The sequence below is a fragment of the Bacillus sp. AFS040349 genome (assembly GCF_002577655.1).
In the GTDB taxonomy this organism is placed as follows: Bacteria; Bacillota; Bacilli; order Bacillales; family Bacillaceae; genus Metabacillus.
Genome location: NZ_NUMC01000088.1, coordinates 1 through 51121, shown reverse-complemented (window position 1 = coordinate 51121; position 51121 = coordinate 1). Strand labels below are relative to the sequence as shown.

Annotated in this window: 47 protein-coding genes; 7 read left to right on the top strand and 40 right to left on the bottom strand. The window is 35.5% G+C overall.

All coding sequences use genetic code 11. The features are described from left to right. The 32 genes from COD11_RS18890 to degS all read right to left on the bottom strand — a co-directional run. A partial coding sequence (locus COD11_RS18890) for a PLP-dependent aminotransferase family protein (RefSeq protein ID WP_098798442.1) occupies window positions 1–1058 on the bottom strand: 1058 nt, incomplete at its 3' end. A gap of 1 nt (window position 1059) precedes the next feature. Further along, the gene (locus tag COD11_RS18885) at window positions 1060–1875 is read right to left on the bottom strand and encodes a sulfotransferase family protein (RefSeq protein WP_098798441.1); all 816 of its coding nucleotides are present in this window, start codon (window positions 1873–1875) and stop codon (window positions 1060–1062) included. A gap of 62 nt (window positions 1876–1937) precedes the next feature. Next, window positions 1938–2645, bottom strand: coding sequence for a WbqC family protein (locus COD11_RS18880; RefSeq protein WP_098798440.1), 708 nt, complete (start codon window positions 2643–2645; stop codon window positions 1938–1940). Beyond that, the gene (rfbB, locus tag COD11_RS18875; RefSeq protein WP_098798439.1) at window positions 2642–3673 is read right to left on the bottom strand and encodes a dTDP-glucose 4,6-dehydratase; all 1032 of its coding nucleotides are present in this window, start codon (window positions 3671–3673) and stop codon (window positions 2642–2644) included. The genes COD11_RS18880 and rfbB overlap by 4 nt, the downstream gene beginning before the upstream one ends. Before the next feature lie 33 nt (window positions 3674–3706). Next, the gene (gene rfbA / locus COD11_RS18870) at window positions 3707–4576 is read right to left on the bottom strand and encodes a glucose-1-phosphate thymidylyltransferase RfbA (RefSeq protein ID WP_098798438.1); all 870 of its coding nucleotides are present in this window, start codon (window positions 4574–4576) and stop codon (window positions 3707–3709) included. 13 nt (window positions 4577–4589) lie between these two features. Next, complete coding sequence (locus tag COD11_RS18865; protein WP_098798437.1) at window positions 4590–5726, bottom strand: DegT/DnrJ/EryC1/StrS family aminotransferase; 1137 nt, start codon at window positions 5724–5726, stop codon at window positions 4590–4592. A 391-nt stretch (window positions 5727–6117) separates the two neighbouring features. Next, complete coding sequence (locus COD11_RS18860) at window positions 6118–6966, bottom strand: glycosyltransferase (protein ID WP_098798436.1); 849 nt, start codon at window positions 6964–6966, stop codon at window positions 6118–6120. A gap of 28 nt (window positions 6967–6994) precedes the next feature. Next, window positions 6995–8455, bottom strand: a complete 1461-nt coding sequence (locus COD11_RS18855) for a glycosyltransferase (protein WP_098798435.1) — start codon at window positions 8453–8455, stop codon at window positions 6995–6997. After that, window positions 8445–9539, bottom strand: coding sequence for a glycosyltransferase (locus COD11_RS18850; RefSeq protein WP_176551145.1), 1095 nt, complete (start codon window positions 9537–9539; stop codon window positions 8445–8447). The genes COD11_RS18855 and COD11_RS18850 overlap by 11 nt, the downstream gene beginning before the upstream one ends. Before the next feature lie 48 nt (window positions 9540–9587). Beyond that, on the bottom strand, window positions 9588–10658 hold the full coding sequence (locus COD11_RS18845; protein WP_098798433.1) for a glycosyltransferase family 2 protein: 1071 nt from the start codon (window positions 10656–10658) through the stop codon (window positions 9588–9590). A 153-nt stretch (window positions 10659–10811) separates the two neighbouring features. Beyond that, complete coding sequence (locus COD11_RS18840; RefSeq protein WP_176551144.1) at window positions 10812–12743, bottom strand: tetratricopeptide repeat-containing glycosyltransferase family 2 protein; 1932 nt, start codon at window positions 12741–12743, stop codon at window positions 10812–10814. 94 nt (window positions 12744–12837) lie between these two features. Continuing rightward, entirely contained in the window at window positions 12838–13653 is an 816-nt protein-coding gene (hag, locus tag COD11_RS18835; RefSeq protein WP_098798431.1) for a flagellin Hag, read from the bottom strand. A gap of 234 nt (window positions 13654–13887) precedes the next feature. After that, complete coding sequence (gene csrA, locus COD11_RS18830) at window positions 13888–14121, bottom strand: carbon storage regulator CsrA (protein WP_098798430.1); 234 nt, start codon at window positions 14119–14121, stop codon at window positions 13888–13890. 12 nt (window positions 14122–14133) lie between these two features. After that, complete coding sequence (gene fliW / locus COD11_RS18825; protein ID WP_098798429.1) at window positions 14134–14571, bottom strand: flagellar assembly protein FliW; 438 nt, start codon at window positions 14569–14571, stop codon at window positions 14134–14136. Between the two features lie 19 nt (window positions 14572–14590). Continuing rightward, window positions 14591–15160, bottom strand: coding sequence for a DUF6470 family protein (locus tag COD11_RS18820; RefSeq protein ID WP_098798428.1), 570 nt, complete (start codon window positions 15158–15160; stop codon window positions 14591–14593). A 42-nt stretch (window positions 15161–15202) separates the two neighbouring features. Beyond that, on the bottom strand, window positions 15203–16111 hold the full coding sequence (gene flgL / locus COD11_RS18815) for a flagellar hook-associated protein FlgL (RefSeq protein ID WP_098798427.1): 909 nt from the start codon (window positions 16109–16111) through the stop codon (window positions 15203–15205). 10 nt (window positions 16112–16121) lie between these two features. After that, the gene (gene flgK / locus COD11_RS18810) at window positions 16122–17717 is read right to left on the bottom strand and encodes a flagellar hook-associated protein FlgK (protein ID WP_098798426.1); all 1596 of its coding nucleotides are present in this window, start codon (window positions 17715–17717) and stop codon (window positions 16122–16124) included. 17 nt (window positions 17718–17734) lie between these two features. Next, entirely contained in the window at window positions 17735–18229 is a 495-nt protein-coding gene (locus tag COD11_RS18805; RefSeq protein WP_098798425.1) for a flagellar protein FlgN, read from the bottom strand. A gap of 68 nt (window positions 18230–18297) precedes the next feature. Beyond that, window positions 18298–18735, bottom strand: a complete 438-nt coding sequence (locus tag COD11_RS18800) for a YaaR family protein (protein WP_098798424.1) — start codon at window positions 18733–18735, stop codon at window positions 18298–18300. Window positions 18736–18852: 117 nt separating this feature from the next. Beyond that, window positions 18853–20661, bottom strand: a complete 1809-nt coding sequence (locus tag COD11_RS27885; RefSeq protein WP_098798423.1) for a flagellin N-terminal helical domain-containing protein — start codon at window positions 20659–20661, stop codon at window positions 18853–18855. Between the two features lie 3 nt (window positions 20662–20664). Continuing rightward, window positions 20665–21120, bottom strand: coding sequence for a flagellar export chaperone FliS (gene fliS / locus COD11_RS18790; protein WP_098798422.1), 456 nt, complete (start codon window positions 21118–21120; stop codon window positions 20665–20667). Window positions 21121–21162: 42 nt separating this feature from the next. Further along, a complete protein-coding gene (locus COD11_RS18785) occupies window positions 21163–21459 on the bottom strand; it encodes an EscU/YscU/HrcU family type III secretion system export apparatus switch protein (RefSeq protein ID WP_098798444.1) in 297 nt (98 codons plus the stop codon). Next, a complete protein-coding gene (locus COD11_RS18780) occupies window positions 21459–23852 on the bottom strand; it encodes a hypothetical protein (protein ID WP_098798421.1) in 2394 nt (797 codons plus the stop codon). Before COD11_RS18780 ends, COD11_RS18785 begins: the two co-directional genes overlap by 1 nt. Before the next feature lie 83 nt (window positions 23853–23935). Beyond that, the gene (flgM, locus tag COD11_RS18775) at window positions 23936–24199 is read right to left on the bottom strand and encodes a flagellar biosynthesis anti-sigma factor FlgM (protein WP_098798420.1); all 264 of its coding nucleotides are present in this window, start codon (window positions 24197–24199) and stop codon (window positions 23936–23938) included. Window positions 24200–24280: 81 nt separating this feature from the next. Next, on the bottom strand, window positions 24281–24706 hold the full coding sequence (locus tag COD11_RS18770) for a TIGR03826 family flagellar region protein (RefSeq protein WP_098798419.1): 426 nt from the start codon (window positions 24704–24706) through the stop codon (window positions 24281–24283). 59 nt (window positions 24707–24765) lie between these two features. Further along, entirely contained in the window at window positions 24766–25458 is a 693-nt protein-coding gene (locus COD11_RS18765) for a ComFC family protein (protein ID WP_098798418.1), read from the bottom strand. Further along, window positions 25458–25733 carry a late competence protein ComFB gene (gene comFB, locus COD11_RS18760; RefSeq protein WP_098798417.1) on the bottom strand — a complete coding sequence of 92 codons (276 nt, stop codon included), beginning with the start codon at window positions 25731–25733 and terminating at the stop codon, window positions 25458–25460. The genes COD11_RS18765 and comFB overlap by 1 nt, the downstream gene beginning before the upstream one ends. 68 nt (window positions 25734–25801) lie before the next feature. Further along, window positions 25802–27292: an ATP-dependent helicase ComFA gene (locus COD11_RS18755; protein WP_098798416.1), complete on the bottom strand. Its 1491-nt coding sequence runs from the start codon at window positions 27290–27292 to the stop codon at window positions 25802–25804. Further along, a complete protein-coding gene (locus COD11_RS18750) occupies window positions 27289–27492 on the bottom strand; it encodes a Myb-like DNA-binding domain-containing protein (RefSeq protein ID WP_098798415.1) in 204 nt (67 codons plus the stop codon). The genes COD11_RS18755 and COD11_RS18750 overlap by 4 nt, the downstream gene beginning before the upstream one ends. 127 nt (window positions 27493–27619) lie before the next feature. Next, a complete protein-coding gene (locus COD11_RS18745) occupies window positions 27620–28462 on the bottom strand; it encodes a DegV family protein (protein ID WP_098798414.1) in 843 nt (280 codons plus the stop codon). A 168-nt stretch (window positions 28463–28630) separates the two neighbouring features. Then, on the bottom strand, window positions 28631–29314 hold the full coding sequence (gene degU / locus COD11_RS18740; RefSeq protein ID WP_098798413.1) for a two-component system response regulator DegU: 684 nt from the start codon (window positions 29312–29314) through the stop codon (window positions 28631–28633). Window positions 29315–29403: 89 nt separating this feature from the next. Further along, window positions 29404–30570: a two-component sensor histidine kinase DegS gene (degS, locus tag COD11_RS18735; RefSeq protein ID WP_098798412.1), complete on the bottom strand. Its 1167-nt coding sequence runs from the start codon at window positions 30568–30570 to the stop codon at window positions 29404–29406. Window positions 30571–30702: 132 nt separating this feature from the next. On the opposite strand from degS, the gene COD11_RS18730 reads away from it, so the two are divergent. From COD11_RS18730 to COD11_RS18710, 5 genes are all read left to right on the top strand, one after another. Further along, the gene (locus tag COD11_RS18730) at window positions 30703–31335 is read left to right on the top strand and encodes a YigZ family protein (protein ID WP_098798411.1); all 633 of its coding nucleotides are present in this window, start codon (window positions 30703–30705) and stop codon (window positions 31333–31335) included. Between the two features lie 101 nt (window positions 31336–31436). Then, the gene (locus COD11_RS18725; RefSeq protein WP_098798410.1) at window positions 31437–32402 is read left to right on the top strand and encodes an LCP family protein; all 966 of its coding nucleotides are present in this window, start codon (window positions 31437–31439) and stop codon (window positions 32400–32402) included. A gap of 287 nt (window positions 32403–32689) precedes the next feature. Further along, window positions 32690–35326, top strand: a complete 2637-nt coding sequence (locus COD11_RS18720) for an N-acetylmuramoyl-L-alanine amidase (RefSeq protein ID WP_098798409.1) — start codon at window positions 32690–32692, stop codon at window positions 35324–35326. A gap of 1 nt (window position 35327) precedes the next feature. Then, on the top strand, window positions 35328–35972 hold the full coding sequence (locus COD11_RS18715) for an SH3 domain-containing protein (RefSeq protein ID WP_098798408.1): 645 nt from the start codon (window positions 35328–35330) through the stop codon (window positions 35970–35972). A gap of 4 nt (window positions 35973–35976) precedes the next feature. Continuing rightward, window positions 35977–37497: a SpoIID/LytB domain-containing protein gene (locus tag COD11_RS18710; RefSeq protein WP_098798407.1), complete on the top strand. Its 1521-nt coding sequence runs from the start codon at window positions 35977–35979 to the stop codon at window positions 37495–37497. A gap of 759 nt (window positions 37498–38256) precedes the next feature. On the opposite strand, the gene COD11_RS18705 is transcribed toward COD11_RS18710, so the two are convergent. The 8 genes from COD11_RS18705 to COD11_RS18670 all read right to left on the bottom strand — a co-directional run bounded on the left by COD11_RS18705 (window position 38257) and on the right by COD11_RS18670 (window position 47350). Continuing rightward, window positions 38257–39615 (bottom strand): oligosaccharide repeat unit polymerase, encoded by a 1359-nt coding sequence (locus COD11_RS18705; protein ID WP_098798406.1) that lies wholly within the window; start codon window positions 39613–39615, stop codon window positions 38257–38259. 145 nt (window positions 39616–39760) lie between these two features. Beyond that, complete coding sequence (gene wecB / locus COD11_RS18700; RefSeq protein ID WP_098798405.1) at window positions 39761–40819, bottom strand: non-hydrolyzing UDP-N-acetylglucosamine 2-epimerase; 1059 nt, start codon at window positions 40817–40819, stop codon at window positions 39761–39763. A gap of 33 nt (window positions 40820–40852) precedes the next feature. Beyond that, window positions 40853–42286 carry a lipopolysaccharide biosynthesis protein gene (locus COD11_RS18695; protein ID WP_098798404.1) on the bottom strand — a complete coding sequence of 478 codons (1434 nt, stop codon included), beginning with the start codon at window positions 42284–42286 and terminating at the stop codon, window positions 40853–40855. Further along, window positions 42287–43018 carry an N-acetyltransferase gene (locus COD11_RS18690; protein WP_098798403.1) on the bottom strand — a complete coding sequence of 244 codons (732 nt, stop codon included), beginning with the start codon at window positions 43016–43018 and terminating at the stop codon, window positions 42287–42289. It abuts the gene before it with no gap. 20 nt (window positions 43019–43038) lie between these two features. Then, the gene (locus COD11_RS18685; protein ID WP_098798402.1) at window positions 43039–44355 is read right to left on the bottom strand and encodes a nucleotide sugar dehydrogenase; all 1317 of its coding nucleotides are present in this window, start codon (window positions 44353–44355) and stop codon (window positions 43039–43041) included. 13 nt (window positions 44356–44368) lie between these two features. Continuing rightward, window positions 44369–45382 carry a Gfo/Idh/MocA family protein gene (locus tag COD11_RS18680; RefSeq protein ID WP_098798401.1) on the bottom strand — a complete coding sequence of 338 codons (1014 nt, stop codon included), beginning with the start codon at window positions 45380–45382 and terminating at the stop codon, window positions 44369–44371. Further along, entirely contained in the window at window positions 45375–46118 is a 744-nt protein-coding gene (locus COD11_RS18675) for a hypothetical protein (protein ID WP_098798400.1), read from the bottom strand. The genes COD11_RS18680 and COD11_RS18675 overlap by 8 nt, the downstream gene beginning before the upstream one ends. Before the next feature lie 122 nt (window positions 46119–46240). Continuing rightward, the gene (locus COD11_RS18670) at window positions 46241–47350 is read right to left on the bottom strand and encodes a DegT/DnrJ/EryC1/StrS family aminotransferase (RefSeq protein WP_098798399.1); all 1110 of its coding nucleotides are present in this window, start codon (window positions 47348–47350) and stop codon (window positions 46241–46243) included. A gap of 304 nt (window positions 47351–47654) precedes the next feature. Between COD11_RS18670 and secA2 the strand changes: the two genes are divergently transcribed. Both secA2 and COD11_RS18660 read left to right on the top strand, forming a co-directional pair. Beyond that, window positions 47655–50027 (top strand): accessory Sec system translocase SecA2, encoded by a 2373-nt coding sequence (secA2, locus tag COD11_RS18665; protein ID WP_255301640.1) that lies wholly within the window; start codon window positions 47655–47657, stop codon window positions 50025–50027. Beyond that, window positions 50008–50847, top strand: coding sequence for an accessory Sec system S-layer assembly protein (locus COD11_RS18660; protein WP_098798398.1), 840 nt, complete (start codon window positions 50008–50010; stop codon window positions 50845–50847). Before secA2 ends, COD11_RS18660 begins: the two co-directional genes overlap by 20 nt. Window positions 50848–51121: the final 274 nt, after the last annotated feature.

Genomic DNA, 51121 nt, shown 5'->3' with positions numbered 1-51121 from the left:
TCTAATTTATCAAATACAATAGTTAAAATTCGATTTGATAAATAATGAGAATTATAATAATTAACATTGATACAATTGGGTAACGCCCAATGCACTGGTGGATATATGTCATGCTTAATTAAATATTTTTTCAACTCATCTCTTGATTCACATAAAATAGGAAATCCTAACGGAACAATATTATTATTTATCCTACCTAAGGCAAAACTAATATGTTCAACTTCACACAAATTTTCATAAAGTATAGAATAGTTTTGCTTCCTCTTTTCAGTTATAATATTAACATCTATTGAGTGAAGAAAATATTCTGAAAGGATGTCCATTTTATTAATATGAATTGTGTTTGAATCTAATATTTCTTCTGCTTTTTGAAATAACTCCTGAAACATATTCTTAATTCTAATATCATGAACCTTATTAATATAGAGATGCTTCAATCCAAACCCCCATGCTCTGTATTGTGAATAAATCGGAGGTATATCAACACTTCCTTTTTCAGGTATATTATGATTGACTAATGTATCTCTCTTATAAATTAAAATACCTCCCGTTGGCATAGAAAACCATTTTCTAACACTAGCAACGAGTATATCCCCGATCTCTATTCTGTTATTCAATAGTTGATGTGTTATGTCTTCTAATATAATTATTTCTCTTTTCTTCAAACTGTTTAATACGGTAATATCCTCTTTACTATGCTCGGAAGAAAAATAATTATTTACTAGCACAGCACAAGTAGAACTGGTTACCCTATTTTGTAAATCAACTAAATCTATTGAAAAATCTGAATTTATCTTATAAAATTCTATTTTTAAGCCAAGCTCTATGAATGGTTTAACCATGCTCTCGCATAAATAAGAGGGTAGAAGGTAATGATTTCGTTTACCATTCCTTATTTGAAGTAATGCTTGTTTAATGGCACTACGCCCAGAATCTAATAGAGAAAAAGTGCTACTATTTTTGAAATGAAAAGTATTAGGAATATTAATTTTTTTTTGACCTATATGATTAAAATAATTAAACTCAAATTCTCCACCAATTTCCTTTACATCTCTCATATTATAAAAACCTTTCAAAATCTGTATTTTTTAAATCTTCATAAACATATGATACTATGTGTTCATCTAAATCTCCTCGCCAATCATTTACATTTTTTTTACCTTTAAACACACTATATACATCATCTTGTTTAATTGAAGTAGATTTTCGAATAAATTCTTTAGTTTGATTTGTCAATTCAAACCCACAAAATTTATATAAATCTTGTGTAATTGAAAGTGGATTTCTTACAAGATCTTCATATCTTATTAACAGAACATTTTTCGCATGAGATTGTTCCATTTCTAAAAATAATTTTGTCGCTTCCTTCCATTTATGATATCCAAAATACTCCTCAGGTCTAAAATTATTCCTACATTGACCAAATTCCCACTGTTCATGGAAATCCCAAAGATCTTTATTAAACTCTCTTGGAGCATTTTTCCAGGAGTTTAGAGATCCACAAGGATTTCTAACAATAAATATAAACTTAATATTTTCCAATACTTTAATTAAATGAGGGATTAGATAGTGATATCTCACCATTTTTGTAACAAGGAAACTAGGGTAATCATTCTTTTTCGTAAAAATCGGATATGTTCCACTTTCTTTTTGTTTAATTTGATCTAAAAAATCATCGGAGTAATTATATAATGTAGAATAAAATTCAAGAATTTCATTCTTAGTACTATCCAAACAAATTCTATTTTTAAAGGCATATGAAAAAAGGGGTTGATATTTATACCTTACATTAGGAGAACTATCTATTATTTGACCTAACCAGGTTGTTCCCGATCTAGGTACACCATGAATTGAAATTATATCTTTGAAACTCATAATTTTCCTCCAAAAAATCTACTGTATATATAAAATTGCACTTAAAAAATTCAATATTTCTATCATGTTAAATTGTATTCATCTAAGAAAATCTTAACTTGCTCCTTTGAGTTAAACATTAAAGTGTCAATTATTGATAAACAAGGTAAATAATTAACATTATTTTGAGTATATTGTATAGAATTAGATTCTAAAAAATTCAACATTATGCCATGAGACAAAAACTTTTCTTTTGAGTAAAGTTTCTTGCCCCCTGAGGAGTTTATATAATGAGACGAATTTAGCTTTTTATTGATTTCAATTACTCGATCCTCTCCACAAAGTGATTTATTATCATCTAATTCTACTGAATTAATTATCTGAGTATTTATTTCTAAATAATCGCAAATAACCTTAATACTGTTCGTAATTATTTTTGAAATATTATTCCCCTGATTATTTGTATCTAATGCCTCTGTTAATAATGGTAATATCACATTATAATTATCTAAGTTACCATAATTCTCCTTAAGCGTTTTGAAGAATTTCAACTTTTCTTTATCGAAATTATCCGAAAAGAATCTTTCGTATATTTTTAACTGTGAGGAATCCCTTTTTAAACTAAAAGTAAACATATAGGCTTTTTGATTAACCAATATCTTATTTCTATTAATCCAACCACCTTTTATATACTGCACGTCATCATAAATAACAAATTTATCTACAGCATTAATCAGTTGGAAGTAACCTATATATGGAAACAAGTATGGTTGCATAATTCCTACCTTCATACTGAATCACCTATGTCTTTTCCTACAAACTGATGTGGAAGATGCTTATAATAATTTAGGTACCATTTAATTGTCATATTAATTCCTTCTTCAAAGGTATAATGTGGTACCCAATTTAACTCATTTTTTATTTTTGAATTATCGATTGCATATCTAGTATCATGTCCTAATCGATCAGGAACATATTTTATTAATTTTTCACTTTTTCCAAAATATTCAAGAATAAGCTTTGCTATATCAATATTCCTTTTTTCATTATTACCACCAATATTATAAACTTCGCCTTCCTGACCTTTATGAAGAACAGCATCAATTGCTTTACAATGGTCCTCAACATGTAACCAATCTCGAATCTGCAAACCATTTCCGTATATTGGAAATTCCTCGTTATTTAAAGCATTAAAAATTAATAGTGGTATTAACTTTTCTTGATGTTGTCGAGGTCCATAATTGTTAGAACAGCGTGTAATATTTACAGGCAATTTATAGGTTTCAAAATAAGACCGCACAAATAAATCTGCTGACGCCTTCGAGGCTGAATAAGGACTATTAGGTGCAAGTGGTGTGTTTTCAGTGAAGAATCCTTCTGCTCCTAATGTACCATAAACTTCATCAGTAGAAATTTGGATGAACTTTACACCATCTATATACTCTGTACAAAAATTATCTGATTTATCCCGCGCCCAAAATTTCCTAGAAGTGTCTAATAATGTATGAGTACCAAGTATATTGCTTTTCAAAAATATATCTGGATTTAGGATACTTCTATCAACATGGGATTCTGCAGCAAAGTTAATTACAATCTCTATATTAAATTCCCTAAATACGTTATTAATTAATATGGGATTCCCTATATTTCCCTTGACAAAATTGTAGTTATGAAAAGAATCAAATTCACTAATATTATTTAAATTACCAGCATATGTTAGTTCATCAACATTTACGATTGTATATTGATATTTATCAAGCATGTATTTTATAAAATTTGAGCCTATAAATCCGGCTCCACCTGTAATTAAAATATTCATTTTAACTCCTTAAATTATTATAAAACTAATTTATTATTTAGAATTTGCAATTTCAATTAAATATTTCCCATACTCAGTTTTAATTAAAGGTTTTGCGAGATTAAATATTTGATTTTTTGTGATATATCCTCTCCGGTATGCAATTTCTTCAATACATGCAATATATAAGCCTTGACGTTTTTGGATAGCCTCAACAAAATTAGATGCTTCAAGTAAAGACTCATGTGTACCTGTATCAAGCCATGCTAGGCCTCTTCCCATAACCTCTACCTTTAATACACCATTTTTTAAATACTCGTTGATAACTGAGGTAATTTCTAATTCTCCTCTTTTAGATGGTTTTACCTTTTTTGAATACTCGATAACTTTATTATCAAAAAAATATAAGCCGGGCACTGCGTAGGAGGATTTTGGGACCTCTGGTTTTTCTTCAATTGAAATAGCGTTCATTTGCTCATCTACTTCCACTACCCCGTATTGACGAGGGTCATTAACATAACATCCAAAAATTATAGCCCCACTTCTGAGCTTCGATGCTTCCTTTAATCTATTACCGAAGTTTGATCCATAGAAAATATTATCTCCTAACACTAATGCAACCGATGAGTCTCCAATAAAATCCTCACCTATAATAAATGCTTCTGCTAATCCATTTGGTTCATTTTGTATGGAATAGTTTATCTGAATTCCTATTTTACTGCCATCACCGAGTAATTCTTTAAAATCAACTATATCTCTCGGTGTAGAGATGATTAATATTTCTTTTATTCCAGCTAACATTAGTACAGAAAGCGGATAATAAATCATCGGTTTATCATAAACTGGTAAAATTTGTTTCGAAATAACTTTTGTAAGGGGGTATAATCTTGTACCACTCCCGCCTGCTAGTATTATTCCCTTCATGCTAGATCTCCTTTCATCTAGATGAGTTATAAAAATACTGGAATATTTCACATATATTCCTTACTGATCTCAGATCTAATTCTCCATAAAAAGGAAGAGATAAGACGCGCTTAACTATACTATGAGCCACAGGAAGGTGTTCAGGTTGTGCTGACTTTAAATTTTTATACCAAGGGAATTCACTACAAAGTGGATTAAAATATTTTCTTGTAAATACATTATATTTTTTTAATTCTTCAAAAACCCAATCCCTATTTCTTCCAAATAACTCTTCATCTATCTCAATTACATAGTATTGATAACTACTTTCTTCATTTTCTAAATTTGTAACAGTTCGAATTCCTGGAATTAATGAAAAACAAGTATCATATAGTTGTTTAATATTTTTTCTTTTTTCACGTTCCTCATTTACTATTTTTAATACCTCTAAGCCAATTCCGGCCTGTACTTCATTCATCTTTGCATTTAATCCTGAAAAACTTACATTATCTGTACCTAACAATCCAAAGTTCTTTAAGGCTGATAATTTCTCTAATAAATTTTGATCCTTAACAATTAAAGCTCCACCCTCAATCGTATTAAAGAGCTTTGTTGCATGAAAACTAAACATTGTCATATCTCCATAATTACTTATAGGATTACCATTAATTTTTGTTCCAAATGAGTGGGCCCCGTCGTAAATAACTTTAATGTTATATTTGTTAACTATTTCTTCAATCCGAACAACATCACAAGGATTTCCAAAAACATGAACACCTAGTATAGCACTTGTTTTTTCAGTTATTAATTCTTCAATTTTTGTAACGTCAATATTTAAAGTATTAGACTCTATATCGCAAAATACAGGTGTTAAACCATTCCAATCTAATGCTTGAACCGTTGCTGGAAATGTGAAAGGTGTAGTTATTACTTCCCCTTTTAAGCCAAGGGATTTTATTCCCAATAACAACGCTAATGTACCATTATTAAATAACGATATATTATCTACAGTTAGGTATTTTTTTAGTTTTTTTTCTAATTCTCTATGTTGACTACCAGTATTTGTTATCCACCCACTTTCCCAAACCTCTGACATTTTCATGTTTACTCTTTCAAGCTCCGGTAGTAAAGGTTTTGTAACATAAACAGGTCTTTCTAAAGAATAATCCATATAATACATCCCTTAATGAGTATTAGCATCATGCTTTACATCTTCTAGTAGAATAAATATTTATTTAGTTAAGTTACTGGATTAGAAATTAAAAAATAGTACTCTTTACTGCTTTTATAGGTATAATGTTAGAGTATTCTTTGAAAATGAATATTTATAACAGGTTTTCAAAAAAAATATTTGCATCGGTATACATGCATTTTGTCTGTATACCCTGAATTTTAGTTCAAAGTTTTTCTAATTTAACCTCCAAAATATATCCTCTTTCTACAGTCAAATAAATAAGATAAATAATAAAATATCCATAAAAAACTAGTTTTATATAATATATAAAAAAATTTTAGAAAGTAACTCTCATGTAAAAACACCAGTAACCTAACGTTAACTAGAGTTATAAATTCTTTAGTTTTTCTAAGTATTTTTTTATTTCAAACATAATCCATCCTTTTCTCTTTGAAACAGCATTTTTAATTAAATCATTATATATATAATTAGTATATTTATTAAATTCATTAAGCAACCATATATCATTCTCATAATTTTTAACAAATTTATACGATCTATCTTCACCTGAAAAAGTACGTTCTGTCCACGACCCTTTAACACCGGTTCGATAGGAGGACATCACTTCATCAATATAAAATACTCTTCCTCTACTAGAAAGAATTAATACCAATGGATAATCTCCAACATGGGCATTCATAAAAAACTCAGGTGGATTATTTAACAACTCTTTCCTATATAAAATAGAGTTAGTAGCAAAAAAGCTTCCATCACTTAATATAATGTCCTCTGTTGGAGTAATTCTTGTTTCATTATATGGCTTTACAACATTTCCGGTAAGTTTCTTATCAACTGTAACAATATTGGTAGCATGTACGCATAGACTAAACTCCTGATTCCTCTCCATAAGGTCAACCTGTTTTTGTAATTTAAAGGGATCAGTCCAGTAATCATCACCTTCACAAATGGCAATATATTTCCCCTTAGAATTCTCCTTAAGTCGAACCATATTTTCCCTACCGCCAACATTTTCATTCGATGTTATTATTTTTATCATACCGGGATATCTTTTTGAGTAATTCTCTACAATATTCCTAGTACAATCTGTACTACAATCTTCACCGATAAGGATCTCAAACTTGAAGTTTGTTTTCTGCATTAAAAAACTATCTATAGCATCCGCTATATATGCCTCATGATTATATGTTGTACAATTGATACTAACTAATATACTCATTATTCAATCCTTTCCTTATTCACTTTATTTAATCTGTTTCACTAATGCTTGATAATTTGATTAAATCAATTACTTCCTGAGTTTTATTAGCTATTTGATTTAGATAATAATTAGAAAGTTCACTTTCCCCAAAACTCTTTAAAACGAACCCTAAATTGAAAAGTGCATCCTCGTTATTTGATGAATAATCAATTGCCTTTTTTAAGGCAGGAATAACAAAATCAAACTTTTCTGTTTCCCAAAATAGTACTCCTAGATTTGTTAACCATTTTGACAGTAAAGGTTTAGGATATCTTTTTTCGACAAAGGAAAATAATATATCTATATTTATTTTTTTACTGACTAATGCTTCATATAGTTCAGTAGTAATTTCTTCTATAGTTAAACCTTTAAATGATTTTAATTTTTCAAATAAATCATCTATAATAGTATAATTTAGTAATATTTCTTCTAACTGGTTTACAACTACTTCAGGACGATAATGAACTACGGATTCCTTGCAATTTATTCTATCAGGTAATGAAATTTCACCAGAAATAAGGCCGTTGAGTATATATTGTAAGGTTTCGATATCTCCTATAGGATACAACCAACCATTTACTCCATCTTTTATTATCTCATCAGGTCCTTCACATTCTGTTGAAAGAACAGGTATACCTCTTGACAAAGCTTCCACTAACACTAATCCAAATCCCTCAAAATCAGAGGAAAGAACTAATAAAGATGCTTCATCAATATAATTCCATGGATTTTCTCTCCAACCATCCCAAATTATTTTCTTCTCTATATCCAGCTGCTTTGCCAAGAATTTTAGTTCATTACTATGAGGACCATCTCCAACTATACGCAATCTCCAATTTCCATTTACCTTACTCAATGCTTTAAATAAGATATCTAATCTTTTTTGTGTATTATCTAAGCGTCCAACATACAAAAGCTCAATCGATCCAGTTGACCTATTTATTAATTCTACATTATCTATATCAACAGGATTACCTATATAATGAATAATAGAATCACTGTCCACTATATCTTCTATTTTTTTGTAAATATTGTAAGAAATCGCTAAGTGAGCATCACTATAATATAAATATTTTTCTCCACCATATGATTCAGGCGGACCATGAAGCCATGAAATTATAGGAGGACATTCTTCTCCTAATGGTTCTAGAGCTAGTCTACATATCAAACTTTGTATAGGTGTATGAGTTGCTAGTACTATATCAGGTTTTCCTTCAATAGAAATAAACTCTCTATATCCTAATGCAAGTGAAAACACATCAATATTTCCCTCATATTTGTATTTATCAAGTTGCTCATAGTAATGAATTTCTGGAAGAGTTTGCACCCAATCTAAATGATCTGGTTCTGACATTTGGCAAATTCTAACACGATGGCCCTTTTGTTTAAGTCCTTTACTTACTTGAGTTAGCACTTTTTCAAGACCTCCTCGTCCGGTTGCCCTTCCAAGAACAATGTCAATAACCATTTTTTTCCTCCCTTTCTATTCCAACAAGTTCATATAATGATTCTTTCATTCGATCTAATACTTCTACAACAGAATAGGACTTAATTGATTGTTTAGCATTTCGAGAAATTTTTTCTAAATTTTCTTGACTTAGTATTGATATTTTTTGAAAAGTTTCGGCTAATAGATATACATTTCCAGTTGGTGTAAGCCATCCATTTTCATTATTCTTAATTAAATCACTAGGACCTGTTTCACAATCCGTTGAAAGAACTGGTATTCCTCTTGTCATGGCTTCCCCTATAACCATGGGCATTCCTTCAAAATCTGAGGAAAGAACAAGACATGTTATATTTTTTATTTCATTCCATGGATTATCTACCCAACCATGAAACTTAACTTTATCTGATATATTTAACTGAATAGCCATATTTTTTATCTTATCTTCATCAGGACCAGTCCCGAACAAATCTAAAGTCCATGATGTTGAAAGTAAGGACAAAGCTTGTAATAATATATCTAATCTTTTTTGTTTATTCTCCAGTCTTCCTATAAACACAAAGTGCTGACCTACTATTGGACTAATCTCACTAACATTTAAATCAAACGGATTACCAATATAAAAATTCCTTTTTGACTCGCCTTGTAAAATATTGTCTATTTTTTGCTTTATTCCCATCGATATGCTCCAATGTATGTCCGCATAATTTATCATCTGAAAATTGTTGAAATACTCAGGTGGATTATGTAACCATGACACTATTGGTGGATTTTTTTTATAATTTATTGCCATACGTGAATATAGAACGGTATGAGGAGCATGAGTTGCAACAATAACATCTGGACGTGGCATACTTGATAGTTTTTTACTAAGTCCAAGCGATTTTTCTGATAATAGTTGAACTGCATTATATGCTGTTACTTCTTCATCAAAGTAGTAGTGAACACCAGGTAGGTCTTTCTCCCAAGAATCATCGCTACTAGCGTATGGTAAAAAAACTTGAACCTCATTCCCGTTAGCAGTCAAGCCATTTGTAACATTTGTTAATACTGTCTCAACTCCTCCCTTTCCTTCAACATGTTCCAGTACAAAATATACTCTCATCATTTTACTCCTTAATTAATAGAACTATTAATGTTTTTGTAAGAATGCCTACTTATCATTCTTATTTAATAATGCTAATCGTTCTCTTGCTAAGTTATACCCAAGTTTTGCTGAAAAATTATAATATTGAATAGCATTATTAAAATCACCTATTACCTCATAAAAAACTGCTAGGTTATATGCAGCAAGAAAAGAGCTAGTACCATTTAGGTACTCAGAATGCTCCCTCTCATTAAGATTTATACACGCTAAAAAACACGACTCAATTTTGTGTAAATATCTTCCTGTTTCCCCTATGTTACTTAAACAAAAATCTAGATAAAACAGACCTTTCGCAAAGTGATAGTCTGAGACATTTTGAAGTAAATATTCATTATCATCTATTACTTGTAAAACTTTCAAATCACCACATTCTTTTCCGCTATTAATTATCTCTATGACAAGTTCTTCATAAAATAAACTTTGCTTATCAGAAAAATGATATGATTTTATTAAGAATTTATAGGCTTCATTATATTGTTTCTTAATTCTTAATTCTTTTCCTATTTGGAATAAATAATATGCATCGTTAGGTCTTTTTTTCAGGGCTTTAATAAGTAAGGGTATATTTCTATCCCCTTTATTCATATCCATATACCCATCATGTCCAACTTTAATTTTTAATTTCTTCCTATTCAAATTCGAAATTATTTGTTCATGAATCTCACCTTCATATCGAGTGTTTTTAGGGAAAAATCTTGAAATATACGCGCTTGCAATTTGTATCTCATTATCTTTTCGAAATCTACTATTAATTTTAATTCTACCAATTAAATTATCTTGCACCACACTTTCAAGCTCCGCCCTTGTACCTTCAATAATATACTCGTCGGCATCAAGAATTAGAATATAATCACCTGATGCTTTTTCTATTGAATAATTTCTCGCTTTTGAGAAATCATCTGTCCACTGAAATTGATATACTTTTACATGTTTATATTTTTCTAATATCTGAAGGGTATTATCAGTTGATCCAGTATCTACTACAACGATTTCATCAACATACCCATTTACACTCAATATGCACCTTTCAATATATCTTTGTTCATTTTTCACAATCATTGCTAGTGATATTTTCAATTTATGTTCACTTCCTCAGTAGTAGAAATAAAAGACTGTCTTATATTCGGAGTTACATTACAAATTACAAATATATATCCAAACAAAAAAGTCTATATATAGTATTTGATTGTATATTCCGTAATTTAAGACAGTCAATTTTAATCATTAAGATCAGTTGGTAATATTTAATCTATCTAGGAACTTACTTTCTTTAAAACGTTCATTTGCTTCATATAGATTATCACTATAAACTGAAATATCTTGAGTATTTTCTATGATAAATTTATAAAACCTAAAATCATCCGGATACAATGCTTTTGCATATTTTGATATCTCAACAGCATTATCATTTGCATTTGTTTGTACAAGACTATTGATTATATTAATAAAATCTTGTACTGTTAGATAACTCCAATCGATTTTTTCATATAAATGAATAGATTCTACTCTAAATCCATTAGAATATAAAATACCCGCTACTTGACTCTGTTCCTTCGGGTCCAATAAATTTACATGTTTCAAAAGATTTGTACATATAGAAAATTGTTTATAATTAATAAGAATTTGTAATGAGTCTTTAAATAAACCTCCATTTATATTATCAAACCGAGTTTCTTCATTTAATAACCTCTTCAGTTCTATTAATACATTATTATTTTTAAAATGTTCTATTAGCCTAGCAATGGACAAATCTCTTTCAACTAAATATTCTAACAAATAAATTTCAACAGTATTGATCCAATTTGCTTTTATAAGATCCTTAACAACAGAATATTCAAAAAGATCCTGTATATCATCTATTAGTTCCACTTTCTTTTCTACAGCCAGCTTTTTTAATAGTCCAACTTGATATAACAGCTTATTCTCTTCTTTTATTTCTTTTAAAATAGATAATGCTAAATTATAGTTTCCGATATCAAAGCAAGCATGAACATAATATTTTATATTTTTTTCATTTATTAATTTACTTCGATATAAAAACTCTTTTATTTCGTGGTCTGAATGAAATTTATTAAAAATATATACTATATTGTTTATAGATTTCTCAGAGTATTTGTTTATATTTAAAACACTTGTATAGTGGTAAACTGCATTTTGATAATCTTCTTCATAAAGATAGATATCACCTAAACGACTATGTGGCTTTTGATCCTTCAAATCTGGTCTAAAAATCACATGATCATATATATCTGGATTACTTACTATTTCTTGGAAGATTTCTTTCGCATCTTCCATTTGACCTCTTAAATAAAAGATTTCACCTTTTAAATAGAGAATTTCTGGTGAATTTGTATAGACACTTTCAGCATCCTTTATTACATTTAAAGCGTCATTAAATCTTTTTAACTGCATTAAACAAATAATTATCTGAATTAATGTAGTAGATACCCAAGATAATCTAATATCAGATTTTAATTTATATGCTTCAATATATGATTCTAGTGCTTTGTTAACGTCACCAATAGAAGAGTATTCATTCCCAAGGTTAAAATAGTCAAATGCATTTTTATTATTACTTTGCATTTCTATATCTATTAATTTTTTGTTTCTATTACTTTTATCTTTTTCGTTTACAGTATGTTTCAAATATCCGGAATGAAATATTATTAAATTAGAATTTTTGAATTTTATATCCAAACCATTATTATGTTTAAATTGTTCATGGATTTTACGAAAGTAACTAATATCACCATTATTTTTATAAATCCTGTCATGATAATTTTGAACTAATACTTCTCCAAAATCACCTGAAAAATTTAAAATCTTAGCATTATAAGCGTCGTATTTGTAGTTATCCTCTTTTATGTCTGAAATGAATCTTTTAAAATTCTCCTCATCTACATATTCATCTGCGTCAAGTACTAGTATCCATTCACTAGTAGCTTTAGAAGCAGCAAAATTACGCGCTGCAGAAAAATCATCAATCCATTCAAAATCATATATATTAGTTGTGTATTTAGACACTAGTTCTTTTGTTTTATCTGTTGATCCAGTATCAACAACGACTATTTCATCCACTAATTGAGCAACTGAACTGAGACAGCGCTCAATTACAGTTTCTTCATTTTTAACAATCATACAAAGTGATATAAATTTACCCATAGTATCTGGCCTCCAAGTTTTAGTGGGTCTAATAAAAATATCGTACTTATGTAACATAAGCACGATATTCCTTTAGAACCACTAATATAATAAATTAACGAAGTAGCTGTAGAACACCTTGTGGTTGTTGGTTAGCTTGAGCCAACATTGCTTGAGCAGCTTGAGAAAGAATAGAATTCTTTGTTTGTGACATCATTTCTTTTGCCATGTCAACGTCACGAACACGAGATTCAGCCGCAGTTAAGTTTTCTTGAGATGTACCTAAGTTATTGATTGTGTGCTCTAAACGGTTTTGTACAGCACCTAGCTTAGAGCGTTGTGTAGAAACAGAAGCCAGAGCAGTATCTAATGTAGCAATAGAAGAACTAGCTGCTGTATTTGTACCCACTGAAATACTAGTTGTACTTAAACTTAAACCTGTAGTATCCATTGCAGAAATACCAATATTAATTACTTGTCCAGCATTTGCTCCAATTTGGAATGTACCAGAGAAGCTTCCACCTAATAAATTTTGAGTGTTGAACTCAGTAGTATTTGCAATTCTGTCAATCTCAGACATTAATTGATTTAACTCATCTGTAATTGCAGTACGGTCAGCTGAAACGTTAGTATCATTACCACCTTGAACTGCTAATTCACGCATACGTTGTAGGATTGCATGTGTTTCGTTTAATGCACCTTCAGCAGTTTGGATTAAAGAGATACCATCTTGAGAGTTCTTTCCAGCCATTTCTAATCCACGGATTTGACCACGCATTTTTTCAGAGATTGCAAGACCAGCTGCGTCGTCTCCAGCACGGTTGATACGAAGACCTGAAGATAATTTCTCCATAGATTTAGATTGTCCAGCGTTAGCGCTGTTTAATTGACGGTAAGTGTTTAAAGCTGCGATATTGTGATTAATTCTCATTTTAAAATTTCCTCCTTGAATGTAAGTTCATCCACTTCCTTGTAGATGAAAGTTAAATTGGTTCGAAAGGAATCACTCATTGTCGGCCGCCATTGTGTGTTCCTTCCTTACACTATTATTATCGACACTTTAGAAGATTGTTTAATAGTTTTTTAAAAGATTTTTTAATTTATAAATTGGTAGTTTTTCCTTCATTAGTTTTACACTTCCGAAAAAAAATTGACCCTAAGCTTTTCACTTAGGGTCAATTCGCTTATTCATTATTTCATTTAAGATATTCGTTGAGATAGATGCAGCTTCACTATTTGACTCTTGTATGGAAAGGTATATTTCTTTACGATGAATCTCTACATCTCTAGGGGCATTAATTCCTAATTTAATCTGATCACCATTAATAGATAGAATTGTAATTTCTATGTCTTCACCAATTTTAATGGATTCACTTGTTTTTCTAGTTAAGACTAACATTATGTCACATCCTTATTTTTCTCCTAATTCAGCAAATAAAGGGTATCTTATTTCATAGTTCGGGTTATTTAGAATGATTTGTTTACCTATTTTCTTCTTATGATTGATGATTAAGGGTGCCTGAAGATTAGCCGTTGAATCTTTTAGGGACTCTTTTACTGTCATTATAGCCAACACTTCTAAATCTTCTGCACTCGTTAATTGAAGTGCCTCTTTTTCACCGTCTGTTAAGTCAAATTCATAATCCTTAGTGTAGTGAAACGGGTTAACTACGATAAATCCTAGTTCTGTTGTTTCAATCGATTGAAGTATTGAAAAAGGAGATTCTTTATCTAAAGGAAGTAGAGTGAATTTCTTTTCTGTAATAAACCCAGGTATTCCGTTTTCAAATTTAATAATTTCATTTTCATCTATATTGATTTCACCATGATATTTCGTCTCTATCAACATTCATCATCATCCTTTTTGGTTATACCATTATATCTATTGTTTCAAATTCAATATTTAGATTATTTCTTTGCGCGAGGCTAATTTCTACTTTTCCTGGCTGATAGTCATGAACCGGTTTATTGATTCGCACTGAAATTATAGGTTTATTTGGAGTTATACTTGTCTCGACAACTGCAGGTTGGTAGTTAATCTTCACACTTCCAACAGAAGGCACAAACCCTATACCAAATTCTTTTGTAGGTTTTTGTCCATTCCTTTTTGCTTGCATAGAAATAGGATTACCACTATTTTCAATTTTCATAAGTTCTTCGCCTTCTTGAGCTCTCCTCTGTATACCTACTAACAATCCTTGTTTACCCATTTGAGCAAACTCTTCAGTTCTAAGAAAAACTGACTTCAAATCAACATCTGCTCTAGCTTGTGATTGATCAATGGTTAATTTCCCTTGGATTGTTCGTATTGATAAATCTGCCTTAGGTTGTTCAATTGACATATCTGCTTTTGGTTGATTGATTTGATTAACGGCTTTTCTAGTTTCCATTGAAATTTGTGCATTTGTGCTTTCAAGTCTAATTTGAGGTATATTCACGGCAATCACTCCTAGTAAAAAAGCTATCCTAAAAAAGATAGCTTAACGTAAAAAGTCCATTAAAGTTGGTTGAATAATTTTAGATCCCGCAGATAGGGACGCACGGTGAATACTTTCTTGAATGGTTAAGTCAGTAATCACCCGTTCCATGTCAGCATCTTCATTATCAGATAATATTCTGTTTGCAATAACTTCTTGGTCTGCTAGACGTTTGTCTATTAGTTCAAGTCGGTTATACCTAGCTCCTAGTTCGGCTCTTTCAGCAGTCAAATTACCTAAATGCTTGTCCACAGCTTTTAACAGCTGGTCACCGTTTTCTAATGTCCCGATACCATCAGATAAATTTCTTTCTATTTCTTCCAATGTGTTCAGATAATCCTTCCCAAAAACATTATGCGAATTAATGTTTACCTTTAACTGGACACCTTTTGAAACCTCAACATTATAAGAGGAAGTATCTTGTGTGAATGTGTATTCTTTATTTCCAACAGCATCCGTTGTAAAAGAAGCGTCTCCTATTGGAGCAGTTTGCGTTTTTTGACCATTAAAGATATATTTACCGGCTACCTGAGTATTGGCAACTCCCATTAAATCTTCTTTTAATTGTCCGATTTCAACACCGATTGCTTTTAGGTCCTCTGGGCTATTTGTTCCGTTCTGAGCTTGAACAACTAATTCACGAATTCTTTGGGTGATTTGTGTTGCCTGTTCAATACCTGCTTCTGAATTTTCCAGCCATGTGTATGCCTCAGAAAGATTTCTCTGATATTGTTCATTTTCAGTTAAGTTCGTACGATAGAACATCCCTTTGATTGCTACTACCGGGTCATCCGAAGGTCGAGTTATTTTCTTTCCTGTAGCTAATTGATCTTGATATTTACCTAGCTTCTCATAGCTGTTACTCAAGTTTCTTAATGAATTATTCGCTAACATGCTTTGTGTTACTCGCATATTTAGTCACCTACCTTCCTGCACCCATACCGTTAATGATTTTGTCTAGTAGCTCATCCTGTAAAGAGATCATTCTTGCTGATGCATTATATGCATGCTGAAATTGAATCATATTTGTCATCTCTTCATCTAGTGATACTGCGCTAACGGATTGTCTTCGCTCTTCAACAGAATCTCTAAGGACCGTACTATTCTTGGTCAATCTTTCCGCTTCCTGTGCATTAACAGCCATTCCACCGATGATGCCTTCATAGAAGTTTTGAAGAGTTGTGTTCGTTCCACCAATATCGATAACGTCATTTTTAACATTTGATAGGGAAACAGCGTTATTCCCATTTCCGATCTCTGGAAGATTACCATCTACTTTACGACCAGCTGCTATAAAATCCGTAGATTCTTTTATTTTATCTGTCAAACTTAATGTGCTCGCAGCACCCTTTGCATTTGACCCAACATTAAAGAAGTCAACATCTTCTTTGTCAAATTCATCAATAGGGTTCTTATTTGCATCATAATCTCGTAGATTCCAACCCTCACGATGAACAGCATTAAATTCTGATGCAAATTCATATGCCATGGTATCCAAATTGTTTAGCATATCTGGATATAAACCATATTCAACAACACTGCTGCCGTCATCTAATGTTTCAGAATAACCATATGAATCTATTAATCCACTAATCTTCCCAGCACTATTAAAATCCAAAATATTAATAGATTTAGAACCTATCTTAATACCTTCCGCTAGTCCCTCTGTAATATTTCCATTTTCATCAGTGATTTTTCTATAGGTAACACTAAACTCACTAACTCGTTGACTTTTACCATCTACTAAAGTTCCTAAAACCTTACCTTTGTCATCAACAATTTCAACAGTTGCTGTTCCTTCAGAAATTTTCAGAGCGTTACCACCAGAAGCGTTGTAAGAAACTTTGATATTTGCTAATGAAGACAATTTATCCAGTAGACGATCACGTTCGTCATAAAGGTCATTTGGTAAGTAGCCATTTGGTTCTATTTCTGAAATTTGTTTATTAATATTATTTAATTGATTTGCTAGTGAGTTAACTTCCTTCACAGAAACATCTAGCTCATTTTTTAAGTCACCTTGTACAGACTTAAGAGATGTTGCTAGATAGTTAAATGTATCAGCTACCGCATTTCCTCTTTCACGTACAACCGATCGTGCACCTGCATTTGTTGGGTCTAATGCTAGATCCTGTAGTGACTGCCAGAATTTGTCCAAAGAACTAGCAAAGCCTGTTTCTGATGGCTCATTCATAATTTCTTCCATCTTTTGAAGCGCATTTGCTCTTGATTCCCAGTAACCCAATTTATTACTTTCCGAGCGATATTGAATATCTAAGAAGCTTTCTCTTACACGTTGAACACTTTCGACCTCCACACCTGTTCCCATTTGACCAGGAATTTGCGGTCGATTTAAACCAAGTGAAGGATATGCTTCTGTTGCTTTAAAATTAACACGCTGACGTGTGTAGCCCTCTGTATTGGCATTGGCAATATTATTTCCAGTTGTATGCAAGGCACTTTGTTGGGTAAACATACCACGCTTAGCTGTTTCTAACCCCATAAAAGTTGAACGCATTTAGGTCCCTCCTATCTTTAAGCCTTTGAATCGAATATAGAACGATTGATACTCTGAGTCTCATCAGAGGATTGATCGTTATAATTACTAGATTCCTGTTGTCCCAAAAGAAGATCAAGGTTTAAATTAACAAAATTTAACGAGTGCTGAAGCAAATCCTGATTCAGTTCATTAATCTCTTTTAATATCTTCATTTGATCTACTAGCTGTTGTTGTAGATTTCTTAGTTTTTCTTTATCTTGAATTTTGTCAGAAGAAAGTAAATCAGATATCGTTAAACTCTGCGGAGAAATTGAAATCTCGTTTGCAAGTTGATGCTGAATTTTCTCTCTTTCATTATTTAATACTTCAATTGCTTTAATATGTTTTAACTCATCTTTCATTAATTCACCGAGGGCATCGATATTATCTGCTTTTATGATCTCAGTTTTTTTTAACGCAATTTGATGAAGACTTTTTTGGAGCTTCAGTATTTTTTCTAAATTATGACATAGCTGATCTTCAACAGACATACGACTCCCTCTTTCTTTCAATTATCTCTAATCTTTATATCGACCATTATCGATTATTATTTAGACCATTATGTGTAGATATTTATTAAAAGACCTTGAACTTCTCCAACAAGATTGAGAATGTTTAGCCCTTTTTGCTGCTTATTGAGCACTTCATTTGTTAAGTCAATTAGCTTACTGTCCACTTCTTTTACAATTTTATAAATTTTTGTACGACCTCTGCGATTAAAACCACGTTGATCCTCTAATTGAAGACCATTGTTAACTGCCTCTTCTAAAAATGTTTTTACTAGCTTTTTATATTTTTTCAAATCCTCTACAGTTCTTGACTCTGATAAAACTTTTCCTTGGTTTTCTATATCTTTAGCTAACGTAGCAAATCTTTCATACAGGGCATTTCCCCTTTTATTCGCCATCACTTCTGTAAAGCTTACAGATTCAGTTGCTACTGGCTGTTTTTTTTCTATGTTATTTAAAGTTGATCTTCCAATCTTTTGAACATCCATTTATTTCACCTCATTGGGTTATTAATAAAAACGATTGTTTTGCTACACCCATTTTATAAGAAGCATAAAAGAAAAAAAAGAGGAGGAGCCAATAAATGACTTACCTCCCAATGGTAATTATTTCAATAGTTGTAGAATTCCTTGTGGTAATTGGTTTGCTTGTGCAAGCATTGCTTGTCCAGCCTGGTTTAAAATGTTGTTCTTCGTGTATTCTGTCATTGACTTCGCCATATCTGTATCACGAATACGCGATTCAGCAGAAGTTAGGTTTTCATTAGCTGTTTGTAGGTTAGTAACAGTGTGCTCAAGACGATTTTGGAATGCTCCAAGCTTACTACGCTCTGCAGATACAAGGCTAATCGCCTTATCGAAAGCAGTAATAGCTTGTTGCGCAGCATTTGCTGTAGAAACATTTACACCTAAAACAGCATTTACACCAGCAGTTGATAATGTAGAGAAATCACCATTACGTGCAATTCCAAGCGTTGCAGCATCCATCACACCAAGTGATAGAGTTAATGATTCAGATGCATTAGCACCAATTTGTAATGCTACTTCTAAGTTTTTTCCTTTGTCTGCTTCGAAGTCACCGTCAATTAGAGCAATGTCCAGACCATTAGTTACACCTGAAGTATTACCATCATCTGTTTTGATTGTTCCTAATACTAAACTGTTGTTTGAAACAGAATGTACTGGGGCTAAGGCAGGTACAGGAGTTGGATTATCATTTTGTGCTTGTGTAATGATGGCATCTATTTCATTTAAAACTGTGTCTAAGTCTTTATCTGTTACATCGATCGTAGCCACACCACTACTGTAAGCTGCTGCCGGGCTATTAAAGTTAATAGTTAGACCATCAATCTTCAAAGTGTCTCCAGTTTTAGGTACTTCAGAGAACGTGATCGCAATTGGTTTTGCCTGAGCTGAATCAGGACTTGCAACTAAAGAAGTTGTTGGTGTGTTCGTTGCAGGGTCATTAAATGTAACTCCACTAGCAATATTTGTTGAGATGTTTTTACGAGTACCTAAATCTTGTACATCCTTTGGTGACATTGGATTTACTGTAGAAAGTGTTAGCTTACCATCAATAATTGCTCCGTCACCAGTTGTACCTGAATCTGCAGACGAGATTTTTGATACAGCAAAAGATTGATTGTCATTCTGAATAATTGCACTTTCTAATGAATTCATCAGTTTGTTAATATTACCTACAATTGCTGTGTCAGATGTAGATGCTGCATCATCCCATGCGGAAATGTTTACAGCAATATTATCACCAGTTACGCCAGGAGAGGTTCCATCAGTAACATCTATTTCATACGTTTTACCATTTATAATAAATGTTTTTCCTTCAAGATCCGCTTTTTGTAATGAACCTAGGTTGCTATCAAACTGAATTTCCACTTTCGCAGGTTCAGTCGGCTCTGCAGTCACAACACCGCTCCAAGTTCCGTTAGCAGTATAAGCAACCTGTGAAGTATTCACTTCCGCAAACGGTCTTCCCTCTGCCGATCCACTTAAAAGCTTTTTCGTGTTAAATTGTGTTGTATCTGCGATTCTATCAATTTCATATGTTAATTGATTAATTTCCATTTGAATTGCTTCACGGTCGCTGTCTTCTAACGTTCCATTTGCTGCTTGTACAGATAATTCACGCATTCTTTGTAGGATACTATGCGTTTCATTTAGCGCTCCTTCAGCAGTTTGAATTAATGAGATAGCATCTAAAGAGTTTCTTTCTGCCGTTTCTAACCCACGAATCTGTGAACGCATTTTTTCTGAAATTGCTAGACCCGCCGCATCATCAGCTGCTCTATTAATACGTAAGCCAGATGATAATTTCTCTAGTGTTTTAGACGTTTGTCCCATTGTTTGCGAGAGATTTTTATAGGCATTTAGTGCTTGTATATTATGATTGATTCTCATAGTCTATTTCCCTTCTTCAACCGTATTTGGTTCTCTTTCATATACCATTACATTTCGTTCATATGCATTTGTTTTTCTTAAAAGCTGTTGCTGTATCTGACTTGATTTATTATTTTTCATTGCAGTTTGCCATGCCCCTGAGATATCTTCTAAAATTGTTAACACTTCTTTTAGAGGTTCAATATCTTTCTTCACGTTAGCCTTAATCACAAGGTCTGCCATATAGTTGTAAAGAACATCAAGCTGTTCGGCAATAATACCTGCTTCGTAATTTATTCCTACACCTAAACGTTCTAATATATCGTTCACTTTTTTTAGCTTGTCGTTTGCTTCTATCAATCTTGAAGCTTCAATGTCTTGTATTGCACCTTTTGTATGATCTATTAACGCTTCATATAGTAATGAAGTAATTTCTTGAGAAGATTTCTGGTAAATGATTTCTTTTGTTAAAAAGTCCATAATTCTACCTCCCATTTTATTATCGGAATATCCGGTCAAGTTTTAATACTTTTTCTCCATTTCTTCAATAAGAAGTAGAATTTCTGCTATAACAGAATAAAGCTGTGGTGGTACATTTTCTCCTAAATCTATATCTAAAAGATGTTGAACAAGTCCCTCATCTTCCTGCATTTGAATGTTATGTTGTTTTGCTAGTTCCATAATTTTGGTTGCAAGCAACCCTTTACCTTGAGCTATAACAGTCGGTGAACCACCTTTGGATTCATCATAGCGGATGACTGCAGCAGAAGGACCATTTATTTGACGACGATTTTTTTGATTAAAATATTGCTGTGACATCATACTGAAAAATCGTATCCTTTCTCGGTCATTTTAGACAATTGAGTTTGTTGGGCACTTGGTGTAACAGTTTCTGGTTTCTCATTTGTGTTAAGTGGCTCGAACTTGATTCCCGCGATGTTATAACCAATATCACTTAGCCTTTCTTTTGCTAGTTCAGCAAGAGGCTCCATTTTTTCTTGAAAGCCTTGTTGATCGTTCTTTATCTTTACAGAGAGCGTACGGTCAGTTGATGTTAGCGAGATTCCTACTTCTCCAAGTTTTTTTGTTTCAAAAAGAAAGAATAAGCTACAATTCTCCCAATCTATTTTTTCATTCTGATTTTTAGAGTTTATAAAAACCTTCACATTTTCTAATTTTTCTTGTAGTAATAAAGGTAATGTGAACATTAGACTTTGAAGTCCAGATGGGTCGTTTTTACTTAGTAGCTGCTGTCCAGTTATTGAATTGAGCACCCCGTCAGCTTTACCCTCTCCATCATTCATTTTTAATAAAAAGCTTTTAAGCGACTGTGGTAGACTTTCCTGATTTCGATCTCTTGATACAAGTGCCTGAGCATGATCCGCTTCATGTGTTAAGCCTAGATTACGTAAATATTCATACGCATTTCTAGCCATCGGCTCTTGTTTTAAAGCATTCATTGACATTTCAAGATTTTGCGTTACTTGTTTTGATGCTGGTAAGTTTTCTAGATTTCCGAGCTCTTGTGACACAAAATGCTTCACACGGACATCTGAAGGTTTAAAGATCATTTTATCTAATACCGTTCTAACCTCTGAGACAATCTTTGTTGCTCCACTGAAATCACCTTTAGAAAGAAGCTTTTTAGCTTCAGCGAGCTGAGCACTTGCCGTTAACATCTTCTTCTCGGTTCTCATATCTGCATAAAGCATAAAATCACTTCGAAGTATCGCTTGATCTAACTTTTGAATCACAGTTTCAAGCATCGGCTTTGCCGTGATGGTTGAACGCGATTTAAACTGTTGAACAAGTTGCTCCACAGTTTGTAAGCTTTTAGAAATATCGTTTTTAAAGTTTTTGAAATCAATTGCCACTTGCGAAAGTTTTTTTGATACTGTTTCCACGATAAAGTTCTTAGATTGAATTGGAAGAGACGCAATTAGCTCTTCTTGCATTTGGTATGCTTCTGCTTGGTCTACTTGTGAAGATGAGTTCTGTGTCGGTGACACAGGGATTTCATTATTTATTTTTGTAAGAGATTGCATTAGTTCTTGTCTAGCACCGAGCTCTTTTCCGCCTTGAGCAAGGTCTTCTGCTTTAGTTAGAGAGTTTGCAAACGTTTCTTGCTGCTTTTCATTTAAACTAGTGGCTTGATTGAGAAGTGTTGATAACTTCTGAAAAACTTCATTCATGCTCGGTTCTTTTTTTAATACTTGTATAGCTTTTTGAATGAGTTGGCTTGAATTTGTGTTGGTGTTATTAAGTGTAGTTGATTCTTTTTGAACTGTTTCTAGTCTGGGCTGCTGCACCTGTTCTTGGCCCTGATTAGCCACTCTTGCCATGTTTTCAAGCTTCGTTGCATCGGAAAGTTTTGAGGCCACATTCTGTAATCTTCTTAATTCAGAAGAAAAGGATTCTCTTAACTTTTGAACAACTTCTTTAATATTTCTAGAGTTAATATCTGACTTTAGTTGATTAAGTAGTTCTAACTTCTTTGGATCAACAGTTACTTTTTCTAATAAATTTATAGCTTCTGATACCCTTTGGGCAGCTGCTTTTAATTGTAGTTGAGATTGTGCTGAGTTCCCTTCAGATTTCAAAGAATTTTCGGTTCTTCCTTGCGATTTGAATTGAAACTCTGGGTCTATTTGTTTTAATACTTCCTCAATCGAGCTTGCAAATGATTTCTCGTGTAATGCCTGGTGTACAGTCTTTATATGAATAGCTGTTGGTTCTAATCCTTTTTTCACCAAAGCTGAAAGAGTTTCAAGCTTTTGATCTAGTGTTCCATTTTTATCATCCATAAAGGTTTGGATTTGTTGAAAGGTATCTTTATTAAGGGGTATTCCTTTTGAAAGAAGGAAGTTAACAGCTGATTGTGTTTCATTCGAAACAGGTGCTCCACCATTTAATTGCTTTGCTACTCCATTTGTTCCAGCTAACGAATTTGTTTTTTCTGTAGTAGACAAAGAGATTGCTTTAACTTGTGGAATTTCCTGTTTGGTATTCGTTATTTCAACTGTCACTTGATTTTGCTTAGGAGGCTCTCCTTCGAACTTTACTTTGACGTCCTGGCCTCTTATTTGTAGAATAGCTTCGTTTTGAGGCAGTCTTTCTTTGACGAGCGCACTGTAAATATCTCCTTCCTTCAATGGGACTGATTTTGTAGAAGGGATATGAGAAGAGACTTTAAGCTCTGAATTTATTTGCACTTTTCTCACTCTCCATGATTATGAATATTTCGGGTACGCTCGTCCTTGAGCTATAGTGAACATCCGTGTATTAGATGTTTATGTTACTTTTTATAAAAATTCAATAATCCTTTTGCAATTTCCTTTGGATCAATTGTGTAGGTTCCGTTCTCTAACTGTGCTTTAATTGCTTGTACCTTTTCTTCTCTTGCTTTTGCAACCTCGTTTGATTGCTGAAGATCAATTGCTTCAGTAGAAATTTCAACTTTGTCTTTCTGCACTTGTGATTTTTGATTCGCGAGATCGCTTTTCTCTTGGTTTCGTTTATAAGGATTAACTCCCATTGATCCTATATTATTTATTTTCATGAGTATTCCTCACTTTCTCATTCACCCTTCGAATGTCTACTCTGTATATCGGATTATATTAATTTATTATTTAGCCATTCATTACTTTTTAGTACTTTGGGAGTAGAAAGTTGAAGCTGATGGCGAACTTTGTCGTTTGTTTCGCTCACTAATTTGCGCTTCTTGCTCTACCTGGTGAAGCTGCTTTTGAATATCATTGCTGCAGTTTTCACATAAACGATCTTTTCTAATCGAAGTCCCACACTTCTCACACGGATAACCCAAGTTAGGAAAGTTCGATAACTGAATTCTTCCAGTTCGAATAAACTTCAAAATCAGGTCTCTAGACACCCCTGTGCCTTCAACAACCTCATCTAAAAGTGCTTTACGATTTTCACGTTTTCTTAAGAATGCATAAACGATTTCATATTGCTTTTCTTCCTCTTTAAAACACTTATCACATACAGATCTAAATTGTGTTTGTACAAATAATGTGTCACAGACAGGGCAATTCGCTAATTCTCCCATACTATATTCTCCTATTCGGTTTCTTTATATATAGTATATCGGCACATATTTTAATATTTTTAGCTTCTAATTAATGTTAAAGAGGAAACGGAAGCTGCTCCATTGTCTTTCAACACCTTAGCAGCATGTCTCAATGTACTACCAGTCGTATAGATATCATCAATTAATAGAATCTTCTTGTTCATTATTTCACTAGAATCTACTATAGAAAACACGTTTGAAGCTGTTAATCGTTCCTGTCGTGATTTTTTTGATTGTTTTTCATGGTGGGTTCGCGTGAGGATATCGATTTGAGCTAGTGGGAGAAAGGTAGCGAGCAGCTTTGCTTGGTTAAAACCTCGTTCATATAACCGCTCTGGGCTTAGGGGAATTGGAATCGTAAAATCTATTTTCTCTTTAACAAGATTTGTTTTGTAGCATGCTAAAAACTCATTTTGAAAAACCTCTACCAACGCAGCATCACCGCGAAACTTAAAGGTAGCAAGCAACTCTTTCATCGAATCATTATACTCAAAAACGGAAACATTTTGCTGGAGAATGCTTTTCCAGTGAGGGTCATTTTCCCAAGTCAGACAGTCTTGGCAAACATTATCATCTTCTTGAGGTCTAAAGCATAGGGGACAGGTCGGGGAATTTATTTTCCTAAGGCTTTGATAACACTCATCACAAGCTTTCGGTTCACTTAATAGAAAACTTGTCCAACTCATTTGCTGTGAAAGCTCTTCATGACAAATAAGACAAAGAATAGTCATTAACCTCCCTGCGATTCACATAATGGTTTATCAGAAACAATTTTCGCACATTCTGCTAGTTTCACTAATAAAGAAGTCATTGCCTGTTTATCTACAAACTCAGCTTTCACATACATGACCTTATCCATATTCGTTACATAGCGTGGCTTTGTTTGGTTTAATGAAAGAGCTAGAATATCATCCATACATTCTGAGCATGTGCATTTGATATGAAGACCGTGCTTATATTCATCTAATAATTCCTTCATAATCCGTTCCATCGCATTAATAACCATATTCTTAGTCTCCCCACTCAAATTATGAATATATTATGCCATATGAAAAGGATTCCGGAAAGTAGTTACTAATTTTTGGTAATATAGTCACTTTTGAATGCTTTATGATTCATCTGTTGTATATGTCTTTTGGCATCGATCATTGCTTTTGTTTTTCCAAAATGAAAAAAGGTGATGTTGCCTTTGGGATAAAATGAACTTCTACCTACTCTACCGGATATTTGCACGAGAGCACTTTCTGTGAAAATTCCATCCTCACTTCCAAGCACGGCTACATCACTATTCGGAATTGTCACACCCCTTTCCAAGATGGTAGACGTCACAATAATTGGCATGTCACCACTTCGAAACCGCAGGACTTTTTCTCGACGTTCCGGGTCTTCAGCATGAACCCCTTCGATTCGCTGATCTAATTCTCTACACAAATCAACGACCTCATCAATAAGTCTTACAGAAGGTACAAATAAAAACGCCTGCTTTCCACTTTCTAATCTCTCTTTCAGCCACTGCACAACATTCTTCGGGAGCTTCCCTTTACTAAGCTGCTTCCTCCAATTCCCACACCAAGCAAATTCAGGTACTGGCAACGGATGACCATGATATCGTGCAGGAATTGTCACGGCATCCCGCTTCTTCTGTTTTACTTCATTCTTCCATTTTTCAGACGGTGTTGCAGTTAAATAAATAAGAGAGCTTTTTTCTTTCCGCGATTTTTCTACGGCAAATTGAAGGGAGGTATCAGCAGAGTATGGAAAGGCGTCAACTTCATCAACAATGATGCAATCAAACGTTTGTTTAAAGCGAAGGAGCTGGTGAGTAGTAGAGATGATGAGAGCTGCTGATTTGTGTTTCTCCTCGCTACCACCATATAGAGCAGCTATTGAGGTTGAAGGAAATACATGTCGAAGGCGAGGAGCTAATTCTAGTACAACATCAGTGCGAGGTGTTGCGATGCAGATTTTCTTGCCTTCAGTAAGGCCGCGTTCAATACCTTTAAATAGCACTTCTGTTTTCCCTGCTCCACAAACAGCCCAAACTAGGAGTTCACTGTTTTTGATGACGGCGTCTTCCACGCGTTGTGAGGCCATCGCTTGCCCTTTCGAAAGCTGCCCCTCCCATTGTAAGTGAGAGTCTGTTTCTTCAAGAAAAGGTGGTCCACTCCAACTATAAAGAGGTGTGCATTCACTGATTCTACCCATCATAATACATTTACGACAGTAGTGACACTCCGGTTCCCCACATTTCGCACAATCGAAGGACGAAAAAAAGGAAGAGTTTGAATTTCCACATCGTGTACAAACAAGTCGTTGCTGCTTTCTTCTAACCCCATAATTTAGTTGAATATAGCCTTTTTCATAATGATTTTGAATTTCTTCAACAGAGGAAGGAATTTCTGTGAGTAGTAATTCCTTACCCTGAAGATACTGTTGTAGTTTCTTTGAAAAAGAAAAATGCGGATTTTTTGGTATTTGTGGTAGTTGCTCATACCTTGACAGAGGTAAACCTTCATTATAGGTAAAAACCGGAGTAAGAAACGCGTTGTTATGTAGAAATCTCATATGTCACCTTTTAAAATCTTACGATAGCGTTTTTCAACACTGATTGGTGTACGTGACAGCTGTTCTGCAATATGTCTAAATTTCATTCCACTATTTCGTAATTCTAAAAGCTTTCGGTCCTCAAGAGTTGTCCAGTGGCGATATGTACGTTTGCTTTCTTCTTGGTCTTGTTGCATTGTGTTGTTGGATGTTGTATCCAATTGCTTATAACCCCCTTACTTATCTGAATAATAGTATGAGTCAATTCAGATAATCTGTCCATAATATTAGCAAAAATTAGGGAGTTAGTACTAAACCACTAGTACTAACTCCCTATAACTTACCCTATTATTTCTTATACCATCCAATCCCAATCGCACCTTCACCTAAATGTGTACCAACGACGGGACCAAAATAACTTACCATACATTCGATATTTTTGTACTTTTCTTGTAGCTCTTCCTTCATCTTCTCCGCTTCCTCAGGACGATTCGCATGAATCACAACAACCCGCATTGGCTCGTTATCCTTCGCATCCTCATGAAGCAAATCAAATACCCTATTTAATGCCTTCTTCTTCGTACGCACCTTTTCATAAGGCACAATCACCTTGTTATCAAAATGAAGAATTGGCTTAACTTGAAGTAAGCTTCCGATTAGTGCCGCTGCCCCGCTTAAGCGTCCACCTTTTTGAAGATTCGTTAAATCATCGACCATGATATAGGCACTCATCGTTTTTTTCATTTCTTCTAATCGTGCCATAATATCAGTCGGGGATTTTCCTGCTTGAGCCATCTCGGCTGCTTCTAGCGCGTAGAACCCCTGTACCATTGCGCTTACTTCCGTGTCAAACGGATAAACCTCGATGTTTTCTACCATGTCTCCTGCTGTAGCCGCTCCGTTATATGTACCACTGATACCACTTGAGAGATGAATTGAAATCACAGCATCATATTCTTTTGAGAGTCTTTCAAATAGCTCAACAAACATTCCGATCGATGGCTGTGATGTTGTTGGGAGCTCCTGATAATTCTTCATTTTTTCGAAAAACTGTTGTGAGGTGATTTCAACTTCTTCCTGGTAGGTTTCGTCCCCGAAGTTTACACTTAGAGGAATCATATGTATGTCATGTGATTCACGGATATGTTGAGGGATATATGCTGTACTATCTGTGACAATAGCCGTTTTCATAGTCTAATTCCTTCCTTGTCCATTATCGTTTTGTCCATTTCCCATTCTACCGGAAAATGCAGGGAATATCTATTTGTTTAGTGTATGTAATTTGTCTCACATTTTATTACTTGAAATTTTGGCAAAAAAAAGAGCCAGCTCTCTCGATAGAGTCTGACCCCAATTCTATTACTTCACTTCAACCCAACCATTTTTAATCGCGACAACAACTGCTTGCGTACGATCGTTCACATTCATTTTTTGCAGAATATTACTTACATGGTTTTTAACGGTCTTTTCACTTATGAACAATGCTTCACCAATGCCGCGGTTGCTTTTACCGTCAGCAAGCATTTGAAGCACCTCACACTCACGACGAGTTAAAATATGTAATGGACGTCGAATTTCAGGCTGCATCGGCTGAAGATTAGCTTGTCCATTCGAAGTAGCAAGGCGTCTAAATTCGTTTACAAGGTTATGAGTAACCTTTGGATGTAAATAAGAGCCGCCATCTGCTACAACCTTAACTGCTTCGATTAATGTGTCAGCATCCATTTCTTTTAATAGATAGCCTCTTGCACCTGTTTTCAGAGCGTGTGTTACATAGTTTTCATCATCATGAATCGATAGGATGATAATTTTTGTATCTTCATTTGCTTCAACCAATTGTTTCGTTGCTTCGACACCGTTCACTTTAGGCATATTGATATCCATGATCACAACATCAGGCTTGTGTGCATCAACGATTGCTAATGCTTCTTCACCGTCGTCACCTTCTGCAACTACCTCAAAGCTTGGTTCGAAATCCAAAATGCGTTTAACACCTTCACGAAATAATTGATGATCATCAATAATGGCAATTTTCGTCTTCATGCGCTTACGCCTCCCCATCGTCTATTCTAGTCTAATTGGCATCCCTTACGTCAATATGTCTTTAGCCGTATTTATACTAGGAATTGGTATTAAGTTCCATGATATGGGACTTGGAACATGATAAAAGTCCCTAATCCAATTTTTGAGTCAATCGTCATCTTTCCGCCGAGAAGATCGACTCGTTCCTTCATTCCAATCAGTCCAAAAGATTTTTTATCTTTATTTCCTTTTGCTTCCTTTATATTAAACCCTTTTCCATCATCTTTCACAATCATTGTAATCGATTCACATGTAACCTCCACTTTTACTGCTATTTCATTCCCATCCGCGTGCTTCAGTGCATTTGTTACAGCTTCTTGTGCTAGCCGGAATAACGCAACCTCAAATCGCGGTGGAAGTCGGTGTCCATCAATTTCACCAATGCTTTGAAAATGAATTTTTGTTTTTCCATTATATTCTTCGATCGTGTCCATATATTTTCTGAGGGTGGGTATAAGTCCTAAGTCATCTAATGCCATTGGTCTTAGGTCATAAATAATTCGTCTTACCTCATATAAAGCGTTTCGGACGTTTTTTCGAAGGTTACGGATTTCTTTAAAGCCTTCCTCCGCTCCCCTCTCACGATAAATTCGCTCAATCAAGTCTGACCGCATCATCACATTGGCAAGCATTTGAGCTGGTCCATCATGAATTTCTCTAGACACTCGTTTTCTTTCTTCTTCCTGCGCTTCAATAATCCGCAAACCAAAATCCTGCTTTTGCTGGGCATCCTCTAAAAGCATACCAACCTGGCGAAGATCACTGTTTAAATAATTTAAAACAACGGAAATTTGTCCAACAAGTGCTTCAGATCGTTCAATAATTTCCTGAAGACCTAGTAACCGTCTTTCCAAGTCATCACGGCGATCCCGAAGCTGCTTTTCGTGCTGCTGCAGCATGGAGTGCTCCACCTGAAGCTTATGAGCTTTTTCGTAGGCTTCACGAATTTCTTCTTCGGAAAAGTCCTTGAAATTTTTACTTACCTGTGAAAGGCGATTGCGGGCAAGTCTCGCTTGAGCCTCAAGCTTATCTCCCTCATCAATCACCGTATTCACTTGCTTTTTGATTTCAACTAACTCTTCTACTAAAGACTCATACTGTTGTCTGGACTGCTCACCGATAAGAAAGATTTCATCCTTACTTCCAGCAACCGTCCCAATCATTTTATCTAATATTTCATCAAGTATTTTACTATCTATTTTTTGACTGGAGTTCATTGTTTTCCCTCCGACTTTTATACCATAATTTTAGTTTGTCACATTTTTAACAATTGAAGTAAAAAATTTGTCGTTTTATAATAAAAGAATGTGCTATTCTAAATCTGCTTGCTTGTCAGGAGGTGTACAAGCATGCTTTCACACTATTATACCGTAAAAGGCTATGGAGAGCATGAAATTGTTATACAAAAATCACGTTTTATTTGTTATGTAGAACGAGTAAAAACCGAAGAAGAAGCCCTTCAATTTATTCAGCAAATAAAGAAAAAACATCAGAATGCCAATCATAATTGTTCAGCCTATCTAATAGGAGAAAATGATTCCATTCAAAAAGCGAATGATGACGGTGAACCGAGTGGTACAGCCGGTGTTCCGATGCTTGAAGTTCTAAAAAAGAAACAACTAAAAGACACGGTTGTTGTTGTCACCCGTTATTTCGGCGGAATTAAGCTAGGAACAGGCGGCCTTATTCGCGCTTACGGAAAATCGGTTTCAGAAGGACTTTCAGCAATCGGAATCGTTGAACGCAAGCTCATGCGCGTCATGCATACAAAGATTGACTATACATGGCTAGGCAAAGTCGAAAATGAACTGCGAGATTCTATTTATAAAATAAAGGAAATTCATTACCTTGAGCAAGTCGAAATTGAAGCCTTTGTTGAAGAAGCTTCCATAAATACCTTTGAAAAATGGATGACAGAGCTCACAAATGGGCAAGGTTACATTATAAAGGGAGAAAATATTTATTTAGAAGAACCGATTTAATCACAACGCTTTGCTGATCTAGGGTGCCCGCAGAAAACGAGTGCTTACAGCGAAACCTTTTCACAAAGCCGACTCAAACACTAAATAAATGAGGGATAGTAGTGGCAACTAGATTAAAAAATAAAAAAGTGAAGAAAAAGAAAAGCTTTTTGAAACGAACTCTCCTTTTTCTTTTACTTGTTCTTTTAGGTGTAGGGGGATATACCGGCTATACCATTTATAAAACCTATCAAGCAGCAAACCAGTCTTATGTAGAGCTGGACCGCGGTGAAAAATCGAAGCTTCGTGAGTCAGTTATTAAAGTAAAGGAAGATCCGTTTTCAATGCTCTTAATGGGAATTGAGGATTATTCCTCAGGCGGAGAGAACGGTCGAACCGATACATTAATTGTTTTAACCGTTAATCCAACACTTCAAACCATAAAAATGGTCAGTATCCCTCGTGATACTTTTGTTTCAATACCTGAAGAAGATCTTGAAACGAAAATCAACCATGCTTATGTTTATGGTGGAAAAGAATTAACGATTGATACAGTTGAAAACTTATTGGATATTCCGATTGATTACTATGCAACAGTTAGCTTCCAGGCATTCAAATCGATCGTTGATGAGCTTAATGGTGTATCCGTTAATGTTCCTTTCGATTTCTGGGAACATAGTGACGAAAACGCTGAACGTATTTACTTTGAAGAAGGCCCTGCTATTCTTGATGGTGAAGAAGCCCTCGCTTATGCGAGAATGCGTAAACGAGATCCACGTGGTGACTTTGGACGTAATGACCGTCAAAAGGAAATCATCTCAGCCATCTTTGATAAAGCAACAGCACCAGCCAATATTTATAAAATTGATGAATTAGCAATGCATGTCTCAGATAATGTTGAAACAAATTTCAGAATATCAGATGCCCTTGCGCTTATTCAAAAATATCCGAACATTAACTCAGACAATATTGAAAAGCTAACAATCGAAGGTGAAGATGACTATATTAATGGTATTTATTATTTTGCACCTGACGAAATACAGCTTGAAGAAGTTAAAACTGAGCTTGAAACTCATTTAGAGCAATAATAGGAAATATGGTAGTTCTCGCCATCTATTCCTACAATGCTTATGACCTCGTGCCTACGTTGTTAAAAGCTTAATGCCTTAAATTAAGGACAACTCTCTACTTCTTGTATTACAAAATCAGTATCGACAATTTTGTGTCGAAATAGTCACAAACAGACAGATTAAGACATTATTCCCAAAGACAAACAGTATGACCTTTGTTAAAATATGAATATAATTGCACCTCTGAATTTTCCTTTTCAGAGGTTTTTTTTATTAATAGAGATAGGAGAGGAGAACTAGGTAAATTGAAATGGTTAACAAAGCTTGTTGTTTTTACCCTTGTATTCTTGACGATCAGTAGTCCGCTTCATACATATGCGGAGGCAACAGAGCCTTATCCGTATATCGGAAAGGTCATTGCTGATCAAGCACACCTTCACAAAGGTGCAACAGACAATTATGAGGTTGTAGCATCTTTTAAGAAAGGTGAAACCGTTGGAGTGATTGGAACCTTTACAAACAGCGCGAATGAGGAATGGTTAAATATTGCCGCTAATGGATACAAAGGCTGGATGAAAAAAGCCAATGTGACTGCTGTTAAAGACTCCCCCGCTTCCCTTTACGTTAGCAGTCAAAACGCTGAGGTGAGAAAAGGTGCATCTACCACATATCAATCAGTTGCAACCCTTGATTACGGACAAAAGATATCGATTATTGATTCCTTCATCAATAGTGCAGGGAGCATCTGGTACCGAGCTGATTTAGGATCAGTCCAAGGTTGGATTATGAAGGAACAGCTTTCTTCTACATCTGTTTTAACCAATGCTCAAACGATTAAGGATGCATCCATCCATAGTGGTGCACATCCAAGCTACCGAATTGTAACAACTCTATCAGCTCAAACACAACTGACTGTTATTGATACCTTTAAAAACAGTCAACAAGAAGTATGGTATAAAGTTGAGACGAACGACGGCCTTCAAGGCTGGATTCAGTCAGGTAACATTGAAGCTGTAAAAGAAAACAGCAACACAACTCCTGAAGCCGGAAGCTACTATGTTGTTGAAATAGAATCAAAGATTCATAGTGGTGCTCTTGATTCTTATCGTGTTGTTTACCAACCAAAGTTAAATGAAAACTTACAGGTTATTGATGAATTTACAAATAACTTAAATCAAAAATGGTATCGAGTTCAAACAGAGAATGGCACTCAAGGCTGGATACTTGCATCAGATCTTCAAACTGAGCCCCTTCCTGATAGCCAGGTTGTTTCTAATTACGTCTACGCCAAAACAGATGGTGTTGTAGCTAGAAAAGGTGCTCTTAGCAGCTACGGCGCTGTTGAAACTTTTGCGAAAAGCGATGATTTACGCGTTATTGATACATTTGTTAATAACAAAAATGAATTTTGGTTACGAATCCAAATATCGGATCAAACAGCCGGTTGGGTCCTTGCCGATCAAACAACAAATACACCTAAACTGAATGCAACTCACTATTTAAACGAAAATGGAGTTGTTAGAAGTGGTGCCCTTGATTCCTACCGAGTGCTTGCTTCTTTTCCTAAAAACTCTGCTGTTTACGTAATGGACACATTCGTTAATAACAACAAAGAACTTTGGTATCGCGTGAAATTAGAAACAGGTGCAACAGGCTGGATCAACGCATCAAGTGTGACAACGAAAACATTGATGATTAACAGTACGTATAAAGTCGGTACAAACAATACCTACCTTTATAGAGGCGCTTTATATACGTACTCAAAGGTAACAAAGCTTTCTTACAACACTAGCGTTAAAGTACTCTATGAATTTATCAATAATAACAATCAGCATTGGTACAATGTTCAATTATCAAACGGCAAAAAAGGCTGGGTACCAAAACCTGAGTTATTTACAAGTCTTTCTGAAAGAGATTTTGTGTATCCACTAGGCCAAAACGTTTTACGTAAAAGCGCAACATCTAGCTCAGGGTATAACACAAAAGTAAGTGCTGGAGAGCAGCTTCTGTACTTATGGACACATAACGAGTGGATTAATGTTGAGAACTCAAAAGGTGTTCGTGGCTGGATTTTAAAAGATCAAACAAGAGAATTCATCCCGAATATTTTCCAAAACCCTAAAGTGACGCAATCCGGTAATGCAACAACATTAATTTGGGACAAGTCATTGAACTTTAGTGTAGGTAATAAGCTTTTGGCAAACGGAGTTGTCCAATTAACAGGAAGCAAGCTTCACACTGTTTTACCTTCTCAATCGATTAAAGGATTAAAAAGCATAAGTGCTACATCTAGTGCCATTACCTTAACACCTGCACCTGGCTATATGATTCAAGTTCGTAACAATAGCAAGCAAGCTCAGGTTAAAGTCATGCCAATAGGTTTAGCAGGTAAAAAAATCGTTATTGACGCTGGTCATGGAGATCATGATCCAGGTGCTATTGGACCAACAAAACTTCGTGAAAAAGATGTTACATTAGATGTTTCGAAAAAATTAAAAGCAGAACTCGAGCGCCAAGGTGCCACTGTTATTCTGACTCGCAGTGATGACACGTACTTAACACTAGCCGAGCGTGTAGCGATTGCAAATGCCGCTGATAACGATGCGTTTATTAGTATTCACGCCAATGCAAATGTGAGTACATCAGCAAGAGGCACAGAAACGTATTACAACACTGCCTATAACTTTAATGGACCTAGAAGTAGTATTCTAGCAGGCTATATACAAGATTCATTGGTTGATAGAATCAATACGTATGATCGCGGCACAAAAACAGCCAACTTCTACGTGATCAAAAATAACGAACTACCAAGCGCTTTGGTGGAAATAGCATTCATCTCCAACCCGAATGAAGAATCAATGCTAAAAAGCGATATCGTTCGTGGACAAGCAGCTGTTGGAATTGCCGAAGGAATAAAAAAATACTTTACTGGAGGATATTAACATGAAAAAGAAAAGCATGGTTGTCATCTCTTCTGTTTTCCTTACAGGATTTTTAATCGGAAGCATCACACCAACAAAGGTTGGTTCCGCTGCAAATGATGTAGTGTTAGCAAGCGTGGAGTGGGTACAAAATCAACTTAACCCACTTCAATCAAAAGTAACAAAACTTGAAAGCGAAGTCCAAGCACTTCGTAAAGCTGTTGAAGAAGGCGGTTCAGTCGTAACAATGCCTTCAAACGTATTCGTAAGCAGCACAACAGCAACTGTTCATAGAGGCGCAACGAGAAACTATGAAGTTGTCGCAACTTTTACTAAAGGCAAAGAACTTGCTGTTGTTGATGAGCATGACGGTACTAAAGGCAAATGGTACCGTGTTGAATATGCAACAGGCAAATACGGCTGGATTCACTCAGAAGATGTCTCAACATCAACAGTATCCAGTGCGTCTACTGTAACAATTAAGACGACAACAACGGTGCACAGAGGTGCTTTATCTGGCTATGCAACTGTAGCAACAGTTAAAGCTGGTACCTCTGTTAAATATATTGGTTCTTTTACAAACAGCAACAACGAATTATGGTATAACGTTGAATTATCAAATGGTGTAAAAGGCTGGATGCAAGCAGTTCATGGAGAGGTGAACTAATAGTATGGCTAAAAAAGTTCTACTAAGTGCCCTTCTCGCACTTGGCCTACTATGGACACAAGGTACAGCAAATGCCGGCTCAGTGAAAACTTACAGCAATCCCGTAGCCGTACAGCTCGTCGATATTCCAACAAGCTCTCTCAAGCTTCAAGGAGTCTATGAATTAACGAATAAAGCAAACAATCAAAAAACACTATTACTACCGAATCTTACTATTACTGTTACCCGCTCAGGCAGCAATGTAAACATTGACGCGGGCTCTGCTTCTTTTTCTTCAGGAAGCGGCTTTGAATTAAAAGAAGTTTATAATGTTGCACAATACACAAGATTCACAAGCACAACGGATTTACGCAGTGGAGCAACATCTGACTATGCAGTGAAAAAAACACTAACAAAAGCAGAAACGGCTGAATATGTTAATAGCTTTGTAAATAGCAAAGGTGAAACATGGTATAACGTTGTAACAGCAGACGGGACAACAGGCTGGGTCCCTGCTGCATCTACTTTTGTAGATAAAAATTCAATCTCTGTTCCAACTGTGTCTTATGGTAGTAATGCCTACCGCGGCAGCATGTCACTTTTACCAAAAACAAGTGGTAATGTAGCTGTTATCAACAATCTTGAATTAGAAGATTATTTAAAAGGTGTTGTTCCAAACGAAATGCCCGCTTCATGGCACAAAGAGGCTCTGAAGGCTCAAGCCATCGTAGCCCGAAGCTATGCAGCAAACAGCATGTCATTAAAAAACACAACATCAAGCCAGGTATATAAAGGCTATACATCTGAAGATGCAAGATCAACAGCCGCTGTTAACGAAACAGCAGGTGTTCTTGTTAAATACAACGGCAAACCAATTCAAACCTTCTTCTTCTCCACAAGCGGCGGAAGAACAGCAAACGTTGGCGATGTATGGAACTCAAACCAAGCAAGCTACCCATACCTTGTCACTGTGGATGACCCATATGAAAGTTCACCACACAGTAATTGGGTAAATTCATTTAACTCAGCAACTATGCTAAAAAGCTTCGGCTTTGACCCTGCTACTACTGCTTTATATGATATAAAAGCAAAAGCAACTGGCGCAAATGGTGAAGTAACAGCCGTTACCGTTATAACGTCTAATGGCGAAAAAACGGTGGAAGGCAATGAGCAAGTCATTCGTAAGCTCTTCCCGATTGAAGGAAGCTACGGGATCTTGAAATCAAATTGGTTCACTCTACAGGTGAATCAAAGCTACGCTGTTCGAACTGAGAGCGGTGACCAATCTCAGTTGTCTATTAAAGGACAGAAAGTTATGACTGGGAATGGTATGACAACTACCGTTTCTGGTGATCAAATTTCCGTGCAAACGGCAAGTGGAGTTGTGGGGAAAGATACTGATCCTGCTTCTATTACCGCAACAGGTAAAGGCTGGGGACACCGAATCGGCATGAGCCAATATGGCGCAAAAGGCTTAGCTGAACATAACTGGAAAGCAGTCGATATTGTGAAGCATTATTTTCCTAATACGGAAGTTTCGAAGTAAGAACGGGCTTGTGCCCGTTCTTTTTTTGTTTTGGGTGAGTTTTGATATTAGTCATTTTTAATGAAGGGCGGGTTGTGATTGGTTTTCCTGGTTAGGATGGGATGGGGGATATTTTTTTATATGGAGATTGATTTTGGTTGGATTTCTGGTTGAATGGTCTTCATTTAGGTTATGAGGAACACTTTGTACTGGATTTTTGCTTGTAATGGTATTCATCTTGCTTATGAGGAACACTTGGTACTGGATTTTTGCTTGTAATGGTCTTCATCTTGCTTATGAGGAACACTTGGTGCTGGATTTTCGCTTGTCATGTTCTTCATCTCGCTTATGAGGAACACTTGGTACTGGATTTTTGCTTGTAATGGTCTTCACCTTGCTTATGAAGACCATCTGCTCTGGGATTTCTACTTGTAATGGTCTTCATCTCGCTTATGAAGACCATCTGCTCTGGGATTTCTACTTGTAATGGTCTTCATTTCTCCTGTGAAGACCACACACACTCGAATTGTCACTTTTAATGGTCTTCATCCACTTATAATTTCTACTTCCAACTGAGTTCTAACAGAATTGTCGCATTTATCACCTCCATGAACCACACTTCTACCTCATTCCCTATCATTTTTGTCGTTCATCTCCTCCATCAAAAAGCACTACTACCTTGCCTCCATCAAAAACGTCTTACCCCTTGAACACACTCCTACTAAACCCTATCCCCACAAAAAAATGCCCTCCAGCTCAACCTGAAGGACACTCAAAAGTTTAAACAATCGTTCGTTTACCCCAACGACTTCGCACCATCTCCAGCAATCTCACAAACGCAAACGGAGACAACAGTACAATCACAATCGCAATCCACAGCGTATTAAGCAAGAAGTCTGTAAAACCTCCAACCACTACACGTGGGATATTGACAGTAAAGTAGATAAACAACGATATAAATAAAGGATTTTTCTGTAATCTTAAAAAGACAATATAGATAAGTTGGATATAAACTCCAACGTACACTGTACCTAACAACAGTCCAATATAACCAAAGTTTGCAAATGCTTCACCAGCAAATAGTGTATTCAACACCCCTGCTGTTCCAGCTTCCACCCGCTCAGGGAAATATACTTCCATTGCAAGCTTTGCTGAGCGAATTTGGTCGATATCATAAAGACCGATGATTGACGAGGGCATGCTTTTTCCTAGCAATAATGGCAATTTATCTGAAAATAGCTCAAGATGCATATAGTAACCGGCAATCTGCGTTAAAATCAGACGACCAACTGGCCCCTTATTATATGCGGTAAACTGCTCCAGACCTACCCCTTGTATAAACACATACATCACTACGATTAACGACACAGCCAACGCCCCAAGAACAGCAACACGAGTCCATGTTAGCTTGATAATGTTTAAATAAAGCAACAAAAGGATAAACATTAACGTGTAGAAAAAGATCGGTCCTTTTGCCAGATCATATACTTGGATAAACACACTACAAGGAAAGGTAACGAGGAATAAAATCCACCATTTCAGTTTTTTTGTTTTGTATCCATAAATAAACGTAATCATGGATAAAATCGGTGTTAGTCCTAATCCAAAGATATTACGAATAAGTGTACTTCCACCAAAGTTATGCGAGGCTTCGATTCGTAATTCAGCGAGATTATTACTTCCGAGCAACAATTCTACTAGCGGTATTGCTTTTAAATAATAAACCGTATACGCGATCGACAGCACACCAAGACCCGTTAATCCAACGTAAATCAAATACGTCATTTTATCCGCGTCAACTCGTACTGGCTTTTTTAAGTAAGCATTAAATTCATCTTCGGGTTTAAAGCCAAGCAGCTTTGTGACAAAAAACATAGATAACGGCATCATGACCATCACAAAACAGATTGTATAAAATCCAATATAGCGAAAGCGGTCATCACCTAATAAATTAATCATATAATGGCGATCAATATCAAGGGCGATTAACAAGCTGCCTATGAAGGATGAAATGAATAAAGAATAATAGAAGACAATAGATAGAATATTAGGTTTTAAAAATGACATGGTTCCTGCAGACTTTTTGAATAACCAAAAAGACAGGATACCCACAATCATCCAAATAGTAAGATAAAACACTAGGATTAGACCTCCATATTTGGTGTTATGCGCATTGCATAAGTCGAATAGAAATAGAAAGTGTCATCCCTTCCATTCCTATTCGACCTATGATTTCTACTTATTACTCAGAAAAAAAGGGCGACATACAACCGCCCCTTTCCTCTTATTTTGCTTCAGACAATAGTTTAACAATCTTTTCAGATGTATTTCCATCCCCAAATATTGGCGGATAATCAGAGTTACTTGGAGCTTGAACAGCTTCGACGATTTTATTTGTATCAGCACCAACAAGAATATTGGCACCTTGCTCAACTGTTTCTACCCACTCTGTTTCGTCACGGAGTGTCACACAAGGTGTTTTCACAAAGTAAGCTTCTTTTTGAACACCGCCAGAATCAGTTAAGATTTTTTTTGCATTTTTCTCAAGAGCAAGCATGTCCAAGTAACCAATCGGATCAATAACCTTTAACCCTGGAATAGAGTCTAAGTTAATTCCATAAGAAGCAAGCTTATTTTTTGTTCTTGGGTGAATCGGCCATACCTTTGTGCCCTCCACTTTCGCAAACGCATCAAGAATGCCTGTAATGCGATCTCGATCCTCAGTGTTTTCGGCACGGTGAACAGTAATTAAATAGAAGTCATCCTTCGTTAACCCTAAATCACTCAATAAAGTGGAAGAATCCGCAATATCTTGATTATAGATAACAGCATCATACATAACGTCTCCAACGTTGAACACGTTTCGTGTGATATTCTCGTTTTCAAGATTTTTCACAGCCGTATCTGTTGGACAGAATAAAAACTCTGACACATGATCCGTTAAAATGCGGTTAACTTCTTCCGGCATTTTCTTGTTAAAGCTGCGTAATCCAGCTTCAATATGAACGATCGGAATATGTAGCTTTGATGCAGCTAGTGACCCTGCTAATGTAGAGTTTGTATCACCGTATACTAGCACATAGTCCGGTTTTTCTTTTAAAATAATTTCTTCAATGCTGATTAGCATGTTTGCAGTCTGAATACCGTGTGAACCTGAGCCAACATTTAAGTGGTAATCCGGTTTTGGAATGTTTAATTCTTCAAAAAAGATATCAGACATATTTGCATCATAATGCTGTCCAGTGTGAATAATAATTTCTTGGTGCTGTTTTCTTATTTCACGTGATACAGGACCCGCTTTAATGAACTGAGGTCTTGCACCTAATATAGTAATGATTTTCATGTGATCAACCCTTTTAATGATATTTCGAGCTTCTTAAGCAGGTTCATTCGCTTCAACGGTTTTCTTTCTTAGCTCTTTATCGATCCTTGTTACACCAATTGATAAGAGCAATACTCCCCAGATTGCCGCCACATACCATAGTGATAATTGATTTTCTTGAATATACGTAATCCCGATTACTCCAGCGATCATCACGATGAAAATCAGTGACACTTTAATCGATGGGAATGGAATATAGTACAGCTTTTGGCTTTTTCTAAAAATAAACACAATCGCAAAGGTGTACGAAATCAATGTAGCTGCAACAACACCCCAAATGGAGAAAGCAGGGACTAAAATAAGATTTAAGACAATACTAAGTCCAGCAGCAATCGCAAAGATATAAGAAATCACCTTTGTTTCTTTCGTAAAGAAAATTCCGATTGAAATAATTAAATAATAAAAGTTCAAGAATGTTGCGGCAGAAATTAATGCTACATACTTATAGGCTGAATAATAGGTCTCTTTCAACAATAAAATAACATACGGCATAATCGTCGCGACAACGAATACCCCTATTATTCCTAATAAAAAAATAATGATGTAAATTTTTGAAAACAATTCCTTGTTGTTCGGTTTATCTTTTAACGACATGGAATAAGGACGCCAAGCCATTTGAATTCCGCTCGTTACAAGTGTAATCAACGCGGCAAATTTAGCTGCAGCCCCATATATCCCAACATCTTCAGGTGTTTTCATCAAAGCTAAAAAGAAGGAGCTTGAGTTTAAGATCACCCAGAAAGCTAGAGATGCCGGCACAAGAGGAAGACCATATTTAATTAAATCCTTAAGTACCTCACGATCGATCTTAAAGGATACAACCTGTGATAATGGTTTTAAGATAAGTAAAAAGATCAATAATCCCGTAATGATTCTCGCATACATAATCGCTTCAACAGACTGAACAATAAACCTTAAAAATAGGTACGAACCCACTGCAATAAGCAGCATTTTTGAAACGGTCAAAAATACCACTTTTAGCGTTTTAAATTCAAAGCGCATGATTGTTAAAACAAGTGCTGTGATCGTATCAAAAAATAAGACTCCTACACTTAAATATAGAAGGAAAACGCCATTTTCTGCAGGAAGGACATTATGTGCAACCAACGGTCCTAGGAGGGCAACTAATAAGAAAATAACTAGAATCATCGCCAAACGAATTAAAAACACATTTTTCGAATAAATTCTTCGTTTTTTCTCATCTTTTGTATCAAAATAATAGAAAGCAAGTGCTGAATCTGTTCCTAAGAAAACTAAGAACGTTAACATCGTTGTCCAGCGGTCTATAATATCAATATATCCATACTCACCAGGTGGTAAAAAGTAAGTGTAGATTGGCAGCATAATGAATGCAATTAATTTTGTTCCAACATTCATTAATGCATAAAGGAGGGAATCCCCTCCTAGACGTTTTAAATTCTTTAACACCTATAACAGCTCCCGTTCCTCAACCATTCGTACAGGCTTAGCTGGGAACCCTTTTACTACTGTTTTTTGTTCTGTATCTTTTGTTACCAATGCCCCTGCTGCAACAAATGTTTCTTCTTCTATAACAACGCCTGGTAAAAGAATTGATGCTCCACCTACACGTGCTGCGCGTTTTACGACTGCGCCTTTAATTTTATCGAAGCGTTCTTCCGTACGTCCCATAAAGTTATCATTTGTTGTTGTCACACATGGTGCAATAAAGACGAAATCTTCAAGTGTTGTGTAAGCTGTGATGTAAGCATTTGATTGAATTTTTACTCTGCGACCGATTTTCACATAGTTTTCAACCGTTACACCTCTACCAACAATACACTCAGGTCCGATTTCTACGTTTTCACGTACACTCGCTAAGTCAGCAACAAGTGTTGAGGAACCGATTGTTGAGCCGGCATAAAGCACTGCATTCGTACCAATTGTTACATCATCTTCTAATTGAAGAGGTGCAACAGCTCCTGAAAGCTTCACAGTTGATGTTTTCCCCGGTGAAGGCTGTTTTCCTAGTACAGCTCCATCTGCAATACGAACATTGTCACCAATCACTGTGCCATCATAAATCGTTACATGATTACCGATTGTTACGTTTTCACCGATCTTTACATGTTCGCCGATCACATTAAAGTGACCAAGTGTAACTGAATCGTTCACAACTACTGTTGAATGGATACTATTCATACGATCCGCTCCCGTCTTTATTACAGTTTGATATATCTCTCTGGCTTTTTCTCAACATCTTTTAATGCATTACGAGTATCAAATACAACGCGACTGCTGTTTGCAATCAATTCATAATCAAATGTTGTATGATCTGTTGCAACTAATACTAAGTCAGCTGAAGATAATAGATCTTCTGTTAAAGCAACTGTTTCAATTTGCTTATCAAGTAAACGGAATGCTGGTACAAATGGATCAACCACTGTATAATCCGCACCCTCTTTATCTAAAATCGTTAAAATATCTAAAACTGGTGATTCACGAACATCATCAATATCCTTCTTGTAAGCAACACCTAAAACCGCAACTTTTGCTCCACGAAGTGCTTTGCCATCATGGTTAAGAATGCGCATCATACGATCTACAACTAATTCTGGCATTGAGTTGTTAATTTCACCAGCAAGCTCGATTAAACGAGTGTGATAGTTGTATTCACGTGCTTTCCACGTTAAGTAGAATGGATCGATTGGAATACAGTGACCACCAAGACCAGGGCCTGGATAGAACGCCATAAAGCCGTATGGTTTTGTTTTTGCTGCATCGATCATTTCCCAAACGTCAATTCCCATTTTTTCACAAAGAATCGCCATTTCGTTTGCTAACGCGATGTTAATGTGACGGAATGTGTTTTCGAAAATTTTCTCCATTTCCGCAACAGCTGGGCTTGATACTTCAAACACGTCTCCTTCAAGAACCGCACGGTATAGTGCAGACGCAACCTTTGTACAATTTGCCGTTACACCACCAACAACTTTTGGTGTGTTTTTCGTTTTGAATTGCTTGTTACCTGGATCAACACGTTCTGGAGAGTAAGCAACGAATACTGTGTCTCCACACACTAAGCCTTTTTCTTCTAATGCCGGTACAACGATTTCTTCTGTTGTTCCAGGGTATGTTGTTGATTCTAAAACAACTAACATGCCTTCACGCGCATACTTCGCAATTTCTTTTGAAGAGCTTTCTACATAAGATGTATCAGGCTGTTGATGGTGATCAAGTGGTGTTGGTACACAAATCGCCACAGCATCTACTTCTGTAATACGGTTATAATCTGTTGTTGCTTCAAGCATGCCCGACTTGATGATTTCTTCTAGATCTTCGTTCACAACGTCACCAATATAGTTTTGCGCGTTGTTTACTTGATCAACACGGCTTTGTTGTACATCAAAACCGATTACTTTAAAGCCAGCTTTTGCTTTTTCAACCGCTAACGGTAAACCTACATATCCTAAACCAACAACTCCGACAACCGCTTGTTTATTTTCAATTTTTGATAAAATCGAATCTAAATGAGACATTACGTTCACTCCTTTATTGTAAAAAGACTTTCTTACCTGTTTCCGCTGATTCTAAAAACGCTTCAATAAGCTTTACAGGTGCTAGTCCGTCTTTACCAGTTACCACTGGCTCTGTATTTGTTTCAACTGCACGAACCATATCCTCGATAATCCATTGATGACCTGGTTTACCAAATGGATCTTCTTTAATAGTTTCGATTAGTTTGTTCTTTTCTTCTTCGTTTATATCACTTACATTTAATGTTTCGAAATAAATCGCGTTCGGTCCGCCTACTTTTACTGTACCCGCTTCACCGAAAATCGATAGAGATTCTTCAAGATTTTTTGGATAAATCGTAGTTGCCGCTTCAATAACACCTAAAGCACCACTTTCAAATTCAACAACACCAACTGCTACATCTTCTGTTTCAATGTTACGAAGACGAGTTGCTGCCATTGCTTGAACCGATTTAACTGGTCCCATGAACCAAATTAAAAGATCTAAATTATGTATCGCTTGGTTCATTAACACACCACCGTCAAACTCCTTCGTTCCTCTCCAAGCAGCTTGATCATAATACTCTTGGCCGCGATTCCAACGAACTGTTGCATTCGCGTGGCTAAGCTTGCCAAACAAGCCCTTAGATTTAATATCCTGAAGAGCACGAATTGCTGGACGGAAGCGATTTGGATGAACAACAGAAAGCTTGATATTCGCTTCTTCTGCAATCGCAATAATTTTCTTAGAATCACTGCTCGTTAACGCCATTGGCTTCTCCATCACAATGTGCTTGCCCTTCGCCGCAATGATTTCAGCTAGCTTAAAATGAAGTCCTGATGGCACACAAATATTCACAACATCAATATCAGTTTGCTTCTCAAGCATTTCATTTAAATCCGTATAAACGTTACATAACTCTTTATATTCCTCAAGGCGCTGTTCGTTTGTGTCACAAACCGCCACAAGATTTGCACCTTCAGCATTTTTAATCGCATCAATATGCTTTTGAGCAATAAACCCTGCCCCTACAATCGCAAAATTAATCATTTAATGCCCTCCTAGCTTCACGAATGTATCTCCAAAGCATAATTCCTAATAGTGTAAGGAAGAAGCTTAATGCAAAAGAGATGACCATGTTTTGAACGAGATAATTGTCTGATTTTGTGATTTCTTCGCTGAGTAATTCAGGCTTTTCGAACATTTTTAAATCAACATCTTTACGGTAAACACCATTTTCATACTCTAAAAGTAATTGTTGATTAGTTACAGCAGAATTAAGCAGTTCTATATATTTATCTGAGGTTTCTTGACCTTCAAGTGCTTCTGTTGCTTCAATTATTTTTTCATTTAATGGTTCAATAATTTCAAGGTTTTGTTGATAACTTTTCAGAGATTTATCGGTTGCATCATATAGAAATTTATGTTCTTCTTGCAGATCTTCAAGATATTGTGTTCCAAGTGATGTTAACTTGCTTTGCACATCTTCCTTATTATTTCCAACAATCTTAATTTGGACTTTACCACGAGAAACAACAGAAAAATTAATTTCTACATCTTCTGTACCTGTTATGTATTTATTATTCAATAAATCATCATCTGTTAATTCATCTCTATCAAGGGAGGAAGTATAGAAAAACGCCTTCCCAACATACTCACGATCCCCTAGCAATGAGATAGCAGAAACAATGAGTGCTATAACGATCGGAATAATCAAAAGAATCCACTTTTTACTCCAAATAAATTTCAAATTTTTATAAAATAAATATTCTTTTTGTTCTGACATGACACATACCCTTTCTTTCAAGGTTAGGTCGCACTGAGCATTTTAATTCATCAGCACAATCTAGTGTTTATTTAAACGGAAAGAACCCGCCTTTTGGCGAGCCTTTACCTTCTACCAATAAATCATTGATAGAATTTTGTCATACATTCAACAACATAGTTTTGTTGCTCTTCGCTTAGTTCTGGGAACATTGGCAATGAAATAGCTTCCTTAGCCGCTTTTTCCGTTACCGGGAAGTCGCCTTCTTTATAGCCTAATTCCTTGAATACAGGCTGTAAATGAAGTGGCTGTGGATAGTAAATCATTGTCGAAACACCTTGTTCTGCTAGGAACTTTTGAAGCTCATCACGTTGCTCAACACGAATTGTGTATTGATGGAATACATGATAATTTCCTTCAACTTCAACCGGTGTCACAATTGAATCACCAAGAGCAGCTTTAAGCATTTCTGAATAGCGATTTGCATGAGTACGACGTTTTTCACTCCACTCATTTAAATGAGGGAATTTCACATTTAAGATCGCAGCCTGCATTTCGTCAAGACGGCTGTTATAACCTAATACATGGTGATAATATTTTGGCTTACTTCCGTGAACACGGATAACACGCATTTTCTCTGCTAGGTCCTCGTGTTTTGTCACGATCATCCCAGCATCACCGTATGCACCTAAATTCTTCGTTGGGAAGAAACTATATGTGGCTGCATCACCTAGCTCACCTACTGTTTTCCCTTTATATGTAGCACCAATCGCTTGTGCAGCATCTTCTAACACAAATATGTTATGTTTTTTCGCTACTTCCATAATTGCATCCATGTCTGAAACTTGACCATAAAGATGAACAGGAATGATAGCTTTTGTTTTTTCAGTAATTTTTTCTTCAATTTTGCTAGGGTCAATATTGAATGTTACTGGATCAATATCAACAAAAACCGGTGTAGCATTACATCTTGCAATTGCTCCTGCCGTTGCAAAGAACGTAAATGGTGTTGTGATAACCTCGTCACCATCTGTTACACCATGTGCTTGAAGGGCAATATGAAGGGCATCACTACCGTTTGCCACGCCAATTCCATATGGTACTTTACTATATGCAGCAACATCTTGCTCTAATTTTTTGACATTATCTCCTAAAATAAAACGTGAAGATTTCATAACCTCATCTAATACTTGAAGCATTTCATCTCTTAAAGATAAATATTGCTCAGACAAATCGAGCATAGGTACTTTCATAAAAGATCGTCTCCTTTATTTCTGTGAAGATTTATACAATCTATGATATTCTACCACAATTCACCATAGCTTTGTCACTACCTGTCGTTTAATTTGATAATGTAATAATTGTAATGTAATGATTTTGACACTTTTTTACTATGTCCAAAACAAGGATTTTTCATTAAATAAGCTAAATTTTAATTGGGCTACACGATCTTCCCTATTATTTCCTATCTAATATACAAGATGTGGTAGAGATTATGAAAGCAAGATTATGGTATAATCAACCTTGAAAACTAGACAGAAAATGGGGAATAAAAATATGTCAGTTATGCTCGATCAATATACAAAAATGAAATCTCGTAGCGAAATAAATAAACTTCAAAAAATAGTTAAGCAAATCAATGAATTAGACTCATCTCTTCAATCTCTTACAGATGAAGAATTACGTAACAAAACAATCGAATTTAAAGAAGCTTTACAAAATGGGAAAACACTTAAACAAATTCGCGTTGAAGCCTTTGCTGTTGTAAAAGAAGCTGCTTCACGTGTGATTAATCAACGTCACTATGATGTTCAATTACTAGGCGGACTCGTTTTAACTGACGGAAACATCGGTCAAATGCAAACAGGTGAAGGGAAAACATTAATGGCTTCTCTGCCAAGTTACCTTTTTGCTTTAGAAGGAAAAGGCGTTCACGTGATTACGTCGAACGAATATTTAGCACGTCGTGACTATGAACTTATTGGACAAATCCATCAGTTTCTTGGTCTTGAAGTAGGCCTTAATGTGGCGGAAATTTCTCCACAAGAAAAACAACAGGCTTATTCTGCTGATATTACGTACGGAACAGGTACAGAATTTGGCTTTGATTACTTAAGAGATCATATGGTGATGAGCGAGGCTGAAAAGGTACAACGGGGTCATCACTTTGCAATCATTGATGAAATCGATAATACATTAATCGATGAAGCAAGAACACCTTTAATCATCGCCAACAAATCATCACTTTCATCAGAGCTGTTTGTGATCACTTCAATGATCGTTAAATCGTTTAAAAAAGATGAAGACTATGAATTAAACTTATCTCACCGCCAAGTTCACTTAACAGAACAAGGCGCTAAAAAAATTGAAAAGGCATTTGGAATTGACAATATTTACAATGCCGATGACCAAGTTCTTTTGCACTTTATTACACAGTCTCTACAGGCACATTTTATCTTCAAAAAAGATAAAGATTACATTATCCGCGATGGCAAAATCGAACTGGTTGATGCCTTCACAGGACGAGTAATGGAAGGAAGAAGTCTTAGTCATGGACTTCATCAGGCAATTGAAGCAAAAGAAGGCTTAGAAATTAACGAAGAAAACATTACGCAAGCAGCTGTAACGATTCAAAACTACTTCAGAATGTATTCAACACTTTGTGGTATGACAGGAAGCGCGTTACCTGCACAAAAAGAATTCCTTGAAACATATGGCATGGACGTAATAAGCGTCCCAACAAACCGTCCGAACCAACGTGTAGATCAGGAAGATCTTATTTTCAAAGATTTAGAAAGCAAATATAACAAAATGGTACAGCTTGTAAAAGACGTTCATGCAACGGGACGACCAATTCTAATTGGAACAACTTCTATCGAACAATCTGAAACAGTTTCAGAGTTGCTAGAAAAACAAGGTATCACTCACCAATTACTAAACGCAAAAAGCGCTGAAGAAGAAGCAAAAATGATTAGCATTGCCGGTCAAAAAGATATGATTACCATTGCAACGAATATGGCAGGACGAGGAACTGATATCCTACTAGGTGAAGGTGTTGCAGAATTAGGCGGTCTTTATATTATCGGAACAGAACGTCATGAAAGTCTTCGTATTGATATGCAAATGCGCGGTCGTGCCGGAAGACAAGGTGACCCAGGAACAACTCAATTCATCGTTTCATTAGAAGATAACCTGATGAACCAATTTGATGAAGATGAACTCGAAAAATACCAAAAGAAGATCAAATTCAATGAAGAAGGCTTAATCTTAAGTCCAAATCCAAATAAATTCTTTAAAATTGTCCAAGATGCGATCGAAAACAGCCACTATTCTTCAAGAATACATCTATTAAAGTTAGATGATGTCCTTGATCAGCAGCGTAAGGTTGTTTATAGCAAACGTAACAATCTCCTTTCAACAGGGGATATCCTATCTGACCTTGAAAAAGAAGTGAAAGATTACGTGAACAAGCTAGTTGCCCATAGCACACAAGGAGATGTTGAAGGGCAAGAAGATCGCCAAGAATACTTCATCTATCAAATTCAAGAGCTGCTTGGTTTATCACTTACGAAAAAGCAAATGATGGACCTTGAAGAGGACGAGCTGTTACAATTAGTTACACCTTCAATTGAAGAATATTTCTCAACACTTGCTGATCTTATGGTAGACGAATCTATCGTGGCACAAGTTCGAAGCATTATGATGAGAGGCCTTGATCAAGTTTGGCTCGAGCACATGGAGAAAATGGAAAGCTTAAAAGAAGGAATTCACTTAAGAGGCTATGCTCAAGAAGATCCGTATCGCCTATACACTTTAGAAGGCTTCGACCTCTTTAACCAAAGCATGGAATCCTACCAATACAGTATCGCAACGAAGGTTTATGCCTTCTTGAAAAGTATGAAAAAGGAGGATGAGCAAATTGACAACTAATACAGTTGAAACAACATTATCTATTCATCCTAGCTGGAATATTACAAAACAAGAACAATATATTTATCAATTTCACTTAAACCAGCTTGAACCATTAAAAGAAAACCAAATCTCAATCGCCGGAATTAAATTAGAAGAATTCGATGAGCTGATTTATGTAACAGCCCTCATCCGCAACACCCTTACAAAAGGCATTAAATTTGAAATGCTTGATTTACTCATTTTAGATGAAGATAAAAAGGTTGTTGCAAAAGAAACCTTTGATATGGAAGAATTCGGTGAAATGCCTGCACTAAGCTGCCGACCTTGGTCATTCGTATTCCAAAAATCAGACTGGCAAAATGACCCGGACCAAGAACCAACATCTCTAGAAAACTGGCAAATTGCCTTCGAGTTAAAAAAGAAACCATCTGAAACACACCAATTACAACTCGAACCAAGCTGGGAAGAAAATCTTTCTCAAGAACGAAAAGAGCACCTAAAACAGCTTGTTGAAAAAATGCCCCCTCTAAAGCAAAACGAAGTAAATATCATGGGGCTTGAAGCAAAAATGAATGACGAAAACAACCTAGTTGTCACACTTCTTATTCGTAATGGCAGCTTGAAGAATATTAATCTTGAACAATTACCACTTATTGTCGAAGATGCATCAAAAGAAGTCATTGCTAAAGGCGTATTTACACTAAATAACCTAGAAGTTCAAGCAAACACAAGTAAACCTTGGACGTTCATCTTCCCAAGTGAGTTGATTTCAAACCACAAGCCAGATTTGTCTACTTGGAAGGTGTATCCTTTAACGGGGCAAACTGAGAAAGTTTAATAATGTGTTGCTGAAGGCCGCTGAGATTTGATGATCTTGGCGGTTTTTCGTTTTGGCGTGAAGAGTGATCTTGGGTGTGGATTGAGACAGGACGGGATTGATTTTTTCGGTATCGGGACACACTTGCTTCTTTTTGGCTTTTGTTTGTCCTGATTCTTGCGGTATCGAGACATACTTCCTGCTTTCCTCCTCTTGTTTGTCCCGATTCTAATAGTATCGAGACACACTTCCTGCTTTCCTGCTCTTATTTGTCACGATTCTCACGGTATCGAGA

Coding starts and splice junctions, on each gene's coding strand:
- degS (WP_098798412.1), bottom strand. CDS start 30,570: ATGAACTCCAGTCAAAAAATAGATAGTAAAATACTTGATGAAATATTA.
- COD11_RS18745 (WP_098798414.1), bottom strand. CDS start 28,462: ATGAAAACGGCTATTGTCACAGATAGTACAGCATATATCCCTCAACAT.
- rfbB (WP_098798439.1), bottom strand. CDS start 3,673: ATGAATATTTTAATTACAGGTGGAGCCGGATTTATAGGCTCAAATTTT.
- COD11_RS18675 (WP_098798400.1), bottom strand. CDS start 46,118: ATGTCAGAACAAAAAGAATATTTATTTTATAAAAATTTGAAATTTATT.
- COD11_RS18765 (WP_098798418.1), bottom strand. CDS start 25,458: ATGACTATTCTTTGTCTTATTTGTCATGAAGAGCTTTCACAGCAAATG.
- comFB (WP_098798417.1), bottom strand. CDS start 25,733: ATGGTTATTAATGCGATGGAACGGATTATGAAGGAATTATTAGATGAA.
- COD11_RS18785 (WP_098798444.1), bottom strand. CDS start 21,459: ATGTCACAGCAATATTTTAATCAAAAAAATCGTCGTCAAATAAATGGT.
- COD11_RS18860 (WP_098798436.1), bottom strand. CDS start 6,966: ATGAGTATATTAGTTAGTATCAATTGTACAACATATAATCATGAGGCA.
- COD11_RS27885 (WP_098798423.1), bottom strand. CDS start 20,661: ATGAGAATCAATCATAATATACAAGCACTAAATGCCTATAAAAATCTC.
- COD11_RS18710 (WP_098798407.1), top strand. CDS start 35,977: ATGGCTAAAAAAGTTCTACTAAGTGCCCTTCTCGCACTTGGCCTACTA.
- COD11_RS18880 (WP_098798440.1), bottom strand. CDS start 2,645: ATGAAGGTAGGAATTATGCAACCATACTTGTTTCCATATATAGGTTAC.
- wecB (WP_098798405.1), bottom strand. CDS start 40,819: ATGAAAATCATTACTATATTAGGTGCAAGACCTCAGTTCATTAAAGCG.
- COD11_RS18840 (WP_176551144.1), bottom strand. CDS start 12,743: ATGGGTAAATTTATATCACTTTGTATGATTGTTAAAAATGAAGAAACT.
- COD11_RS18885 (WP_098798441.1), bottom strand. CDS start 1,875: ATGAGTTTCAAAGATATAATTTCAATTCATGGTGTACCTAGATCGGGA.
- COD11_RS18855 (WP_098798435.1), bottom strand. CDS start 8,455: ATGGTTATTGACATTGTTCTTGGAAGGGCAACCGGACGAGGAGGTCTT.
- flgK (WP_098798426.1), bottom strand. CDS start 17,717: ATGCGTTCAACTTTTATGGGGTTAGAAACAGCTAAGCGTGGTATGTTT.
- COD11_RS18680 (WP_098798401.1), bottom strand. CDS start 45,382: ATGATTAATTTTGCGATTGTAGGGGCAGGGTTTATTGCTCAAAAGCAT.
- COD11_RS18865 (WP_098798437.1), bottom strand. CDS start 5,726: ATGGATTATTCTTTAGAAAGACCTGTTTATGTTACAAAACCTTTACTA.
- secA2 (WP_255301640.1), top strand. CDS start 47,655: ATGTCAGTTATGCTCGATCAATATACAAAAATGAAATCTCGTAGCGAA.
- COD11_RS18685 (WP_098798402.1), bottom strand. CDS start 44,355: ATGTCTCATTTAGATTCGATTTTATCAAAAATTGAAAATAAACAAGCG.
- COD11_RS18670 (WP_098798399.1), bottom strand. CDS start 47,350: ATGAAAGTACCTATGCTCGATTTGTCTGAGCAATATTTATCTTTAAGA.
- fliW (WP_098798429.1), bottom strand. CDS start 14,571: ATGTTGATAGAGACGAAATATCATGGTGAAATCAATATAGATGAAAAT.
- COD11_RS18800 (WP_098798424.1), bottom strand. CDS start 18,735: ATGGATGTTCAAAAGATTGGAAGATCAACTTTAAATAACATAGAAAAA.
- hag (WP_098798431.1), bottom strand. CDS start 13,653: ATGAGAATTAATCACAATATCGCAGCTTTAAACACTTACCGTCAATTA.
- fliS (WP_098798422.1), bottom strand. CDS start 21,120: ATGGACTTTTTAACAAAAGAAATCATTTACCAGAAATCTTCTCAAGAA.
- flgL (WP_098798427.1), bottom strand. CDS start 16,111: ATGCGAGTAACACAAAGCATGTTAGCGAATAATTCATTAAGAAACTTG.
- COD11_RS18730 (WP_098798411.1), top strand. CDS start 30,703: ATGCTTTCACACTATTATACCGTAAAAGGCTATGGAGAGCATGAAATT.
- rfbA (WP_098798438.1), bottom strand. CDS start 4,576: ATGAAGGGAATAATACTAGCAGGCGGGAGTGGTACAAGATTATACCCC.
- COD11_RS18715 (WP_098798408.1), top strand. CDS start 35,328: ATGAAAAAGAAAAGCATGGTTGTCATCTCTTCTGTTTTCCTTACAGGA.
- COD11_RS18805 (WP_098798425.1), bottom strand. CDS start 18,229: ATGTCTGTTGAAGATCAGCTATGTCATAATTTAGAAAAAATACTGAAG.
- COD11_RS18770 (WP_098798419.1), bottom strand. CDS start 24,706: ATGGGAGAATTAGCGAATTGCCCTGTCTGTGACACATTATTTGTACAA.
- flgM (WP_098798420.1), bottom strand. CDS start 24,199: ATGAAAATAAATAATATAGGATCAATGGGAGTTAATCCTTATAAACGA.
- COD11_RS18660 (WP_098798398.1), top strand. CDS start 50,008: ATGAGCAAATTGACAACTAATACAGTTGAAACAACATTATCTATTCAT.
- csrA (WP_098798430.1), bottom strand. CDS start 14,121: ATGTTAGTCTTAACTAGAAAAACAAGTGAATCCATTAAAATTGGTGAA.
- COD11_RS18755 (WP_098798416.1), bottom strand. CDS start 27,292: ATGAGATTTCTACATAACAACGCGTTTCTTACTCCGGTTTTTACCTAT.
- COD11_RS18850 (WP_176551145.1), bottom strand. CDS start 9,539: ATGAGAGTATATTTTGTACTGGAACATGTTGAAGGAAAGGGAGGAGTT.
- degU (WP_098798413.1), bottom strand. CDS start 29,314: ATGAAGACGAAAATTGCCATTATTGATGATCATCAATTATTTCGTGAA.
- COD11_RS18690 (WP_098798403.1), bottom strand. CDS start 43,018: ATGAATAGTATCCATTCAACAGTAGTTGTGAACGATTCAGTTACACTT.